This window comes from Saccharospirillum salsuginis, from assembly GCF_014651855.1.
GTDB classification, from domain to species: domain Bacteria; phylum Pseudomonadota; class Gammaproteobacteria; order Pseudomonadales; family Natronospirillaceae; genus Saccharospirillum; species Saccharospirillum salsuginis.
Genome location: NZ_BMXR01000019.1, coordinates 1 through 41,227 on the forward strand (window position 1 = coordinate 1; position 41,227 = coordinate 41,227).

28 protein-coding genes are annotated in these 41,227 nt (G+C 57.3%); 19 read left to right on the forward strand and 9 right to left on the reverse strand.

What is annotated here, in order from left to right:
- Window positions 1-263 precede the first annotated feature (263 nt).
- Window positions 264-977: a sulfite exporter TauE/SafE family protein gene (locus IE111_RS23435; protein WP_189613531.1), complete on the reverse strand. Its 714-nt coding sequence runs from the start codon at window positions 975-977 to the stop codon at window positions 264-266.
- 472 nt (window positions 978-1,449) lie between these two features.
- Here IE111_RS23435 and glpK point away from each other — a divergent pair, with 472 nt between their 5' ends.
- Window positions 1,450-2,931, forward strand: a complete 1,482-nt coding sequence (gene glpK, locus IE111_RS23440; protein ID WP_189613533.1) for a glycerol kinase GlpK — start codon at window positions 1,450-1,452, stop codon at window positions 2,929-2,931.
- Between the two features lie 68 nt (window positions 2,932-2,999).
- Here glpK and IE111_RS23445 read toward each other — a convergent pair whose 3' ends face one another.
- Window positions 3,000-5,030, reverse strand: coding sequence for a sigma-54-dependent Fis family transcriptional regulator (locus tag IE111_RS23445; protein WP_189613535.1), 2,031 nt, complete (start codon window positions 5,028-5,030; stop codon window positions 3,000-3,002).
- A 498-nt stretch (window positions 5,031-5,528) separates the two neighbouring features.
- On the opposite strand from IE111_RS23445, the gene IE111_RS23450 reads away from it, so the two are divergent.
- The 10 genes from IE111_RS23450 (at window position 5,529) to IE111_RS23495 (ending at window position 18,179) form a co-directional block, all read left to right on the forward strand.
- The gene (locus IE111_RS23450; RefSeq protein ID WP_189613537.1) at window positions 5,529-6,617 is read left to right on the forward strand and encodes an ABC transporter ATP-binding protein; all 1,089 of its coding nucleotides are present in this window, start codon (window positions 5,529-5,531) and stop codon (window positions 6,615-6,617) included.
- 2 nt (window positions 6,618-6,619) lie between these two features.
- Window positions 6,620-7,717 (forward strand): ABC transporter ATP-binding protein, encoded by a 1,098-nt coding sequence (locus IE111_RS23455; RefSeq protein ID WP_189613540.1) that lies wholly within the window; start codon window positions 6,620-6,622, stop codon window positions 7,715-7,717.
- Complete coding sequence (locus IE111_RS23460) at window positions 7,714-8,580, forward strand: carbohydrate ABC transporter permease (protein WP_189613541.1); 867 nt, start codon at window positions 7,714-7,716, stop codon at window positions 8,578-8,580. The genes IE111_RS23455 and IE111_RS23460 overlap by 4 nt, the downstream gene beginning before the upstream one ends.
- 10 nt (window positions 8,581-8,590) lie before the next feature.
- On the forward strand, window positions 8,591-9,493 hold the full coding sequence (locus tag IE111_RS23465) for a carbohydrate ABC transporter permease (RefSeq protein ID WP_373300972.1): 903 nt from the start codon (window positions 8,591-8,593) through the stop codon (window positions 9,491-9,493).
- 14 nt (window positions 9,494-9,507) lie between these two features.
- Complete coding sequence (locus tag IE111_RS23470) at window positions 9,508-9,780, forward strand: DUF2160 domain-containing protein (RefSeq protein WP_189613545.1); 273 nt, start codon at window positions 9,508-9,510, stop codon at window positions 9,778-9,780.
- A 69-nt stretch (window positions 9,781-9,849) separates the two neighbouring features.
- On the forward strand, window positions 9,850-11,571 hold the full coding sequence (locus tag IE111_RS23475; RefSeq protein ID WP_189613547.1) for an ABC transporter substrate-binding protein: 1,722 nt from the start codon (window positions 9,850-9,852) through the stop codon (window positions 11,569-11,571).
- Between the two features lie 352 nt (window positions 11,572-11,923).
- Window positions 11,924-13,657 carry an extracellular solute-binding protein gene (locus tag IE111_RS23480; protein WP_189613549.1) on the forward strand — a complete coding sequence of 578 codons (1,734 nt, stop codon included), beginning with the start codon at window positions 11,924-11,926 and terminating at the stop codon, window positions 13,655-13,657.
- Between the two features lie 18 nt (window positions 13,658-13,675).
- Window positions 13,676-15,751: a methyl-accepting chemotaxis protein gene (locus tag IE111_RS23485; protein WP_189613551.1), complete on the forward strand. Its 2,076-nt coding sequence runs from the start codon at window positions 13,676-13,678 to the stop codon at window positions 15,749-15,751.
- 99 nt (window positions 15,752-15,850) lie between these two features.
- On the forward strand, window positions 15,851-17,368 hold the full coding sequence (locus IE111_RS23490; protein WP_229805498.1) for an NfeD family protein: 1,518 nt from the start codon (window positions 15,851-15,853) through the stop codon (window positions 17,366-17,368).
- A 37-nt stretch (window positions 17,369-17,405) separates the two neighbouring features.
- Window positions 17,406-18,179 carry a slipin family protein gene (locus IE111_RS23495; RefSeq protein ID WP_229805499.1) on the forward strand — a complete coding sequence of 258 codons (774 nt, stop codon included), beginning with the start codon at window positions 17,406-17,408 and terminating at the stop codon, window positions 18,177-18,179.
- Here the strand turns inward: IE111_RS23495 and IE111_RS23500 are convergent.
- The 3 genes from IE111_RS23500 to IE111_RS23510 all read right to left on the reverse strand — a co-directional run bounded on the left by IE111_RS23500 (window position 18,173) and on the right by IE111_RS23510 (window position 21,113).
- Window positions 18,173-18,901, reverse strand: a complete 729-nt coding sequence (locus IE111_RS23500; protein ID WP_189613553.1) for a maleate cis-trans isomerase family protein — start codon at window positions 18,899-18,901, stop codon at window positions 18,173-18,175. The genes IE111_RS23495 and IE111_RS23500 overlap by 7 nt on opposite strands.
- Window positions 18,902-19,253: 352 nt before the next feature.
- The gene (locus IE111_RS23505) at window positions 19,254-20,201 is read right to left on the reverse strand and encodes a nucleoside hydrolase (RefSeq protein ID WP_189613555.1); all 948 of its coding nucleotides are present in this window, start codon (window positions 20,199-20,201) and stop codon (window positions 19,254-19,256) included.
- Window positions 20,202-20,210: 9 nt separating this feature from the next.
- Window positions 20,211-21,113, reverse strand: a complete 903-nt coding sequence (locus IE111_RS23510; protein ID WP_189613557.1) for a ribokinase — start codon at window positions 21,111-21,113, stop codon at window positions 20,211-20,213.
- Between the two features lie 101 nt (window positions 21,114-21,214).
- Here IE111_RS23510 and IE111_RS23515 point away from each other — a divergent pair, with 101 nt between their 5' ends.
- Entirely contained in the window at window positions 21,215-21,637 is a 423-nt protein-coding gene (locus tag IE111_RS23515) for an HIT family protein (protein WP_189613559.1), read from the forward strand.
- Window positions 21,638-21,695: 58 nt separating this feature from the next.
- Here IE111_RS23515 and IE111_RS23520 read toward each other — a convergent pair whose 3' ends face one another.
- A complete protein-coding gene (locus tag IE111_RS23520) occupies window positions 21,696-23,078 on the reverse strand; it encodes an MATE family efflux transporter (protein WP_189613561.1) in 1,383 nt (460 codons plus the stop codon).
- A gap of 207 nt (window positions 23,079-23,285) precedes the next feature.
- Between IE111_RS23520 and IE111_RS23525 the strand changes: the two genes are divergently transcribed.
- The 5 genes from IE111_RS23525 (at window position 23,286) to IE111_RS23545 (ending at window position 35,281) form a co-directional block, all read left to right on the forward strand.
- Entirely contained in the window at window positions 23,286-24,161 is an 876-nt protein-coding gene (locus IE111_RS23525) for a helix-turn-helix transcriptional regulator (RefSeq protein ID WP_189613563.1), read from the forward strand.
- A 102-nt stretch (window positions 24,162-24,263) separates the two neighbouring features.
- Window positions 24,264-25,340: a lysylphosphatidylglycerol synthase transmembrane domain-containing protein gene (locus IE111_RS23530; protein WP_189613565.1), complete on the forward strand. Its 1,077-nt coding sequence runs from the start codon at window positions 24,264-24,266 to the stop codon at window positions 25,338-25,340.
- Complete coding sequence (locus IE111_RS23535) at window positions 25,337-27,598, forward strand: glycosyltransferase (protein ID WP_189613567.1); 2,262 nt, start codon at window positions 25,337-25,339, stop codon at window positions 27,596-27,598. Before IE111_RS23530 ends, IE111_RS23535 begins: the two co-directional genes overlap by 4 nt.
- 405 nt (window positions 27,599-28,003) lie before the next feature.
- Window positions 28,004-31,300, forward strand: coding sequence for a carboxypeptidase-like regulatory domain-containing protein (locus tag IE111_RS23540; RefSeq protein WP_189613569.1), 3,297 nt, complete (start codon window positions 28,004-28,006; stop codon window positions 31,298-31,300).
- Between the two features lie 246 nt (window positions 31,301-31,546).
- Window positions 31,547-35,281 carry an FG-GAP repeat protein gene (locus IE111_RS23545; RefSeq protein ID WP_189613571.1) on the forward strand — a complete coding sequence of 1,245 codons (3,735 nt, stop codon included), beginning with the start codon at window positions 31,547-31,549 and terminating at the stop codon, window positions 35,279-35,281.
- Window positions 35,282-35,383: 102 nt separating this feature from the next.
- Here IE111_RS23545 and IE111_RS23550 read toward each other — a convergent pair whose 3' ends face one another.
- Both IE111_RS23550 and IE111_RS23555 read right to left on the reverse strand, forming a co-directional pair.
- Window positions 35,384-35,962, reverse strand: coding sequence for a hypothetical protein (locus IE111_RS23550; protein WP_189613573.1), 579 nt, complete (start codon window positions 35,960-35,962; stop codon window positions 35,384-35,386).
- A 364-nt stretch (window positions 35,963-36,326) separates the two neighbouring features.
- Window positions 36,327-37,841, reverse strand: a complete 1,515-nt coding sequence (locus IE111_RS23555; RefSeq protein WP_189613576.1) for a fumarate hydratase — start codon at window positions 37,839-37,841, stop codon at window positions 36,327-36,329.
- 370 nt (window positions 37,842-38,211) lie between these two features.
- Between IE111_RS23555 and IE111_RS23560 the strand changes: the two genes are divergently transcribed.
- On the forward strand, window positions 38,212-38,967 hold the full coding sequence (locus tag IE111_RS23560; RefSeq protein WP_189613578.1) for an enoyl-CoA hydratase-related protein: 756 nt from the start codon (window positions 38,212-38,214) through the stop codon (window positions 38,965-38,967).
- Window positions 38,968-39,170: 203 nt separating this feature from the next.
- Here IE111_RS23560 and IE111_RS23565 read toward each other — a convergent pair whose 3' ends face one another.
- Window positions 39,171-40,418, reverse strand: a complete 1,248-nt coding sequence (locus IE111_RS23565; RefSeq protein WP_308427572.1) for a benzoate/H(+) symporter BenE family transporter — start codon at window positions 40,416-40,418, stop codon at window positions 39,171-39,173.
- Window positions 40,419-40,448: 30 nt separating this feature from the next.
- Here IE111_RS23565 and IE111_RS23570 point away from each other — a divergent pair, with 30 nt between their 5' ends.
- Window positions 40,449-41,003 carry a helix-turn-helix domain-containing protein gene (locus IE111_RS23570; RefSeq protein ID WP_189613579.1) on the forward strand — a complete coding sequence of 185 codons (555 nt, stop codon included), beginning with the start codon at window positions 40,449-40,451 and terminating at the stop codon, window positions 41,001-41,003.
- Window positions 41,004-41,227 lie beyond the last annotated feature (224 nt).

A 41,227-nucleotide genomic window follows, 5' to 3' on the forward strand; every position in this document is an offset into this window, starting at 1 on the left:
AAATACCAATTGCGGGTGCCGGAGGGCATTCTAACCAGCATGAACGAGCCTAAAACCAATGTGATGCCGGCAAAAAAATACTCTCACAGCCTCACTGCCCACCAATGCTATAACCACCGAGTCTTGCCATTCTCGTCGATAGTAAATCGTGACGGGTTCGTCTACCCAGGTGGGCCGTGCCCACCCTACGGAATCATTGGCTCCAAACTACCCGTAGGGCCGAAGAAGTCCGACATCTCGGGCCCCCAAGCAACATCGGCCGTTCAAAACACTGCCCCGGCCAACGCCATCACCGCCGATATCGAACACAACACCAACAATAACGGCCGAAACCGCGTATCCACCCAATCATGCGCGAGCCGCCCGGCGAAGAAGCCGAGCAGGGCGGCGGGCAGGAAGGACAGGCTCTGCAGCCACAACTCGGGCGTGAGCAACCCCACCAGTTGGTAACTGATCAGCGACAAAATACAACTGTAGGTGAAGTAAACCGACAGGTTGGCCCGGGTAGCACTGGCGAGACCGTGCTGCATGACGAGCGCCATGGGCGGCCCGCCGATGGAGGTGGTGGTGCCCATGAGGCCGGAGAAGAAGCCGGCGATGCCGAGCCGGGTGGGGGTGGCGTCGAAGGCGCGGCCGAAGGCGGTGACGAGGACGGCGATGAAGACGCAGCCGGCGACGAGGATTTGCAGGGCGGCGACGGGCAACAGGGTGAGGATCCAGGCGCCGAGGATAGTGCCGGGCAGTCGGGTGATCATGGGGGCGGCCATGGCGCGCCAGTCGATGTCGCTTTTGTGGTGCCAGCTGTTCATGAGGCTGAGCGACAGGGCGGTGACGGTTAGGGCGACCGGGACCCATTCGGGGCGGATTATGACGATGATGGGGGCGGCGAGGACGGCCATGCCGAAGCCGAGGGCGGTTTGGATGAAGCAGCCGGCGGCCAGGGCGAGGGCGGTTGCCCACCATGTTATATCGAGCACTTCTTTTCCTACTGTGGTTTGTTGGGTGGCTGGGTTCGGTTGGTTGCCTGTGGTCCGCACCGGTTGCCCGGGATGCTCAGTCGGGGTCGCCGTGTATACGTCCATGTAGGCTTGACCGCAGGATATGAATCCCATCCATGGGATTCACCCTTCGGGCTCGCTGCGCTCATGCTAAAACGCTCCCGGCGTTTTAGTCCATGCTGCGCACATCCCCGCCTGAGCACCCCGGGCACCCGTCGCTTATCTTTCCACTACGTTGAACGAAGCTTCCGGACGACCCATTTTGCTGTATTCGGAAAGCCGCAAGGATACGCCTGCATCCCTTCCCTGACCATGTCCCCGAAACAGGGTTCGATGAAAAAGCGCTTCAAAGTTCGTTTTTGTGCGTATAGAATCTAAAATCGAAAATAATAGAAAATAATGTGTTCGTATCGAGCCCTTTCGATGCGATCTGTGACATATCGGGGTTTCCATGACTGATTACCTACTAGCCATTGACCAGGGGACGACCAGTACCCGCACCATTTTGTTCAATCGCGGCGGCCTGACGGAGGCCAGTGCTCAGGAGGAGTTCGAGCAGCATTTCCCGGCCGACGGCTGGGTTGAGCACAATCCGGAGGATCTGTGGCGGACGACGTTGTCGACGTTGCAGTCTGTGTTGGAGTCGGCCGGTGATAAGCGTTCGATGATCCGGGCGTTGGGCATGACCAATCAGCGTGAGACGACGCTGGTCTGGGACCGCCAGACCGGGGAGCCGGTGTATAACGCGATTGTCTGGCAGGACCGTCGGACGGCGCGGTTCTGCGATGATTTGCGTCGTCGCAAGGTGGAAGGCTGGGTACACGAGAAGACGGGGTTGTTGCTGGATCCGTATTTCTCGGCGTCGAAGATCAGGTGGATTCTGGACAATGTGGACGGTGTCCGTGAGCGGGCGCAGGCCGGTCGGTTGATGTTCGGGACGGTGGATACTTATCTGATCTGGAAACTGACCGGGGGCAAGCGGCATGTGACCGATGCCAGCAATGCGTCGCGGACGCTGTTGTTCAACATTCATACCCAGCAGTGGGATTCGGCGTTGCTGGATCTGTTCGATATTCCGATGTCGATGATGCCGACGGTGTTGGACAGTGCGTCGGATTTCGGTACGACCGATGCCGATGTGGTCGGGGCCGAGTTGCCCATCGCCGGGGTCGCCGGGGATCAGCAGGCGGCGCTGTTCGGTCAGTGTTGTTTCGACATCGGTATGACCAAGAGCACCTACGGCACCGGGTGTTTTATGGTGATGAACACCGGTGTGTTGCCGGTGAATTCGCGTCATCGGTTGCTGACCACGGTCGGGTACCGGCTGAACGGGCAGGTGACCTATGCGTTGGAAGGGTCGATTTTCATGGCCGGGGCGACGTTGCAGTGGCTTCGCGATCAAATCGGGTTTGTCGCCAAGGCGGCCGACAGTGAGGCGATGGCTGAGCGGGTCGGGGCGGACCAGCATGTGTATCTGGTGCCGGCCTTTACCGGTTTGGGAGCGCCGCATTGGGATCCGAACGCGCGTGCCGCCATTGTCGGTATGACGCGGGATACAGGCATCGATCATATTGTGACCGCCGGTTTGCAGTCGGTCGGCTATCAGACGGCGGATCTGTTGGGCGCCATGCTCGATGACGGTTCGGCGAGCGAGGTGGAGTTGCGTATCGACGGGGGCATGGCGGCTAATGACTGGGCCATGCAGTTCCTGTCGGATGTCACCGATACCCGGGTAACCCGCCCGGTGATTACCGAAACCACGGCACTGGGCGCGGCCATGCTGGCCGGGTTGCAGGTGGGGGTGTATCAGTCCACCGACGAGTTAAGTGCCTTGTGGCAGAGCGAGAAACGTTTTGAACCGGCGATGGACAGCGAAGTGCGTGAGCGCTTGCTCACCGGCTGGCGCCGGGCGGTGAAGGCAACTCTTCCGTAGGGTGGGCACGGCCCACCATTGAATGGTGCATGTATAAAGCAGGGGTAAACAGGTGGGCGGTGCCCACCCTACTCGGCCGCTCTGGCGTATTTGTACACAGTATTCCGACTCACGCCCGCCGCTTTCGCCGTCTGCGAGACATTGCCGTTGTATTCCCTCAGCAACCGGGGGATCAGGCGTTCGAGTGGTTCGTCCGCACCCTTGGCCACGCTCTCCGTGGGCACTTTGTCCAGCTCATCGAAGAAATCATCCGGCAGGTGCCAATCTTCCAGTGGTTCGCCATCGGCCATGGCCATGCCGACTTTCAATACATGGACCAGTTGCCGCATGTTGCCCGGCCAGGGATGACGGTCGAGCAGTTGGTGCAGGGAATCGGTCAGGCTCGGGCCGGGCTCTTCCTGGCGGAGCCGTTCGTGCACGTATTTGATCAGGGCTTTCTTGTCGGCCCGGTCGCGCAGCGACGGCAGTTCGATATTCAGGCCGGAGATTCGATAGTAGAGGTCCTGGCGAAAGCGACCTTCGGCCACTTCTTCCTTTAAGATCCGGTTGGTGGCTGAAATCAGTTTAATGTCGACCGGAAAGGCTTCGGAGGAGCCCAGCGGTGTGACCACCCGTTCCTGCAGCACGCGCAAGAGTCGGGATTGCACCGTCAGCGGCATCTCGCCGATTTCATCGAGGAAGAGAGTGCCGCGGTGGGCGCGTCGGATCAGGCCGATGGAGCCCTTGGTGTGGGCGCCGGTAAAGGCGCCTTTTTCGTAACCGAACAGTTCGGACTCCACCAGTTCGGCCGGGATGGCGGCGCAATTGACGGCCACCAGCATTTCGCGGGCGCGGCTGCTGTGATAGTGCAGGCTTCGCACCAGTATCTCTTTACCGGCACCGGTTTCGCCGTGGATCAGGATGGGAATGTCCTTCTCCATGATCTTGTGGGCCTGGCGAACGACGCGGCGTACCCGGTCGTCGCCGTGCTCCAGTTCATCCAGGGGGATGACGTTTTCCGGTATCGGCGGAGTGTCCGGCGCCGGCTTTCTGGCCGCGGCCGGCTGCTCGGGTTCCGCGGTGGCGGGCCCGGTATCCGCCTCGGTGTAGGCGCTGAGGTCGTAGGGCAGGGCGTCCGAGTCGGCCTGGGCCGGGGGCGGCACATAGTCCGGTCGATTGCGGAAGTCCGGCGCTTTCATCACCGGTGCCAGCGGCGGGATCACCTTGACGTACATCTGATACCGACCCATGGCCTTGAGCTTCATCGGCAAGGTGGGCGGGTGGTGCTTGATTTCCCGCATTTCGCAGTCGAAGACCTGATTGACGTTCAGCAGGGCGAGGTCCTGGGCCAATACCACCTCGGCGCGCCGATTGGCGGAAACGATAGTGCCGTTGTCGTCCAACACCAGGATGCCGGACCAGTGGCTGTCCAGGCTGACCACGTTGGTGTTGAAGGTCAGTATAAAGTGGTCTTTCTGGAAAGCCGCGTAGATCAGTCGATTCTCGACGCTCAATGACATCAGTTTGACCATGCCCAGGGTGTGGTCCTGGGGCAGGTAGGCGTCCGAGGAGATGTCCAGGACGCCGACCAGGTCGTTGTGGGTGTCGTAGATGGGCGAGGCGGAGCCGATCATGAACCGGTTGGCACGCAGGTAATGTTCGTCCCGGCCCACTTGTATCGCATGGCCGGTGGCCAGCGCGGTACCGATGGCGTTGGTGCCGACACCCATTTCGCTCCATTGATTGCCGCCGATCAAGCCGTGGTTCGAGCCGTGACCGAAGCGGGACTGGCCCCAGGTGTTCAGGACATGACCCTGCCGGTCGGCCAGTACGATCATGCACGCCGAATTGCTCAGGATATTTTCGTAATAGGGCAGAACTTCATTCTCGGTCGTCTCCAGCAGGCTGTGATGCTGGTCGATCCGATCGCTGAGTTCGCCTTTCGGCAGGGTGGCGAAATCCGGCTGGCTGCCATGCTCCAGCCCGAATTGCTCACACCGGTACCAGGATTCCTGAATGACTTCTTTATGCTTCTTCTGTTCCGTATCGAGGCTCTCTTCAAACTGAAAAGGTTCGCTGGGGCGCGGTTCGTGTTCTTTTTCTTGTTCGCTTTTTTTCATACTACAGCTCCGAGATCGCCATGCGGCGAAGGAGCGACAAGCCACCTGCTATTGTGCGCTCAGGGGTGGGCAAGTCAACCTCGACGCGCTATCTGAACACCAATGCTCCGGGCTTTATCAAGCTGGAAGAAGGATAAGGAACCGCGCCGGAATAATTCATTCAGCATTCATTCTCTTGAGTGTTCACGGTCGATTGTTCAAACATCCGTGCCCCGGTGAACACTTTGAACAGTCGTGAACAGTCCCGGTATCACCCCTTTTTCCGGTCGATCATCGCTCTCCTCGTACCGAGCCCGCGTGGTATCGGGGGTTGATGATATTTTTTCGATTATTTTCGTTTTGTGGCACGCCTCTTGTAATACAGATTACATAACCGTTGCCCCGGTGCTGTTGAACAGCGACAAGCCAAAACCGGTGGCCAGAATAAAAATCGTCAATCGAAAGTACGTACGTCGCCGCGTAAAGGTGGCAACAACAACGACAAGAAAGGTAAACACAATGTCTCTGACGCTGCAGAATGTATCGCGCGTTGTTGATGGCGAGACCTGGATTTCAGACGTCGACCTGACACTGGAGCCCGGCTCGTTCAACGTTCTGCTCGGTCGCACCCTGGCCGGCAAGACGACGCTGATGCGACTGATGGCCGGCCTCGACCGACCAACCTCGGGGCGGATCCTGATGAACGGCGTGGATGTCACCGGCGTGCCGGTGCGCGAGCGGAACATCTCGATGGTGTATCAGCAGTTCATCAACTACCCCAACCTGACCGTTTACGAAAACATCGCTTCACCGCTGCGTCTGGCCAAGCTGGATCCGCACACCATCGACCGTCGCGTGCGGGAGACGGCGGAAATGCTGCACATCGATCCCTATCTGGATCGCCTGCCGCTGCAGTTGTCCGGCGGGCAGCAGCAGCGCACGGCCATGGCCCGGGCGCTGGTGAAGGACTCGCAGATTATCCTGTTCGACGAACCGCTGGTGAACCTCGACTACAAACTGCGCGAGGAATTGCGCCAGGAATTACGGGCGCTGTTCAAGGCACGCAACTGCATCGCTGTCTATGCGACGACAGAACCGAACGAAGCCCTGGCGCTGGGCGGCAATACCGCCGTGCTGCACGAAGGGCAACTGCTGCAAATGGGGCCGACCGCCGAGGTCTACCACAAGCCCCAGGACATCATCACCGCCGAAATGTTTTCCGAGCCGCCAATCAATGTGGTGCCTGGGCGGGTCACCGAAAACGAGGTGACCTTCGATGAGACGGTGCATTTCCAGCTGAACACCGACCTGCGCGTATTGGAGCCCGGCAGTTACCAGTTCGGCGTCCGCGCATCGCACATCGGCCTGGTACCCCATGCCGACGACGACCTGGAACTGCCGGTTCGGGTCGATCTGGCCGAGATCAGCGGCTCCGAGACTTTCCTGCATGTCCACAACCCGCATTTCGATCTCGTGCTGCACCTGTCCGGTGTGCACGAGTACCAGGTTGATCAGGAGATCAAGGTCTACTTCCCCACCCACAAGCTGTATGCCTTCGACCCGAGCGGTCGAATGGTGCATGCGCCGGTACGTTTGGGAGAGATGTAAGCATGGCTCAAATCACACTCAATACCCTGGCGCATACCTACACCGACCAGCCCCGGGGCCCGGAAGATTACGCCATCCGGGAAATGGTGCACGTCTGGGAACAAGGGGGCGCCTACGCCTTGCTTGGGCCCTCCGGTTGCGGCAAGTCGACCCTGTTGAACATCATTTCCGGCTTGCTCGAACCGTCCAACGGTGAAGTGTTGTTCGATGGCAAGCGCGTCAATGAACTGAGACCCGAAGAGCGCAACATCGCCCAGGTGTTCCAGTTCCCGGTGGTATACGACACCATGACGGTGTACGACAACCTGGCCTTTCCGCTGCGCAATGTCGGCGTGCCGGAACACAAGGTGAAATCGAAAGTCTACGAAGTCGCCGAAATCCTCGAACTGACCGAACAGCTCAAACGCAAGGCCAAGGGGCTGTCCGCCGACCAGAAACAGAAGGTGTCGATGGGACGCGGCCTGGTCCGCGACGACGTCTCGGCCATCCTGTTCGACGAACCGCTGACCGTGATCGACCCGCAACTGAAGTGGAAGCTGCGGCGCAAGCTCAAGCAGATTCACGAACAGTTCAACATCACCATGGTCTATGTGACCCACGATCAATTGGAGGCTTCCACCTTCGCCGACAAGATCGCCGTCATGTACGAGGGGCAGATCGTCCAGTTCGGTACGCCGCGCCAGTTGTTCGAGAACCCGGCGCATACGTTCGTGGGTTATTTCATCGGCAGCCCGGGCATGAATTTCTTCGAGGCTGAGGTTACGCCGGAGCATCTTCGCTTCGGACAATCCATCCTGCCCGCCAGCCGGCACATGCTGGATTACCTGCACGAACATGGGATCCATAAGGTGACCATGGGCATCCGTCCCGAGTTCGTCCATGTCTGGGAAGGTAAGAACGATGACGCCTATGAGGTCGATGTCGATTTCGTGGAAGACCTGGGTACCTACAAGATCCTGTCTTTTAAATTCCATGGCCAGGTCATGAAAGCCCGGCTCAGCGAAGACCAGAAAGTGCCATCCGGCCAGGCATACATCAGCTTTCCGGAGCAATGGACCAAGGTCTACGTGGACGACTATCTCGTGGAGGTGCACGCATGAACAAGGTGGAGAACAACAAGGCCTGGTTCCTGGTTCTGCCGGTATTCGCCATCGTGGCGTTCTCGGCCATCATCCCCTTGATGACGGTCGTCAACTACTCGGTTCAGGATATCTTCGACCCGCAAACGCGCTACTTCGTCGGCACCGAGTGGTTCAAGATGGTGATGACCGACAGCGACCTGCATGGCGCCTTGCTGCGGCAGTTCATTTTCTCGTTCACCATTCTGGCGATTGAAATCCCTTTGGGGATCGCCGTGGCTCTGATGATGCCGACCAAAGGCCGGGGCGCTTCCCTGGCGTTGATTCTGGTCGCCATTCCGTTGCTGATTCCCTGGAACGTGGTCGGCACCATCTGGCAGATCTTCGGTCGTGGTGACATCGGATTGTTCGGCGCGGCGATGAACGGTCTGGGTATTGATTACAACTATGCCTCCAACCCGATGCACGCCTGGCTGACGGTGGTGCTGATGGATGTCTGGCACTGGACTCCACTGGTCGCCCTGTTGTGCTACAGCGGTCTGCGCGCCATTCCGGAAGTTTACTACCAGGCGGCCCGCATCGACCGAGCCTCGCGCTGGGCGGTGTTCCGCTATATCCAGCTGCCCAAGCTGACCAATGTATTGATCATCGGTGTGCTGTTGCGGTTCATGGACTCCTTCATGATCTACGCCGAGCCATTCGTATTGACCGGGGGTGGTCCGGGGACATCCACGACCTTCCTGAGTCAGTCCCTGGTGACGCAGGCCATCGGTCAGTTCGATCTGGGTCCGGCCGCCGCATTCTCCCTGGTCTACTTCCTGATCATTCTGGCGGTGTGCTGGGTCTTCTACACCACCATCATGAACATGCAAAAAGATAAGTGAGGCGGTTTCGATGTCAGAACAAAGCCTGAATCCAACACGAGGTACGCGTATGACAGCCACTGCCGCACCACAGGCCCCGGTAAAAAGCCGGGCGGCCAACAAGGCCCGGTCCGCTCACATCCGTGGACGTATCGGTCTGGTCTTTTACCTGGTCCTGCTGTTGTTGCCGATCTACTGGTTGGTCAACATGTCGTTCAAGACCAATACTGAGATCCTCAGCGGTCTGTCTTTCTTTCCCCAGAACTTTACGCTGGAGAACTACGCCAAGATTTTCACCGATCCGACCTGGTACATGGGTTACGTCAATTCGGTGATCTATGTGTCCATGAACATGGTCATCAGTCTGCTGGTGGCGCTGCCCGCGGCTTATGCGTTCAGTCGCTACAAGTTCGTCGGCGACAAGCACATGTTCTTCTGGTTGTTGTCCAACCGGATGGCGCCGCCGGCGGTGTTCCTGCTGCCGTTCTTCCAGCTGTATTCGTCGATCGGTCTGTTCGACACCCACATCGCCGTGGCCCTGGCGCACTGCCTGTTCAATGTGCCGTTGGCGGTCTGGATCCTGGAAGGCTTTATGAGCGGCGTACCGCGCGAAATCGACGAGACGGCCTATATCGACGGCTATACGTTCCCGCGCTTTTTCGTCCGGATCTTCATACCGTTGATTCGCTCCGGCATCGGTGTCACGGCCTTCTTCTGCTTCATGTTCTCTTGGGTGGAGCTGTTGCTGGCGCGGACACTGACGTCCGTCGACGCCAAACCGATTTCCGCCATCATGACGCGGACCGTCTCGGCTTCCGGCATGGATTGGGGGCTGCTCGCCGCCGCCGGTGTGCTGACCATTCTGCCGGGACTGCTGGTCGTTTACTTTGTCCGTAACCACGTTGCCAAGGGCTTCGCCCTGGGCCGGGTATAAGAGGAGAACGCACCATGGCCTGGATGTCCTGGACCTTACCGACCGCCCTGTTTTTCCTGTCCATCTTTCTGATTCTGGTGGGCATGACAGCCTGGCAAATCGCGTCGCCCTCGGTTGAACGCAAGGGTTTCCTGCCTCTGGAAACCACCCGGGGTGACCGTCTGTTTATCGGCCTGCTCAGCAGCGCCTACATCCACCTGGCTTTCGTCGCACTGACGGAAGTCCACATCGCGGTGGCTACCGTCCTCAGTGTCATCTGGATGAGTTTCCTGATGCGCTGGGGGTGAAATCAACTGGCACAATCCCAGGGACTGAACCGGCACGGAAGCCATTATCACTCTATGTTGAGGTAAATCATGCGCAATAAATACAACAAGATTGCACTGGCAGCCTTACCCTTGGCCGTCATGCTGAGCTCCGGCTCGGCGCTGGCCGATGCCTACTCGGACGCGGCCCAGAAGTGGGTGAACGACGAGTTTTCCGAATCCACGCTTACGCCCCAGCAACAGCTGGAAGAAATGGCCTGGTTCACCCAGGCGGCCGAGCGTTTTCGCGGAATGGAAATCAACGTTGCGTCCGAAACCTTAACCACGCACCAGTACGAATCCGAAGTGCTGGCGAAGGCGTTCGAGGAAATCACCGGCATCAAGGTCAATCACGACCTGATCCAGGAAGGCGATGTGGTTGAAAAGCTGCAGACACAGATGCAGTCCAACCGGAACATTTACGATGCCTACGTGAATGACTCCGACCTGATCGGTACGCATTTCCGTTACGGCAAGGTGGTGCCCATCACCGACATGATGGAAGGCGACGGCAAAGAGTTGACGTCTCCGACACTGGACCTGGAAGACTTCATCGGTCTGGATTTCACCACCGGCCCGGACGGCAAACTCTACCAACTGCCGGACCAGCAGTTCGCGAACCTGTACTGGTTCCGCTATGACTGGTTCCAGCGCGACGACCTGCAGGCGCAGTTCCGTGACATCTATGGCTATGACCTGGGTGTGCCGGTCAACTGGTCGGCCTACGAAGACATCGCCGAATTCTTCACCGTTCACGTCGGCGAGATCGACGGCGAAAAAGTCTATGGCCACATGGACTACGGTAAGAAAGACCCGTCACTGGGCTGGCGCTTCACCGATGCCTGGTTCTCCATGGCCGGTGCCGGCGATAAGGGCCTGCCGAACGGTCTGCCGGTCGACGAATGGGGCATTCGGGTCGAAGATTGCCGCCCGGTCGGTTCCAGCGTATCGCGCGGTGGTGCCGCCAATGGTCCGGCCGCCGTCTACGCGACCACCAAGTATGTCGACTGGATGCGTCAGTACGCGCCGCCGGAAGCTCAGGGCATGACGTTCTCCGAATCCGGTCCGGTACCGGCCCAGGGTAACATCGCCCAGCAAATCTTCTGGTACACCGCCTTCACCGCCGACATGACGCAAGAGGGTCTGCCGGTTGTGAACGAGGACGGTACTCCGAAGTGGCGCATGGCGCCGTCTCCGCGTGGACCGTACTGGGAAGAGGGCATGAAGCTGGGTTATCAGGACGTGGGCGCCTGGACCTTCTTCGACTCCACACCGGACGACCGTCGTCTGGCGGCTTGGCTCTATGCCCAGTTCACCACCTCCAAGACGGTCTCTCTGAAGAAGACCCTGGTTGGCCTGACGCCGATCCGCGAATCGGACATCAACTCGCCGGAAATGAAAGAAGCCGCGCCCTTCCTCGGTGGTCTGGTGGAATTCTACGCCGGCCCGGCCCGTGTCCAGTGGTCACCGACCGGTACCAACGTGCCGGACTATCCGAAACTGGCCCAGCTGTGGTGGCAGTACATCGCCCAGGCCGCCAGTGGTGAAGCCACACCGGAAGAAGCGCTGGACGGTCTGGCTGAAGCCCAGGACCGCGTCATGATGCGGCTTGAGCGTGCCAACGTTCAGGACACCTGTGGTCCGAAACTGAACGACGAGCGCGACGAAGAATACTGGCTGAACCAGCCGGGCGCTCCGAAAGCCAAGCTGGCCAACGAAAAGCCGCAAGGCGTCACCGTCTCTTACGACGAACTGATTCGTTCGTGGGAGTAAGCAAGCACTAGCAGCCTGTCGGACTTAGGATGAATCGGCTGCGGAAGCGGGACGACGGCCCAAATTCCCGCAAATTTCGAGCACATAGACCCACTATGCACACGAAATTTGTAAAAATTTGGTCTCGCCGTCCCACTCCCTCGCTTCGATCCCCCTAAGTCCGACAGGCTGCCAGTCATTTCGTGCTGAGTCCTTTGGGCCGACCGATCGGTCGGCCCCTTTTTTATACATAGGAAATCAATACCAAGGAGTTCATGCCAACACGATAGATCGTGCAGCTGCGGCTGCCTGTTTCCCGCTGGAGTCATTCGATAAATATAAAAACTCCGGTTAACAGTGAAAGGTCCTACCTATGAACATGACAAGCCTCATCCCCCGTCTTGCTGTCTCCCTGAGCCTTACGGTATTTAGCGTCGGCAGTGTATCGGCGGACCCGCTCGAATCCTGGCTGGATCAGGAATTTACCCCCTCTACCCTGACTCGCGAACAACAGCTCGATGAGCTGCGGTGGTTCATCGAAGCCGCCCGACCTTATCAGGGCATGACGATCAGGGTGTTGAGCGAAAACATCGCCACCCACCAGTACGAAAGTGAAGTGCTGGCAAAAGCGTTCAGCGAATTGACCGGCATCGAAGTAATTCACGAGACGGTACGCGAAGCCGATGTGATTCATCAGCTCTGGCTACAGATGATTTCCGGCAGCAACAAGTACGATCTGTTCGTCAACGATTCCGATTCCATCGGCACCCATTTCCGATCCGGGAAGATTCTGTCGCTGTCGGCTTTTATGGAAGGCGCGGGTGCATCGGTCACCTCGCCGACGCTCGATCTGGACGATTTCATCGGTCTGGATTTTGTTCGCGGCGCGGATGGCGAACTCTACCAATTGCCCGATCAGCAGTTCGCCAATCTGTACTGGTTCCGGTATGACTGGTTTCAGCGACCGGATCTGAAACAACGCTTCCGCGATCGGTATGGCTATGAACTCGGCGTACCGGTCAACTGGTCGGCTTACGAGGACATCGCCGAATTTTTCACCGAGCACGTACAAACCATCGACGGCCAACGCGTCTACGGCCACTCCGACTACGGCAAACGCGACCCGTCTCTGGGTTGGCGCTTCACCGACGCCTGGTTTTCCATGGCCGGGGCCGGTGACCCGGGTCTGCCCAACGGGCATCCGGTCGACGAGTGGGGCATTCGTGTCGAAAACTGCCAGCCGGTCGGATCGCATGTGGCCCGTGGCGGTGCCACCAACGCACCGGCGGCGGTCTACGCGCTGGAAACCTTTATCGATTGGCTGGATCACTACGCGCCACCCCAGGCGCGCGATCTGACCTTCGAAGAGGCCGGACCTCTGCCGGCCCAGGGCAACATCGCCCAGCAGATTTTTTGGTACACCACCTTCACCAGTGACCTGCTTGAAAGCGGCCTGCCGGTCACGCATCCGGACGGAACCCCAAAGTGGCGCATGGCACCGTCACCGCACGGCGCCTACTGGCGAGACGGTATGAAGCTGGGATATCAGGATGTCGGCGCCTGGACGATCCCGCGTTTCATGAGCGAGCGTCGTCAACAGGCCGCCTGGTTGTATGCCCAGTTCACTACGTCGAAAACAGTCTCACTGAAAAAAACACTGGTCGGACTGACCCCGATCCGCGAATCCGACTTGAATTCCCGCGCCATGACCGAGGTCGCCCCCAGGCTCGGCGGTCTGGTTGAGTTCTATCGCAGCCCGGCGCGCAAGGCATGGACGCCCACCGGCGTCAACGTGCCGGACTATCCCAAACTCTCCGAGCGGTGGTGGCCCAACATCGCCGACGCCATCGCCGGAGACAAATCGGTCCAGGCCGCGCTCGATCAACTGGCCACCGAACAGGATCGGGTGATGAGCATCATGGAACGGACCTTTCAGACCGACACCTGCGCACCGCGAATCGAGGACATGGAACGCACCCGTGGCGCGGACTTTTGGCTGAACCAGCCGGGTGCTCCGAAGCCCGAACTCGCCAACGAGAAACCGCAAGGCGAGACCGTCCCTTACGATGCCCTGCTGCAAGCCTGGCAGGTCGGTCGCATACGTTGAATGGTGGAGGATCCCGAGATGACAGCCCGATTTCAGCGAGCGTACCTGCGCGGTATTGGTGCCCGAGTGGCCGGCTTGATCCTGGTGGTGGCCCTGGTCATCGCCGGTGTCTTTGTCTACACCCAGTCCGGCATGCGTCGCGCCAATGAGCAATTCAATCAACTGGTGCAGCGGGTGAACGAGAGTGGCGACCTGCTCGAACAACTCAGCGCCAACTTCCTGTCCACCTCGAATGGGGCGTCCGCCCTGTTGTCGGCCGGGGATCTGGCGTCGGTCGACGAAACCCTGAGTGCCATTCAGGCGCTGACGCCCAGGTTCGAAAGCGCCGCCCAGCAACTGGTTCGTGTGTTGCCGGAAACCCGGCAGGACGTGGACGGTCTGTTGGCCGAACGACAGCGCCTGGACCGGGTGGTGGCGGATATCGCCGGGCTGCAGCGCCAAATGATCGAACGGCGCAACAACAACCAGGCGGCCATCGAGGCTTACCGCGCGGATTCGGCCGAGCTGATCGAAGGGCTGTCGAGCCTGATTCAGTTGATCAACATGTTCGCCAGCGATTATCCGATCGTGATCGAGGCGCAAAACGTCAAACAGGATTTGTTATCGCTGGAGTTGTCGTTGATCAACTACATGTCGGTGCAGGACCTGGGCGAGCTGAAATCATTGCGAGTGGATATCGAGGATTTGATGCAGTCGGGGCTGTCGACCTTCGAGACCTTGCGTCTGATGGTCGAGGATCCGACCACCGAGGGCGATATCCTCGAGCTTTACCAGGGTTATCAGGCTTTGCTGGAACAGCGCATCAACGAACCTCGCCTGTTCGACACCCGCGTGGAGCAACTGGAAGCCCGAAACCAGGCGCTTGGCCGTGTGTCGGAAGTGGAGGCGTCCATCGACGCGCTGGGTTCCTCCATCGACGCCTTCAAGGCCCGAACCCGAACCTTGATCGAACAATCCCGCGCCCAGACCGACAGCATTGTCGATCAGGTGCTGCAGGCCATGGCGGTTGCGATTGTCATCGTGATTCTGAGTTTCGCCGGCCTGGTCTGGATGGTGCGTTCCGTGGTGGTCAAGCCGGTTCAGGCCATCACTCAGCGGGTCGTCGACATTGCCGAAGGCGAGGGCGATCTGACGCGTCGCATCGTCTCCCGACGTACCGACGAGCTGGGTACACTCGCCAACCAGTTCAACGCCTTTATCGAGAAGATTCAGGGCATGATCGTGCACATTCGCCAGGCGAGCGAGCAACTCGGCGAACAGAGCCGCGCCCTGAGTCACAGTGCCCATACGACCAAGGATTACAGCGATCAGCAGCGTCGCGACACCGACCGGCTGGCCGAGGATATGGACACGCTAGCCGCCTCGGTCGACGAGGTCGCGCAGCAAGCTCAGCATTCGGCCAACCAGGCGCTGGAGGCGATCCAAACCGGGCGCAACACCCACGCACAGGTCGGCGAGACCATCGCCGCCTTCGAGAAGCTCGCCGCTGATGTCGGCCAAGGAGCCGGTCTGATCGAGTCGCTGGCCGAGGATATCGAACAGGTGGATTCGGTGTTGGATGTGATCAACGGCATCGCCGAGCAAACCAATCTGCTGGCGCTCAATGCCGCCATCGAAGCCGCACGGGCCGGGGAACAGGGACGGGGCTTCGCCGTGGTCGCCGAAGAGGTGCGCGCACTGGCCTCACGCACCCAGCAGAGTACCTCGGACATTCAGCATGTGGTTGAGCAGGTGCAAGCTGGCTCCGCAAAGGCAACGACCTTCATGAAATCCAGCCAGGACAACAGCGACGCAGCGCTGGAAAAAGCACGTGGAGCGCGCCAACAACTGACGCTCATGGTCGAGGTGATCGAGCAGGTCGAGCGCATGAATCAGGAGATCGGCGAGGCGGCCAAAGGCCAGCAGGCGATCACCGCTCAGGTCAGTGAACGCACACGCACGGTAGCGCAAACCGGCCAACAGACCGATCAGGAGGCCCAGCGCAGTGCCGAGTACTGCGAACGCATGGACGAACTCAGCGAAAGCCTGAACCGGCTGGTCGGTCGCTTCAAGGTGGCGGAAGACGAGCATTCGGACTTGAATCCAGGCGATTAACCCGCCTCCAGAGTGAATTCTGTCGTTCCAGAGAACCCCTGCTATGCTTGGGTCACGATGATACAGCTTGATCACTGAATCTCGTGACAGGAGTTATGGATGACAGAGCACCCAGCGACACCCAACAGTCGCTCTCGCGCCTTGTTTTGGTTGGCGGTCTTTATGGTCGGACTGGCTGTGTTAATGGCCGGCACCGTTAAAACCGTGCTGGCCGAAGAAGACGGGACGACGCAGCCGGGTACCGCTCTCGTGATAACGGTGGATGGCGCCATCGGTCCGGCGACCATGGACTACATCGGCCGCGGCCTGGAACGGGCCGAGGACGAGGGGGCACGGCTGGTGATTATCGCCATGGATACGCCCGGCGGGTTGATGCAGTCCATGCGCGGTATTATCCAGGATATCCTGGCGTCACCGGTTCCGGTGGCGACCTACGTCAGTCCATCCGGTGCCCGGGCGGCCAGTGCCGGGACCTACATTTTCCTGGCCAGCCATGTCGCGGCGATGGCACCCGCCACCCACCTGGGTTCCGCCACGCCGGTGCAAATGGGCGGGTTGCCGGGCGCCCCCGAACCCGGGGATGGCGAGTCGCCGACTGAGCCGGCGGGTGAACCGACGACCGGTGACGACGAATCGTCCGGGCAGGAGCCCTCCGGCGACGGTTCCGGTCAGGAGACGGATCAGGAATCGGGCGGCGGTGAAGAACCCAGACGTGGCGGCACTGCCATGGAACGCAAGGTGTTGGAAGACGCCGTCGCCTATATTCGGGAACTCGCTGAACGCCACGGCCGCAATGCGGATTGGGCCGAAGAAGCGGTGCGCGAGGCCGTCAATTTGGGCGCCGAAGATGCCGTGGCCAATAATGTCGCCGACCTTGTTGCGACGAATATATCCGATCTGCTTACGCAAATTGACGGACGAACCGTGTCGACCGTACTGGGCGATGTGACGCTGAATACCGCCGATCTCACACTGACCCGGTTCGATCCGGACTGGCGCACAGAATTGCTGTCGGTCATCACCGACCCGAATGTCGCCTATTTCCTCATGATCATCGGTTTCTACGGCATCATTTTCGAGTTGTCGAACCCTGGCGCGCTCTACCCGGGGGTCATCGGCGTGATCTGCCTGATCCTGGCGCTGTTCGCCTTCCAGGTGCTCTCGGTCAATTACGCCGGCCTGGCGCTGATCCTGCTGGGTATGGCCTTTATCGTCGGAGAAGCATTCATGCCCAGTTTCGGCATTCTGGGAGTCGGCGGGATCGCCGCTTTCGTGGTGGGATCCGTCATCCTGATGGACGGCAGCCATCAGGATGTCTCCCTGCCGCTCATCGGTGGCACGGCCGCGGTGGCAGGCGGTTTTCTGCTCTGGGCGGTCACCCGCTTTCTGACCATTCGCCATCGGCCGGTCGCCACCGGTATGGAACGGGCCGGAGAGGAAGACGTCGAAGTGCTCGACGACTTCGAGCCCGACCGGGAAGGCCACTATCGCGGTCATGTCCGACTCAACGGTGAGCGCTGGAATGCCGTGAGTGAGCAGCCGCTGACGGCGGGCCAATCTGTGCGGGTAGAACAGGTGCACGGTCTGACGGTTCACGTTCGCGCCGAGTCATCCTGACACGGCGCTCCACCTTCTTAACCGAGGGAGACACATCATGGTCGATCTGATTCCTTACATTACCCCGGTCGTCGTTCTGCTGGCGATCCTGGCATCGGCAATCCGTATTCTGCCCGAGTACCAGCGAGGCGTGGTGTTTTTCCTGGGCCGGTTTCAGGGCGTTAAGGGCCCCGGCCTGATCATCATCATTCCCGGCCTGCAACAAATGGTGCGGGTCGACTTGCGTGTGATCACGCTCGATGTGCCCAGCCAGGACGTCATCTCGCACGACAACGTCACGGTGCGGGTCAATGCCGTGCTGTACTACCGGGTGGTCGATCCGGAGCGCGCCATCATCCGGGTCGAAAATTACCACGCGGCCACCAGCCAATTGGCCCAGACCACCCTGCGTTCGGTGTTGGGTAAACACGACCTGGACGAAATGCTGTCCGAGCGGGACCGACTCAACGAGGACATTCAGGAGATTCTGGATAAACAGACGGAAGAATGGGGCATCAAGGTCGCCAATGTCGAGATCAAGCACGTCGACCTGAACGAATCCATGATCCGGGCCATTGCCAAACAGGCCGAAGCCGAACGCGAGCGGCGCGCCAAGATCATCCACGCCGAAGGTGAACTCCAGGCGTCGGAGAAACTGGTCGAGGCCGCCCAGATCATGGATCGCAGCCCCGGCTCGATGCAACTGCGCTACCTGCAGACCCTGGCGGACATGAGCACCGGCAATGCCTCCACCATCGTGTTCCCGTTACCGCTCGACATGATCAGCGCCCTGACGCGGAATACCACGTCCGGCGGTAAAAACGATCAGTAAGCGGTATTGAACAGACGGCCGAGCCCTGTGCGCGGGGTCAGGCCGTTCGCCAAACGTAACGCCTGCCACAGGCTGACCTGGTTGGCGGTGATGACCGGTTTGCCGAGCCGCTTCTCCAACGGCTCGATCACTGTGGCCGTGTGAGCGGCCGTATCCGGCACCAGAATGGCCTCGGCGTCCGGATGGTCGCCGCCGGACACGAATTCCATGATCCGCTCGACCGGTAACCGGCCGACTTCGGCCGCCGTGACAATGCCTTCGCCCCGCCAGGAAACGGTTTCGATATCGCACTCGGCGAGAAAATCCACGAACGACTGGGCCACCTCATCCGGATAGGTCGCGGCAATGGCCACGCGGCGCAGCCCCATAGCGGCAAGCGCGTCCGCGAAGGCGAGGGACGTACTGGACGCCGGAATGCGCAGGTAATCCTCCAGAATGCGGGCCTGCTCCCGGGCACCGTCGCGACCGAATACAAAACTGCCACTGGTGCACGCCCAGATCACCGCCGCAATGCCCGTCCCGAACAACGGATCGGAGGCCGGCACCAATCGGTCCGACTGACCCAGATCGAGCAACGCATCGATGCGATGGGCATCCTCGCCAACCGACGTGTGCACGACATTCACCTCAATGTTCGGATCCAGCATGCCGGCCATCAACGGCAAATCGTCTTCCGCCGAATGGCCAGGGTAGAGAAAACCGAGTTTGATCGGTGCGGTCATGGCTGTCTCCCTTATTCACGAATGAGTGATTGGCGAATGTTAGCTGTTATCGTCGCTCGGTAGTTGTCGCCGGGTCAATTGGAGAGACTTGTCATGTTAATGATTTCTGCTGTTTCAAGTTGAGATGTAACAGTGCCTTGAATGGTTTTTGCAAATTGTGCGCTTTTGAGCCGACGAGCAATTCGGAGGAATTGTAGTTTGTGGCACAGGTGCGAGTGTCGGGTGCCGGGGTAGGCTTGCGCAGGGGAGTCCGCAGCATGGATGCTGCGGTCTAGCCTACATGGACGTATTAACGGCGACCCGGAGCAAGCCTACCCCGGCATCCAACACGGACCCTGTCCACAGGCATTTATTAAGCCACGGACAACGTCTGTTCGAACAGAGCCAGAACCCGGACGTCGTCGACCTCCACCGCCACTTTGGTCAAGGGACGCCCCTCCCAGCCGGGTGTCGGAAAACTCCGCCCCTCGGGGGCCATCATCGTCTGACCGATCGCCAGCCCCTCCGTCGCCACCCGAATCACCCCATGGCGACACCCGAACAAAGACGGATCCATCACATAGGCGATGGTCGCCGCATCGTGAAAGTAGCAGCCGTCGATACCCAGCGACTGACGGTAAAAATTGAAATAGTGCTCCGCCGCCTGCGACAGAAAGTCCCCCTGATCCGGGTTCGCCTGTCGAATCCGATCCAGCACCGCCGCCTTCAGCAACACCTGATGGGTCACATCCAACCCCAGCATCGTTACCGGCCAACCGGCTCCGAACACCGCATCGGCCGCGTGCGGGTCATTGATGATGTTCGCCTCGGCCACCGGGCTGACATTGCCGGTTTCGTGCACGGCGCCACCCATCAACACCACCTCGCGGACCTGACCGGCGATGTCCGGTTCCAGCTCCAACGCCAGCGCCAGGTTGGTCAGAGGGCCCAGCGCGACTAGGGTGACCTCGCCGGGTGCTTCCAAGACCGAGTCCACGATGAATTGGGCGGCTGAGCGCGGGTCCGGCTTGCGCTTCGGGCCAGGCCAGCCGATGTTGCCGAAGCCGTCCGCACCGTGCACATAGTCCGCGTGCTGGCGCGGGTCCATTTTCAGTGGTGCGGCGGCGCCCCGGGCTACCGGTGTGGCTATGCCCGACAGCTCCGTCAGGCTCAGGGCGTTGTCCGTGGCCCGATCCACACCGACATTGCCGAAAATGGTCGTCAAACCCAGCACCTCCACGGTACTGGCCTTGAACGCAAAGAGGATGGCCATGGCATCGTCGATGCCCGGATCGGTGTCGATGATGACTTTGCGCGCCATGAGAGGCTCCTATCGAGTCGGGTTGTGGGACTGCAGGAAGGCGTCGACCTCATCCCGCCGGGGAATGGATTGGGCGGCACCCAGACGGGTGACACACAGGGCGGCGGCCGCACCGCCCGAGGCCATCGCCTCGAGAGGCGGCAGCCCTTCGGCCAGCGCCGCCAGGCAATAGCCGATGAAGGTGTCGCCGGCGGCGGTGGTGTCCACGGCGTCGACCTGAAAGGCCAGTTGTTGCTCGCGCCCCTCGGGACCAATATAGACCACACCTTCGCGCCCGAGTGTCAGCAGGATACGCAGTTGCGGATAATCGCGGGTCAACGCCGATTCGGCGGCTTTTATATCCCGGGTACCGGTCAGGTCCATGGCTTCGACCTCATTGACGATCAGAAGGTCGACGTCCCGGATCAGCGGTCGCGCCGCCTCGGCAACCATGGGCGCCGGATTGAACGCGATAGAAAGCCCTTTTTGACGGGCCAGTTCGATGGCGTCGGCCAGTCCATTGGTCTCGTGCTGCATCAACAGCCAGTCGTCCGGACCGGCATCGGCCAGGCTGGATTCAATCTGTTCTCGCGTCAGGCGATGGTTGGCGCCGGGGTAGAGAATGATGGCGTTTTCGGCCTGTCGGTCGAGCTGGATAATGGCGTGACCGCTGGCGCCATCGAGTTGGGCGACTCGATCGGTGTCGACACCGCTGGCGCGCATCTCGTTGAGCACCCAGTCGTCGTTACGGCTGATGGCGCCGATATGGTGGACCCTTGCTCCCGCCCGGCCCAGCGCGATGGACTGATTGGCACCCTTGCCGCCGAGCAGGGTCTGGAAGTCGGTGGAGGCCAGGGTTTCGCCGGGGCGGACGAAATGGTCGACGCGATAGAGGTGGTCGAGATTGATCGAACCGAGGTTATAGATAGCCATGTCGCGGTCCTTAAACCGAGAGATCTGTCGGGAATGCTTTCAGCCCGCGGCCGATTTCCGCTAAGCTGGCACTACGAATAGGAAACTGAAGGGAGCTTATCATGGCGTACGACACGAACAATATTTTTGCCAAGATGCTGCGCGGTGAAATCCCCGCCATCAAGGTCTACGAAGACGATCACACCCTGGCGTTCATGGACATCATGCCCCAGGCCGATGGCCATACGCTGGTGATCCCGAAAGAAGAGGCGGAGACGATTTTCGACCTGTCGGATGAAGGCGCGGCCGCCTGGATGAGCTCGGTGCGCAAGGTGGGCGCGGCGGTCAAGAAAGCGTTCAATGCGCCTGGCGTCGTTGTCTTTCAGTTGAACGGCAAGGGGGCCGGTCAAACCGTGCCGCATGTTCACTTTCATGTGATCCCCGGCTCGATCGCCGACCTGCGCAAGCCACACGCCGCCACTCAGGCCGATGCGGAATTGCTGTCCGAACAAGCCGAGAAAATCAAGGCGGCGCTGAACGACTGATACGCTCCAAAAAGCCGGCCTGCTTCCGGCCTGTCGGGGCGTCATTTCGAGTGTAAGCTCAGGCCGCGGGTTCGGCCTGGGCCAACACCCTGTCTTCCGGCTCGGCCAGGTTCGCCAGCCAATAGCCCCTTCGGACCCGCCAGCCGACGCCCAGGGCTTTGATCACCTCTTCACTCAACACCATGGCATACACCAGGGTAAAGGGCAGCTCCCAGATAAAGGCCGCGATCCAGGTCAACGGCAGGCCGACCATCCACAGCGCCACCATGTCCATGCCCAGGCAGAACCGGCTGTCGCCGCCGGCTCTCAAGATGCCCTGAATCGCCGTCATGTTGAACACCTTGATCCAGAAGCCCAGGCACATGACCACCATGGCCCATTGCGTCTGACGCGTGGTCTCCGCATCGGTAATGTGCATCAGCGACAGCATCAACGGTGAGATCGCGAGGATCACCAGGCCAAGCATAAAGGAACCGATCGGCGCGAACGCCAGGAAGCGATTGGCCAACCAGGCGGCCTCCGCGAACTGATCCCGCCCGAGGCGCTGGCCGATCATAATGCCGCAGGCGTTGACCAGGCCGAAAAACAGCGAGTGATACAGACCTTCGATCGGTGCCAGCAGGCTCATGACCGCCAGGGGTACCGTGCCCATTTGCCCGGCGATCAGGTGATAGCCAAGCGAACCGACCGACCAGAGCGTGAAGTTCAGCACCAACGGCCAGGTCAGGCGGCCGAAGCGGGCGGGCAGGGTGGAGCCGCGCAGCGAGGCCAGGGCATCGCGGTCAAGACGCAATGTCTCGGTCCGTTGCACATCCCACGCAATCCAGCCGATCTGGATCACCCGCGCCAACACCGTCGCCACGGCCGCGCCGGTGACTCCCATGGCGGGCACGCCCAGGCCGCCGTTGATGAACCAATAGTTCATCAGAACGTTCAGGCCGATGGCGACCATGGCGTATTTTAACGGCCAGCCAGTGCGGCCGATCGAGCGCATCGCGGATTCGTAGACGATGATCGCCTGAGTGGTGAACAGCGTCAGGCCCAGCAGCGTCAGGTAGCGGCCGCCCAACTCGATGACCACCGGGTCACCGGTGCCGAAGCGGATCAGGTTCTCGGCTTGGAACAGGATCAGCAGGGTGAAGGGCAGCATGACCGCCATACCGACGATCAGGGAGAGTATCAGCGTCTGGCGCACCTTCTCCGGCCGCCCCGCGCCGAAATACTGAGCCACCAGAATGCTGCAGCCGGTTCCGAGCGCGGCCATCACCAGGATCAGCACGAAATTCAACTTGGCCGACAGGCCGACGGCCGCCACAGCCTCGCTGCCCAGATGCCCCACCATCAGGACGTCCGCCATGCCCAGTGCCGATACCAGCGCCGACTGGAAGGCGACCGGCAACGCCAGGGCCAGAACCTGCTGCCAGAAAACCCGATAACTCATTCCGCTCTCCCTATTGGGCTTGCGGCCCAATACCTGTCAACCGGACGCGCAGGAGCCCACCCAGTTATACGACTGTAACTGTGAATATGAATGATTGATCAAGAGGAACAATAACGACCACCGGACGGCAATGTCGGACTGTTCATTGGAAGTGTCTTTAATATGGGCTTATTCTAGGCGGACTGGGTTTTGACAGGCTATGTGTATATGAATCAACAACCTGTGAATATGGATCATGCCGACTTTCAGGACGTACTGCACCTGGGGCCGGAGTGCCGTGAGCGGTTTCTGATCACCGAGGAAGTGCCCGAATTGCTCGATCATGGCCTGCACATGGGTGGCATCAGCTGGTTGAAAGGCAGTTACCGGGTCGGCCGCAAGGACCCGGACATCCATACCCTGTTGTTCACGCTGGGCGGGAGAGGGCGCGTACATGTCCCCGGGCGCAGTTACGACATCACTCCGGGCAGCGTAACCCGGCTGCCGGCCCGACGCCCCTTCCTGTTTGAACTGGGCGGCGAGGACTGGCGTATGGCCTGGTTGCTGCTGCGCGACAGCGAGGCCTGGTCGGCCCTGAAAACCCAGGACGCCGATGTTTTTCAACACGAGCAGGTTTGGGCGCTGTCACCGTTGATGGACGCCCTCTACCACCAGATCCGTACGCCGCGCAGACGCCGGCTGGTCGCGCTGCTCAACGAGGTGCTGATGGAGTTGCTGTTGAAAGACTCGGGTTACAGCCGCCTGGAGATGTCCGTACGGCAGTTGTTTGCACAATTGGAGGATCAGTTGCACCATCACTGGACCCAGTTGTCGCTGGCCGAGGCGGTACATTGCTCGGTACCGCACCTGAACCGGGTGTGCCGCAAGCTCTACGGGCAAGGACCGATGAGCCGTCTGGCGGATTTGCGTTTGCAGCGGGCGCGCGAATTGCTGATCAACAGCAACTGGCAGGTGAGCCAGATCGCGCATCGGGTCGGTTACAGCGACGCCTTCAATTTCAGCCACTGGTTTCGTGGGCGAACCGGTATGGCGCCTTCCCGGTACCGCAGTGAGCACCGGCAACCGCCACCGTTGAAGGTCTGAGTAGGGCCTGGGCCTTTATCTCGGGCTTGCATTTCGGCCTTGAGATGCCCGTACCGCGCCCACAGCTAAGTCTGTTTACTGTTTAAAACGACCGGATACTGAATGACCGAACCCAACGCAACGGATCCAACCACTAAGCAGGCCGTGCCTGTCTTCAAAGGGAAGCGCCTCCTGGTGTTGACCCTGGTGTTCGTCGGCTTGAGCGGTGCCGGTCTGTTTGCCGTTTACACGCAACTATCCGATCCATCCGTTGAGTTCGAGGGCGAGATTCTCTCGATTCCGGCCGTGGTGATGGGGCTCGCGCTGTTGCCGGTCTATTTCGCCGCGGACGGACTGCGTCTGTGGTTCACCTTGAGAGCCCTGGGGCATCGGGTCGGACTGCGCGATATGGCGCGATTGGTGTTCCTGAACATCTTTGTCTCGAACATCACCCCCATGGCGACCGGGGGTGGTTTTGCCCAGGTCTGGTTTCTGCGACGACACGGCGTCCCGGTCGGGACCGCCTTCACCGCGACCACCATCCGCACCGTATTGGCGGTTCTGTTCATCTTCGGGGCCACGCCGGTTCTGTTGCTGACGCTGCCCGGTGCCGAGCAGGCCGCCAAGCAGAACGGCTTCATGATGGAAGCGCTGGTGATCTGCGTCACCCTCTATGCCGGCTTCTTCCTGGTGTTGTTGTTCAAACCCCATTGGCTGAGCCTGCCGTTGATTCGCGGGCTGAACGGCCTGCGGCGCGCGCATTTGATCAGCGCTTCCCGCCATCATCGATGGCTGACCCGGTTGGTGCGTGAGACCCGGCGCTTCACCGACGGTTTTCGCCAGTACTTTCGCGGTTCACCGGTTGATATCCTGGCCTCCTGGGTGATGACGGCCGTCTTCCTGCTGGCCTTGTTCTCCTTTCCCGCCTTTATTTGTTGGGCGCTGGGGTACACGTTGGACTATTGGCTGGTCGTGGGCCGAATGGTGGTCATCACCTTCGTCATGTATTTCTCACCCACGCCCGGAGCGTCGGGCATCGCCGAGGGGGTGTTCGGACATTTCTTCTCCGGATCGCTGATTGCCAGCCATCTGGTCCTGGTCATCATTGTCTGGCGGGCCCTGACCATCTACGTCGGCATGGCCATCGGCCTGATTGTGACCCAACACGAACTGGCCCGTAAAACCGGAGATTCCCAATGACCCTGTCCCGATGGATCACCCCGCGCCGGCTCAAGATCGCCTTCTACCTCAATGTGCTGATTATCGTGTCGTTGGTGGGGTATCGATCCTATCTGGCCGTGTTTGAGCAGGACTTTACCGCGGTTCATGCCCAGCATATTCAACAGGTGCAACGCGAACGGGCGGGGCAAGACAGCGTGCAATTCGCCGTGGTGGGCAACATCAACAATTCGATCGGCATCTTCGAGCGCAAGATGATCCCGATGATCAACGAGGCGGAGCCCGACTTGTTGATATCCGCCGGCAACGCCGTCAGCAGCGGTGGGGAAGACAAGTACCGGGCCGTCTACCGCACCATGAACCATCTGGACATGCCTTACTTTCTGACGGTGGGTGAGCACGAGTCCAGCACCTTCGGTTCCTTTCATTTCTACGACCATTTCGGCCCTTATTTTTACTCCTTCAAGGCGGGCAACAGCCAGTTCATATTCCTGGACAGCACGGATCCGGATGCCTACCGCTTCCAGTTACACTGGCTTGAACAGCAACTGCTCGACCCCATGCCCGAGCATCGCTTCGTTTTCATCAGTCACCCCCTGTTAAAAGCCAAGGAAGAATCCCCCATCGACTTCGCCGCTCAATACCTGGAAGAAGGGGAATTCAAGACCCAGCTCAAGACTCTCTTCAGCCGACACGGCGTGACGGCTGTTTTTTCCGCCAATCTTCACTTGTTCGACCAGCAAAGGGAAAAAGGCGTTCAATATATAACCACCGGGGGTGCCGGTGGGCTGGTTCTGAACGACGACACCAGCTACTACCACTATGTCTGGGTGGACGTGAGTGATGACTCGGTGTCCATCAGCGAACGAAAACTGGACATCGGCCAACACCAGGTCCAGAAGACGCTGGAAAGCCTCTGGTTGTTCGTACATTCATTGTTCTACGTGGGGCACCTGAACTTCGTGCTCGTGCTGGCCGCACTGGGTGCGCTGGCGATCAAGCTGTACAGCACCGTATTCGTGGAGCGTGACTACTACCCCAATTTCGATCTGGACGTTACCCCCTTTCAGGGTAAACCGTTGAACATCGCCATGGTGACCAACAACTACCTGCCGTTCATCGGGGGCGTGCCGATCTCCATCGATAGGCTCAGGCGCGGTTTGGTTCGACTTAAACACAAGGTTAAAGTCGTAGCGCCCAGCTACAAGGATCAGGATGCGAAAGAGACCGACGTCATCCGCGTGCCCTCCCTGCTGACGCTGGGCGAGAAAGGAGAGTTCCGCATCGCCAACCTGTTGTCGATGCGTGTCATTCGAGGTTTGCGCGCCTTCAAACCCGACCTGATCCACATTCATCATCCGTTCTGGTTGGGTTGGCTGGGCTTAATGCTGGCGAAACGTATGAAAGTGCCCGCTGTGTACACCTACCACACGCGACTGGAGCACTATGCGCACTACGTTCCGCTACCGGGGCCCTTGTTCAGAAACCTGATCTCACACAGCCTCGTGCGGCGGTTCGCCAACCACTGTGAAGGCGTGGTCGTACCGACGGCGTCCGCCGAGGAATATTTGCGCATCATCGGTGTGACATCCCACATATTCGTTCAACCGACCGGCATCGACTTCGATCGGTTCCAGAAACGCTCCGAATCCTCCGAAGCCGACCTGAAACAAAAATTTGGCATCGGTGACGAACCGGTACTGGTCAGTGTTTCCCGGCTCAGCAAGGAAAAGAACATCGGCTTCATCATTGACGGACTGGCTCACCTGAAGCAACTCAGTGATCAAAAATTCACCTGTCTGATCATCGGGGATGGTGAAGAACGCGATGCACTGCAAGCACGCATCGATGAGCAGGGACTAAGCGATTGTGTGCATTTAACGGGTGCGGTTCCACCGGACGAGATGGTGAATTACTACCAACTGGGTAGCTTGTTCCTGTTCGCGTCGAAATCCGAGACTCAAGGCATGGTTATTCTGGAAGCCATGGCGGCTCATATGCCCGTTGTCGCTGTTCGCTCCAGCGGAATCGACGACGTGGTTCGTCACGGGATAAATGGTTACAAAACACCCAGCAAGTTATCGCAATGGACCGAAAGTGTTCAAAAATTGCTCGAAGACGACGCCTTGCGCGAGGAGATGGCTGACCAGGCACTTGACTATGCGCGCCGTTTTTCAATCGACCATTTCGCCGCCGATGTTGCCGATATTTACGCCTATGTGCTGGCTTCTTACCACTTTAAACCGTCGACCAATTCGGAGAAAACCATCGCGGATTGATCGGAAATCGGCTTCCGTGCAAGCCGATTTCCGACAATCTTTGTAAGACATTTCCGACAAAAACCACAGATGTCGAGTCAATCACAAAAATTTGAACTGCTCCAAAACCTCGGTTGACTTGAAACGGCTGAAAGATTTTCATACGCGCAACTACAGCGAAGGCCCGACGCGGAATGTCGGGTTGGCTCTCGGAGGAATCGATACCCGATTCACCCGAGAGTAAGGACGACAGACACAGACAAGGAACCGACAGGGAAGCCGCGTCTAACGCACCCTCACCCTTGCGCCATGCCCCTGCGCGCTTCCCTCCGGTTTCTTTCTCGAACTGCGTTCCAATGCTGTAATGCCGCCAATCGTGTCGCCAAGACGGTGACATTGGTTTTTGAAAAATCGAAGGAGAAGGCAATGTCTGAAGGCATTTGGATCAAGAAGTCACTGGTCGCCGCTGTCGCCGCTGGTACTTTGGTACTGGCCGGTTGTAACGACGAGTCAACCGATACGAAAACGGAAGGTACCAGCACCTCTCAAGAGACCAACAGCAATCCGTCCAACTACCAAACCGTGAACAACCCGCGTGGTTCCATCACTGGTTTGGTAACCGACACCAACGGCTACCCGATCCAGGGGGCGACCGTTTATCTGGGTGAGCAAACTGCAACCACCAACGCCGGTGGTCAGTACTATTTCTCCGACGTCGCTGTTACTCGTACTGTAAAGAACGACAGCGACGAATACGCTCAGGCACTGGCCCTGACCATCGTAGCGCCGGAAGGCTACCTGGGCGCCACCGTCACCGTTATGCCGCAAGCGCAGATCTTCAACGGCTCCGGCGACGAGAACGAAGTTACCAACCCGGTGACCACCTTCGTGGATGGCTTCAACGCTTCCGCAGGTACCGCTGCTCTGCCAGCGACTACAGCTTCAGTTAAAGGCACTCTGCGCCACGCTCTGAACGGTGAAGCATTGGCGGGTGTTCGCCTGTCTCTGGACATGGATTCCTCTTCTGTCGGTGTTGACCAGGAGCAGCCCCAGGACGGTGTTAAGACCACCTATTCCACCCAGGGCATCACGGCGACCACCAGCGCAAACGGCGAGTTCACCTTCGAAGGTGTTCCGTCCGATGCTGTGCTGAAGCTGGCAGCTGACGACTACCAGGTATCCAAAACCATCGATACTTCCGACGAACACAGCCTGGTTGCTCTCGGAACCGTATCTGCAACACCGGTTCTGAGCCTCGACACGATCAGCCCTTGGGTTGAGTCCGTGACTCAGGTTATCGATCAGAATGCCTCTCGCGGTATGTTGAATGATGACGTGACAACTACTCTGACCGTCAAGTTCAACGAAACCATGCAGGACGTTGATCCCAACTCTCTGCGTGTTCGTGACGTAACTGACGCAGCTTACCTCGGTCACTCTGCATCTCTGAGCGGCAACATCCTGACCGTCACCCTTGATACCGCTGTCCCTGCAGATCACGACATTGATTTGTTGCTCCTGACGGCTGACTTTAAAGACACAAGCTCTAACGCCCTGGGTGTTGTTGACAAAGACGGTGATCCGTCATTGGTCGGATTTGACGAGACCATGTCCGCTACCACAGGTGCGCAGTATGTACGTCTGAAGTTGAAGAGCTTTATTGAAGCCAATGATAACGCTCAGCAAGTTTCAGCTTTCACTCAGGAATCAACAGATGAAACCGGTGTTGATGAGTTGGAACTGGCACAAGCTAAGAACCACGCCTTCCTGGATATCAACGATGATGTAGAAGGTATCCAGCAGTTGAACGCAAATGACGAAGGTGGTGCTACCCAGTCTCGTCTGAAATCGTTGTTGACGACGATTAAGGCTACCGCGAGCCTGGAAGGAACAGCAGACGTTGAAGTTGATTCAACTCTCGTTCACTTCACACCGACCAACGCTTCTGCATATCGTGTTGAAGTCCGTGATAGTGAAGGCAACGACAAGTGGACCGGTCTTTCTGCGAAAGAATTGAAAGGCCTGGGTGAACTTGAGAATCAGGTTGACAACAATGGCGATCCACTCGAATACGCCCTGGTTACCGCTGACGGCTCCAATGATGTAGAACTGTACTTGGACGGCGTGGTACCCGGAGACCAAGTGGTAGTGACACCGCTGGATGACTTTGGCTATGATGGAACACCGACAGTACTTACGCTGGTGGACAATGTTGCACCGACCACTGTGCTGCAGGATTCCTATGGCGTAGGTAACAAAGATAACGGTCAAGTCACCACGCGTCGTTACGGTAACGGTGGTGAAACATCTTCCGATCTGGACGTAGTAGTAGGTACGCCATACTATGACCTGACACCACGTTTGTTTGGTGAGGTTGATGGAACAGACTCTGGTTCAGAAGATGATAAGAACTATATTGAATCCTTTGAGCGCTTGTATTCGTTGAACACTGTCAATCCTGAAGATTCATCAAATGACAGCGGTACAGCTGAAGGTGAAGAGTTCATTAACCCAACCAACAACGTTTACGATAAAAATGCGTTGACAGCTTATCTGGGTCAGGCCGACTACTTCGCACGTACAATGGGTGTTGCATTCTCCGAGAACCTGAGTGAAACACTTGATGGTACGCCTGTGTTTACAGCTGTTGCCGGCAATGAGTTGCCTGTTGAGAATAGCTATAAAGTCCTTAATGATGTGGTTAAGGATGACAATGGCGATGACAACGAAAATAACGATGTGGATCTGGTTACGTTTGACCTGACGAACATCTATAAGTTCGCTCTTGAAGAAGATGGTTCGGTTTTCGATTTCACCGGGGTCGTCTCAGATCTTGAGGGCAATGAAGCAACAGAGGAATACAACGCTAAAGTTGTTGTGCGCGATATGATTCCACCCATGGTGGTATCCGCAGTCTACGAGGGTGATGTCTTCATTGTTGAATTCGACAAGCCCATCGACATCAGTGCTATCGATGGTCCCGAAACAGCCATGTCACTGAATGGTGTGGATATTGATCTGTCAGATGTCGAAAATTACGATTGGGATGAACAAAATCTGACTCTGACCGTTAAACGGCATGACAACAATAAAGGCGCTGCCAACGACCTGGGGTATGGTCAGTTCCATCTTGGAGATACATTTGACCTAGCCCAGTATAATGATGATGCTCCAGAAGCAAGTGTTGCGAGTGATGGCTTGAAGCACAAACATGCTAAATTGGATTTCAGTAAAATCCCGAATAAACATGGTGCTACTTGGGCATTCTACAACGACAACAGTGCTGATAAAGCTGGGACATCGGGTTATTTCGAAGCACCCCAATTCGCTGTTCAAAACAAGGTCGAATCCTTCTCTGTCCAAAATGACTCTGTAAATGTAGCTGAGGCGAATGGTGTATCCACTATTACTGTTCACTACACTTTCGAGCATGAAGTAGATTGGTCAGGTGAAGCCTCAGGTGAAACTCTGACTGCTACTGAGGTTGCGGATCTTTTTACCTTCACGGACGTAAATGGTGATGTTGTAGAGATCGATACTAGCAGCAGCAATACTCGAATGAACATTACTGAGAAGAGTGACGGAGCAGTCACTTACTCGTTCACGCTTGTTATGACTGGTGTTGTTGAAGGTGGTGTAGATACTCTGGACCTGAAAGAACTGTTCAGTGCCTACAACAGCGATGCAGATGCTAAAGCTGATGCCACGTCTATTACGCTGTAACTAGTTATCTAGTTGACTGAGCCCGGCTTATGCCGGGCTTTTTTATGTTTACACTACGTGATTTATATTGCCACTGAGGTAAAGCGAAGATCGTAGAAAGTAGAAAAATTAGGCCTTTCAGTAATGTTTGGTTTTACTTTTTTGCGAGTTTTTATTTATTAAGTAATGGCATTATCTATGTTCTCCGGCTGGCTTTCATGTAGTAGGTCGGGGTGATTTAATGTGGATTTCTAAAAGGAGTGATCTATGCTGACGGAAAGACTAAAAATTACTTTTTTCATGTTAAGTTCTATTGCTCTAGTAAGTGCATGCGAAAATGGAATTCCCGAGATTCCAGATGATCCCCCCGATCCTGATGGATCTTTTGAAGTATCGGTTAGTGTAGAAGGCTTGAAAGGAAAAAATTTAAAATTGCAACTCAACGAAGGGGAGGTGCATTCGATTCCTGAGAATGGATCGTATACATTTGATGGGTTTCTTAAAACAGGAGAAACGTATCAGGTCCTTGTTGACACTAATCCAGTGCAGCCTAACCAAGAGTGTGTTGTTGAAAATGGTGATGGCACTGTGGAAAAGTCTGATGTAGATGATGTATTAGTTCAATGCAACACTCTAAAGTATATGTTGGGTGGCATTGTTAACGGGCTTTCCGGCGGTGAATTGGTACTGAAGACCAACAGTAATCAAACTGTCCGTTTAACCCATAATGGTGAATTCGCTTTTCCGGAGCCGGTGCTTGATGGCTCGGAATTTACCACCGAAATAGAAGATCTGCCTAAAGATCCTACTCAGGTCTGCAGCTTAACCAATGCAAACGGTGTTGTAGCCGGTGGCGATTATTTAGACATAATTGTCGATTGTTCGGTTAAAGGCTATACCCTCAGTGGTGAGGTAAGTGGATTGTTGGGCAGCGGTCTTGTGCTGGTCAATAATGAATCCGACTCTATCAGTATCTCCGATTCCGGCCAATTTGAGTTTAATAACGAGGTCGCCGACGGCACGGACTATTCTGTTGCAATCGATACGCAACCCCAATCGCCGAACCAAGTGTGTCAAATCCAGAACGCCAATGGAACCATCAGTGGTGCAGATGTCAATAGCCTCTCGGTATCCTGCATAACCAGTCAGTATAGTCTCCATGGGCGGATAGTCGGCTTAAAAGGAGAAGGGTTGGACGTCACGGTTAATGGAGAAAAGCTCGAAACATCGATTGAAAATGGTGCATTGGAAATCCTGGCAGGGCTGGATGACTATTCGGAATATTCAGTATCAGTATCGAATCAGCCGACCAACCCCAGTCAAATTTGTGATGTTTCCAATGGGAGTGGCAAGGTCGATGGCGCAAACGTAGACGACATCCTCATTGTATGTGAAACGGGATCTTTTGCAGTGGGTGGCAGTGTATCGGGCCTCGAGGGCTCCGGATTGGTAATCCAACTCAATGGAGAACATGACCTGGCGGTTGAGTCCGACGGAAGTTTTGCTTTTTCAAACACACTCGAAGATCAATCAGATTACTCCGTAACAATAGCATCTCAACCCACTTCACCCGAACAAAGCTGCCGTGTCACAAATGGGTCGGGTCGCCTAACAGGAAGTGAAGTAAGCAACATTTTGGTCAGTTGCAACAATACCTATGCGATAGGCGGCACCCTGGAAGGGCTCGCAGAAGAAACCAATGTCGTTCTGCAATTGAATGGTCAGGATGATTTATCTGTAGATACCAACGGCAGCTTCGTTTTCCCGGTAGGGCTAAAAACAGGCGAAGAGTATACCGTCAGTGTCAAAGCGCACCCTCAAGGGCCCAACCAAAATTGTACCCTGACTAATCCGACTGGAACAGTAGATTCCCGAGACGTTCTGGAGGTAGGTGTAAGTTGTGAGACCCTAGCCTATAAAGTCGGCGTGGAGGTTAGTGGTCTACTGCGCAGCGGACTTGTGCTTCAGAACAATGGCGGCGATAATTTAGTGATCAATTCTGATGGGGTCTATCAATTCGACCAGCCTGTTCCAGACTACGAAACATATGAGATCAGCGTACTCAAAACACCCGAGGATCTATTGCATCGATGTGACATTGACAGTGGCACCGGACAGATAGATGGTGCGGCAGTAACCGGGGTTAAAGTTAATTGTAATCTAGGTATTGAAGTTGATGGGGTCATCAGCGGTTTGGCGGAAGGTAACTCGGTTACTCTGACGAACAATGAAACAGACACACTTGTAGTAGCGGAAAACGGTGTGTTTGTATTCGACGATTTACTAATTTTAGAGGAAGAGTACAGCGTAGAGGTTGAGATTCAACCCGATTCAGTACCTCAGGTGTGTGGTGTTGAAAACGGTTCTGGTACTGCAGATGCCTATGATAAATATGAAATAGAAGTATCCTGTCTGCTACCTAAGCCAGACTTGAGTATAGCACCTGAGCCAGTAAAAAAGCTTCATATTGAATGGAATAAAGTACCAGGTGTTGAGGAGTACCGATTGTTTGAAAATAAGGACAGTCAGTCTGGGTTTGAACAGATTGCGAGCTTTGACGGCGACGTCAGTTCGTACCACATAGACTTAGCTGTCTTAAATAGGTTGGATGCGCAATACATGTTGGAAGCTTGTGCGGCTGGCGAGTGCGCTTCCTCTCAAACAGTGCTAATTGACGAAAATGTCATACAGGCTGTCGGGTATTTTAAAGCATCGAATACAGGGCAATCGGATAACTTCGGTAATTCTATCGCCATCAGTGGAGATGGCAGTACTATGGCCGTAGGCGCCAGGATGGAGCAAAGCAGTGCTCAAGGCATTAATGGTGATCAAAGTGATAATACCCTGACTGGAGCCGGGGCTGTTTATATTTACACCAAGATCAGTGATCAGTGGGTTCAGCAAGCGTATATTAAGCCCTCTAATACACATGGGTCCCAGTACTTTGGTGACTCAGTAGGTCTTAATGAAACTGGCGACCTCCTAGTGGTAGGCGCTCCGGGTGACTCTAGTGCTGCAACAGGCATCGATGGTGATCAGGCTAGTCGATCTGCGCCCAATTCGGGAGCTGTATTTGTATATAGCCAAAATTCAGGAGCTTGGCACCAAGAGTCTTATATAAAAGCATCCAATTCAAGAAGTGGTGCTCTGTTTGGAAATGCGGTGTCGCTAAGTCGTAGTGGTGATATTGTCGCTGTGGGGTCCAAAGGAGAAAACAGTGGTGATCCAGATAATCCGGAAGATACTTCATCGCCGGGATCAGGTGCAGTCTATAAGTTTCAACGAGGAGTAGGGGGGCAGTGGCAACAAACAGATTATGTTAATAAGGCCAAATACATATATGGTTCTTCAGATAATGCAGCGTTTGGAGCATCGTTAGACTGCGATGAACATTGCAATGAACTTGTTGTTGCAGCGCCAGGGTTAGATAAAGTTTACTACATTACAAGTCGGAAAACTGTCGATCTAGACTTGCGGGCTACAGGGATTGCCTCTGTTGCCTTTGATAATGATGGAGATATATTGGTTGGTTCGTCTTCATTCAATAGAGTAGATAGATATGAATGGGGGTTGCATGGCTCTCAATTTGGGACAGCTCATAGACAAAAGCTTACTCCGAAATATCCTGTAGAAAATGCCAGCTTTGGATCGTCTCTAGCGGTGAGTACGGATGGTCTTACTCTTGTAGTTGGTGCGCCAGGAGAAAGGATGGATGCTTCAGGGATTAATGACATTCCTATAGACAATGGTATGTCTAAATCGGGTGCGGTATATGTGTATGAGAGGCAGCGAATTTCTCATGATTTTGAAGAGGCAGATGTTATATATATCAAACCATTGTTCAACGACAGTTCCAATTTTTTTGGTACTAGCGTTGCGGTCAGCAATGACGGAGAAGTTTTAGGAATAAGTGCTTCGGGCGAGGCTGGTAATTCGTTAGGGATAGGCGGGGATCAGGAGGATAATAGCATGCCTTACTCAGGTTCTGTCTTCATGTACTAAGTGTTTTGAGTGATTAGAAAACGCTTCCTGAAATAAGGGGCGTTTTCTATTATTGATTCTTACTTATCTTGGTATAAAGGATGCGATATGTCAGTTTTATTACTAGAATCGATAGCCGGCTTTTAAACTAATAGTGCTAGGTGTATCAGAAATAGAAATAGCTAATAGTGTCTCAATGTCAAGCTGACTGGATATTGGATATTGAATGCTCAGCAATAGCGATGAACTGAATTGCCATTCATCGTCGAACTGTTCCAGTGCCCACTTTTTGTTTTTAATCTGCCACTCATAGTGGTCTGTCACGTAAGTCGCCTGTCGAGTGATGCCGCCTCCCCACCAAAACCGGTTCGAAGCAAACTCCGCATCTCGCATCAGCAATAATTCCAGACTGAATCCATGGTTTGTTGAACCTTGTTTGCCTAGTTCCGCTTCGGGCCGAGGGCGGTAATACCCATAATGCCCTTGGGCAATCACCTTATGATGCCCTTCAACAAACAAAGGCAGGTGGTAGGCTCCGGTCAGCCCGAGCCCGAATGAAGAGGGGTAGGAGCTATCCGAGGGCTGTGCGGCGTAGAACACACCGGCGGAGGCGACGTTGTAGGCGTCATCCCATTCCAGGGCGTGGGCGTTTAAGGCACAAAGGCCGGATGCTATGGAGAGCGCGAGTAGTTTCCTTGGCATGTCGATTCCTGTTCCTTCGGTGAACGGCGATCCTGGTGATTCGGTACAATAAGCGGCCCTGGGCGGGCGTCGAGCCGGGGATGGTACCGAATAGACCTAGCTGACCGCAATGGGCAAGCCTTGAAGGTGTGATGTTGGTTGGGAAACTACGCGATGGTTTTGGATGTAGGCTCACTGTAAGCAACTACATAATTCCGGCCGCTCTGCTTGGCTTGGTACGTGGCCGAGTCGGCCATATCAATCAGTTCGTTTCCCTTTTTTGACTGTCCATTTCGGCGATGCCGAAACTGGCGGTGATGTATTGGTGGTGCAGCCAGGTGGTGACGCGCCCCCAGTGACAAGCTCCGGAGGCGCGTAAGGTCGATCAGCCGACGTCTTTAGCCATAATCTTTTCGGCCCATTCTTTCGGGCCGGTCTGGTGTACCGAGCTGCCGTTGGTATCGACGGCGACGGTGACAGGCATATCCACCACATCGAACTCGTAGATGGCTTCCATTCCCAGGTCTTCGAAGGCGACTACTTTAGCGCCTCGAATCGCTTTGGATACCAGGTAGGCCGCGCCGCCCACGGCCATCAGGTAGCTGGCTTTGTGTTTGGCGATGGCGTCGATGGCAATCGGGCCGCGTTCGGCTTTGCCGACCATGCCGATCAGGCCGGTGTGTTCCAGTACGGTGTCGGTGAACTTGTCCATCCGGGTGGCGGTGGTCGGGCCGGCGGGGCCGACGACTTCTTCACGGACCGGGTCGACAGGGCCGACGTAATAGATCAGTTTGTTGGTCAGATCAACCGGCAGTTCCTCGCCCTTGTTGATCATGTCGACCATGCGCTTGTGCGCGGCGTCGCGGCCGGTGTACATCTTGCCGTTCAGCAGCAGGGTCTCGCCCGGTTTCCAGTCGAGCATGTCGTCTTTCTGCAGGGTGTTCAGGTCGACCCGGCGCGCGCTCGGGCCGGCATCCCAGACGATGTCCGGCCAGTCGTCGAGGCTGGGCGGGGTCAGTTCGGCGGGGCCGGAGCCGTCCAGTACAAAGTGGGTGTGCCGGGTGGCGGCGCAGTTGGGGATGATGGCGACCGGTTTGTTGGCGGCGTGGGTTGGGGCGTCTTTCACCTTGATGTCGAGTACGGTGGTCAGGCCGCCCAGGCCCTGGGCGCCGATGCCCAGTTGGTTGACCTTCTCGAACAGTTCCAGGCGCAGTTCTTCGGCGCGGTTGCTGGCGCCACGGGCTTGCAGGTCCTGGATGTCGATCGGGTCCATCAGGGATTCTTTGGCCATCAGCATGGCTTTTTCGGCGGTGCCGCCGATGCCGATGCCGAGCATGCCCGGCGGACACCAGCCGGCGCCCATTTCCGGCACCACTTTCAGTACCCAGTCGACGATGGAGTCGGAGGGGTTGAGCATGGCGAATTTGGATTTGGCTTCACTGCCGCCGCCCTTGGCCGCGACCTGGACGTCGACGGTGTTGCCCGGGACCAGGCGGGTGTGGATGACGGCGGGGGTGTTGTCCTGGGTGTTCTTGCGGGCGCCGTCGGGGTCGTCCAGTACGGAGGCACGCAGGACGTTGTCCGGGTGGGTGTAGGCGCGACGAACGCCTTCGTTGACCATGTCTTCGACGCTCATGGTGGCGCCGTCGAAGCGGACATCCATGCCGATGTTAAGGAAGACGGTGACGATGCCGGTGTCCTGGCAGATGGGCCGGTGGCCTTCGGCGCACATGCGACTGTTGAGCAGAATCTGGGCCATGGCGTCTTTGGCGGCCTGGGATTCTTCCCGTTCGTAGGCGGCGTGGACGGCCTGGATGAAGTCTTTGGGATGGTAATAGGAAATGAATTGCAGGGCGTCGGCAACGCTCTGAATAAGATCGTCCTGCTGGATGACGGTCATGAAGGTCTCCTGTGCCGGTGAGCTCGGTGGCGCGAAGTGTACACTAAAATTTTCAGAGAACGGAGTATCGGGACACTAGACTATGGTGCCAATGGGCCGCACCAGGGGCGGGGGCAGAGGTATCCAGGGTCGCCGTAAACCCGTCCATGGGGGCTTGGCTTCGGCATCCTGCCTCTGACACCTCTGGATATCTCTACCCCCGCCCCTGGCGCTTTCGATTGTGGCCACTACAGCCATATTCTTTCTTGTTGACTCTTGATCGCTGATATCACTCTCGTGGGTCTACACTTAACTTGTGAATAGGTAGGGCTCAGCTTGCAAAATTCAAACAAGCGTTTAAATTGTCGGTACAGTTTTCAGGAAGCCAATCATGAGTGAAATTGTTCAGCGTCTGAGCAAAGGGGTGTTGGAGCTGGCCATTAATCGGCCGGAGAAGCGCAATGCCCTGACTGAGGCGATGTATACCGAGTTACACGATATTCTGGGTAAGGCGAAGCAAGATCCGGAAGCCCATGTGGTCCTGATCACGGGCCAGAAGTTCTTTTTCACCGCCGGGAACGATCTGCACGATTTCATGGAAAACCCCATGGAGGATGACGATGCGCCGGTGTTGCGCTTTTTGCGGATGATGGCGGATTTCCCGAAGCCGATTGTGGCGGCGGTGAACGGGCCGGCGGTGGGCATCGGGACGACGTTGTTGCTGCACTGCGATCTGGTATACAGCGGTGAGAGCAGTGTGTTTCAGCTGCCGTTCGTGAATCTGGGCCTGGTGCCGGAAAATGCGTCGTCCTATTTGCTGCCGTTGAAGGTGGGGCATGTGAAGGCCGCAGAATGGTTGATGCTGGGCAAGTCGTTCGGGCCAGAAGAGGCGTTGAAGGCGGGGCTGATCAATGCGGTTTTCGGTGATGAGAACTATTTGCATGCCGCTCACCAGCAGGCGCAGCAGCTGGCGGCGCAGCCGTCGGAGGCGTTGCAGGCGACGAAGAAGCTGATGAAACAGCATTATATGGGCGAGATCTTGCAGTCGATCGATGCGGAAGCCCGTATTTTCCAGCAACGGTTGCGCAGCGATGAGTTTCGTCAGGCGGTGGCGGCCTTTTTCAAGGCTAAGGAGCCGAGCGAGTAACCGGCTACTCGACCGTTTAATTAACTCAAGTTTCGGAGTTCGCACGTGACGAGCGACGGATGCCGGTGGATCCTCTGCGGGGGAGTCCGCCGCAGGGATGCGGCGGTCTAGGCTCCAAGGACGGATTTACACCGACCCCGCCGAGGATCCACCGGGAGCCGGCGCGGGCATTAACCACCCAGCAAAACCTGAGACTTGTGTAATTAAGTAGGCGACGGCGTGCTTTGCTGCCGTCGCTCCATCCAAGCCCGTCCTCCCTTGACGGCGTATCCCAGCAGTAGTCCCCAGAATGCGCCTCCCAATCCGAACAATGTCAGGTTGCCGGCGGTTACCAGAAAGGTGACCAGGGCTGCTTCGCGTTCTCTGGTGTCCACGAGCGCGGTGGACAGGCTGGCGCCGATGGTCGGCAGCAGTGCCAGGCCGGCCAGTGCGGCCAGGTATTCGCTGGGGACGGCGTGGAAGAAAGCGACGACGGTGGCCGCCATGAGGCCGAGCAGGGTGTAGAAAAGCCCGGCCGAGATGGCGGCGGTATAGCGTTTGGTCTTGTCGGGGTGGGCGTCTTCGGTCATGCAGATGGCGGCGGTAATGGCGGCCAGGTTCAAGGCGAAAGCCCCGAACGGGGCGAGGAAAAAGGTCGTCGAGCCCGTCCATTTCAGCATCGATGAAGTTGGCGAGCGGTAGCCGGCCGCGACCAGAGTGGCGATGCCGGGCAGGTTTTGCGAGGCCATGGTGACCAGGAAGAGCGGAAGGGCGAGGCTGAGCAGGGCCGAAACCGACCAGGTGGGCGCCTGCCAGACCGGATGACCCCAGGCCCACTGCCAGTTCGCGCCGTCAAGCTCGCCCAGCGCAGCGGTCACCCCCAATCCGATGGCCGCAACGGTCAGTATGGTGTAACGCGGGATTACGAGCCGGATCAGGATGTAGGTCGCCAGCATGGAGCCGGCGATCCAGGGTTGGTGTTCCAGGGCTTTAAAGGCGTCCAGCCCGAAAGGGAGTAACACACCCGCCAACATGGCGTTGGCGATGGCCGGGCTCAGTCGTTCGGTGAGGCGTTCGAATTGGCCGGTGGCGCCGGCCAGCCAGATCAGCAGTCCGGTGACCATGAAGGCGCCGATGGCATCGCCCAATGTGAAGCCGGGCAGACTGACGGCCAGAACGGCGGCTCCGGGTGTGGACCAGGCCGTGACCAGCGGGAGCCGGTGTTGCAGCGACAGGCCGATGGAGGTAATGCCCATGCCTAGCCCCAGTGCCCACAACCAGGACGCCGCCTGTTCGGCATTGGTACCGGCCGCCTCGGTGGCTTGGAAAATGATAACGGCCGAGCTGCTGAAACCGACCAGAACCGCGACCAGGCCGGCGCTGATGGCGCTGAATGAGAAATCTTTGAACACGGTGGCCTCCGGCGCTGATCGCTTGTGCGTTATAGCGTACAATGGCGGGCACAATAGCACTGTGCGCTATAGCGCACAACAGGATACTGCATGACGGATATGGCAAACCGTTTGGCCGGCGGCATCAAAGCGCTGCGTCGACAGCGGGGCTGGAGTCTCGACCGGGCGGCCGGGGAGACCGGTGTCAGCAAGGCGATGCTGGGCCAGATCGAACGGGCGGAGTCGAGCCCGACGTTGAACACCTTATGGAAAATCGCCCGGGGCTATGAAATCCCGTTCTCCGAGTTTCTGGTGCCGTTGACCGAAGAGGACGCCGAATCCGATTCGGCTTTGGCGCCAGCCGGAGCGGACTTGAAAGTACGGCCTCTGGTGCCTTACGACGGTGCTATGCGCGCCGAATTGCTGGAGCTGACGCTGGATCCGGGCAGCGTACGGGAGTCGGAAGCTCATGAAGCCGGGGTGGTGGAGCATGTCATTCTGGTGCGTGGGCGAATGTCCGTACTGGACGAGGGGGCGTGGCGGCCATTGACGGCGGGCGGTGTGCATCGGTTCGCGGCCGATCGTCCGCACGGGTACCGGAACGACTCCGGCACAGAGTCGGCCGTGTTTCATAACCTGATATTCTATCCGCAGGGGCGGAAGTAGTCGGTAGGTTGGTTCGGCCGGCGCTCCGGTAGCGCGTGAGCGCGTAATCCAACGTCCATACCATGCCGGTGAAGAAACAGACCGCGCCAACGATAAACCTGTTGGATTACGCGCTCACGCGCTAATCCAACCTTGTATGTTTTACCCAATGAACTTGATAGGGTTCGAGACCAGTCACCGGGGAGACCGTTCCAACCTAGAAGCCACATCAGTGGACTTCGTCC

What these genes read in the sequence shown, in the direction of transcription:
- glpK (WP_189613533.1), top strand. Translation starts at nt 1,450, where the DNA reads ATGACTGATTACCTACTAGCCATTGACCAGGGGACGACCAGTACCCGC.
- IE111_RS23445 (WP_189613535.1), bottom strand. Translation starts at nt 5,030, where the DNA reads ATGAAAAAAAGCGAACAAGAAAAAGAACACGAACCGCGCCCCAGCGAA.
- IE111_RS23450 (WP_189613537.1), top strand. Translation starts at nt 5,529, where the DNA reads ATGTCTCTGACGCTGCAGAATGTATCGCGCGTTGTTGATGGCGAGACC.
- IE111_RS23455 (WP_189613540.1), top strand. Translation starts at nt 6,620, where the DNA reads ATGGCTCAAATCACACTCAATACCCTGGCGCATACCTACACCGACCAG.
- IE111_RS23460 (WP_189613541.1), top strand. Translation starts at nt 7,714, where the DNA reads ATGAACAAGGTGGAGAACAACAAGGCCTGGTTCCTGGTTCTGCCGGTA.
- IE111_RS23465 (WP_373300972.1), top strand. Translation starts at nt 8,591, where the DNA reads ATGTCAGAACAAAGCCTGAATCCAACACGAGGTACGCGTATGACAGCC.
- IE111_RS23470 (WP_189613545.1), top strand. Translation starts at nt 9,508, where the DNA reads ATGGCCTGGATGTCCTGGACCTTACCGACCGCCCTGTTTTTCCTGTCC.
- IE111_RS23475 (WP_189613547.1), top strand. Translation starts at nt 9,850, where the DNA reads ATGCGCAATAAATACAACAAGATTGCACTGGCAGCCTTACCCTTGGCC.
- IE111_RS23480 (WP_189613549.1), top strand. Translation starts at nt 11,924, where the DNA reads ATGAACATGACAAGCCTCATCCCCCGTCTTGCTGTCTCCCTGAGCCTT.
- IE111_RS23485 (WP_189613551.1), top strand. Translation starts at nt 13,676, where the DNA reads ATGACAGCCCGATTTCAGCGAGCGTACCTGCGCGGTATTGGTGCCCGA.
- IE111_RS23490 (WP_229805498.1), top strand. Translation starts at nt 15,851, where the DNA reads ATGACAGAGCACCCAGCGACACCCAACAGTCGCTCTCGCGCCTTGTTT.
- IE111_RS23495 (WP_229805499.1), top strand. Translation starts at nt 17,406, where the DNA reads ATGGTCGATCTGATTCCTTACATTACCCCGGTCGTCGTTCTGCTGGCG.
- IE111_RS23500 (WP_189613553.1), bottom strand. Translation starts at nt 18,901, where the DNA reads ATGACCGCACCGATCAAACTCGGTTTTCTCTACCCTGGCCATTCGGCG.
- IE111_RS23505 (WP_189613555.1), bottom strand. Translation starts at nt 20,201, where the DNA reads ATGGCGCGCAAAGTCATCATCGACACCGATCCGGGCATCGACGATGCC.
- IE111_RS23510 (WP_189613557.1), bottom strand. Translation starts at nt 21,113, where the DNA reads ATGGCTATCTATAACCTCGGTTCGATCAATCTCGACCACCTCTATCGC.
- IE111_RS23515 (WP_189613559.1), top strand. Translation starts at nt 21,215, where the DNA reads ATGGCGTACGACACGAACAATATTTTTGCCAAGATGCTGCGCGGTGAA.
- IE111_RS23520 (WP_189613561.1), bottom strand. Translation starts at nt 23,078, where the DNA reads ATGAGTTATCGGGTTTTCTGGCAGCAGGTTCTGGCCCTGGCGTTGCCG.
- IE111_RS23525 (WP_189613563.1), top strand. Translation starts at nt 23,286, where the DNA reads ATGAATCAACAACCTGTGAATATGGATCATGCCGACTTTCAGGACGTA.
- IE111_RS23530 (WP_189613565.1), top strand. Translation starts at nt 24,264, where the DNA reads ATGACCGAACCCAACGCAACGGATCCAACCACTAAGCAGGCCGTGCCT.
- IE111_RS23535 (WP_189613567.1), top strand. Translation starts at nt 25,337, where the DNA reads ATGACCCTGTCCCGATGGATCACCCCGCGCCGGCTCAAGATCGCCTTC.
- IE111_RS23540 (WP_189613569.1), top strand. Translation starts at nt 28,004, where the DNA reads ATGTCTGAAGGCATTTGGATCAAGAAGTCACTGGTCGCCGCTGTCGCC.
- IE111_RS23545 (WP_189613571.1), top strand. Translation starts at nt 31,547, where the DNA reads ATGCTGACGGAAAGACTAAAAATTACTTTTTTCATGTTAAGTTCTATT.
- IE111_RS23550 (WP_189613573.1), bottom strand. Translation starts at nt 35,962, where the DNA reads ATGCCAAGGAAACTACTCGCGCTCTCCATAGCATCCGGCCTTTGTGCC.
- IE111_RS23555 (WP_189613576.1), bottom strand. Translation starts at nt 37,841, where the DNA reads ATGACCGTCATCCAGCAGGACGATCTTATTCAGAGCGTTGCCGACGCC.
- IE111_RS23560 (WP_189613578.1), top strand. Translation starts at nt 38,212, where the DNA reads ATGAGTGAAATTGTTCAGCGTCTGAGCAAAGGGGTGTTGGAGCTGGCC.
- IE111_RS23570 (WP_189613579.1), top strand. Translation starts at nt 40,449, where the DNA reads ATGACGGATATGGCAAACCGTTTGGCCGGCGGCATCAAAGCGCTGCGT.